We start from the raw sequence: 57,671 nt of genomic DNA on the forward strand, positions 1-57,671 counted from the left end.
TCGATTTTATGTTGTGGGATTTGGCTTTGTGCTGGCCGACATTCCTAGCATTTTTGTTGCCGCGCCATTTTTCTCCGGCTTCACAATGGTACAGTATTGTCTGGACATTTCTCAAGCTGATACGGTGATTGCACCTGCGGACTTTTTCTGTTGTTTGAAGCCGAGAATGTATTTGTCCATGCGGGCGAGTTCTGAGCTTTAACGGCAGACGTGTTCTTCCGTTGAACTCCCTGAAGGCACTCAGAAACTGACGTTTACTTCCGGAACCACAGGACAGCCGAAAGCGGTTTGTTTAAGTAGCGGACAGATTCTACGTGTGGCAAAAGCACAGAGTGAAGCGATTACCCCAGATGATCCGCAACATCATTTGGCGATCATACCACTTGCGGTCTTACTCGAAAATATTGGCTGTTATGCCATTTTGCTTCGTGGTGGTTCGGTTGAATTGGCACCAGCTTGGCGGTATTGGGCTTGCAAGGTGCAAGCGGACTGAACCTCGCACTTTTATTTTAGTCGGTATTTGCAGCAGTCCAAACCGCATAGCCTAATTCTGGTGCCACAAATTTTGAGTGCCTTAGTTCAGGCAATACACAACGAACACTTTAAATCCACAAGATTTCCGCTTTGTTGCGAAGTGGGCGGTGAGCATATCAATCCCGAACTTTTTTGGCTCGGGCCAAAGCCTGTGGTCTGCCAGTTTTTGAAGGATATGGCCTATCTGAATGTGCTTCGGTGGTGGCGCTGAATACTTTGCAACAAAGTAAAGCAGGCAGTGTAGAGCAAGCGGCACACGCATGTGCAGGTCAAAATTGCGGAAGATGGAGAAGAGTGGTGGCGGGCAACCGCTGTCTGGGCTATCTGGATGCTGAAAATCAACCGGATGCCTGTGGCCAACCGGAGATTTGGGTCATTTTGATCAAGAGGGCTATTTATATATTCACGGCCGGAAAAAACATCAGTTTATTACTAGTTTTGGTCGTAACGTCAATGCGGAATGGGTGGAAAGCTTGTTAGGCCAAACCGGTGTGATTGCCCAAGCCTTCGTTTATGGAGAGGCCTTGCTTGCGGAAAACTATGCCTTGCTTTGGCCTGTTAAAGCCAGTGCCACCGATCAGGAGATTGCCCAAGTGGTTGAGCGTGCAAATGCCCAGCTTCCTGACTATGCCCAGATCAAGCATTGGATCCGCTTGTTTGAACCTTTTAGTCCTCTACAACCAGCTCGCGACCTCTAATGGACGGCTCAAGCATTGAGGCGATTGATAACTCGCTTTCAACATAATTTTGTTTAAATTTAGGAATACAATGATGAAATTCTTCGACAAATTACAGCAAGCAACAGCAGAGCAACGTCAAACTCTTTTAGCCACGTCGGTGATTCAAGATGCGCTCAAGTCATAGCTCTCTTTAGAACAATACTGCGCATTTTTAACCCAAGCTTATCATCATGTGCGTTTTACCGTACCGTTGATGATGGCTGCAGAAACAAATTTGCCAGAGCGTTTGTCCTGGTTGCAGCCGGCGGAGGATTTGTGAATATATTGAAGAAGAAGCGGGCCATGAACAATGGATCTTAAATGACCTGAAAGCGTGTGGTGTTGATCCCGAACAGGTCAAAAACAGCCGCCCAAGCTTGCCAATCGAACTGATGGTGGCCTTTTTGTTTGACCAAGTTCGTCGTGTCAATCCAATTGCCCTGTTTGGTATGGTCAATGTACTGGAAGGAACCAGTGTATCGGTTGCGACAGAAGCTGCAGATAAAATCCAGCTTGGCATCTCAAACTGCCGAATCAGGCCTTTAGTTATCTGAAATCGCATGGCAGTCTGGACATTTCACGCCTATGCAACATTTTTGAGAAGTTGATGAATCGGGTCCAAGATGAAAAAAGACCAGCAAGACATCGTTTCACTGTTCAAAAGTGGTGTTTAAACTTTATACCGAAATGTATGAGCAAAGTGCCACAGATCAGCCATAAATTTGCCGCTTAAGGAGTGAGAATATGCAGCTTTCCAAGGCACAGGTATTACTGACTGGGGCAAGCAGTGGAATCGGTTTAACACTGTGTGCGGCATTATGCATAGAAAGGTGCTAAAGTCGCCTTGCGGTGGCTCATGTACCCAAGTTTTGGGAATCACTGGCTGCACAATATCCAGCACAGCTGGAAATTTAACAAAACTGATTTATTGCAAGCTACGGATTTGATGAAAGTCGTGGAAATTGCACTCAAAAAGGCGAATCTAAATACCTTGATTCGTACGGCGGGGCTTAATCATTTTGCTTTAGCAGAGCACCAATCTGCAAGAGCAAATCCAAAAACTGGTCCAGTTAAATGTCACGACACCGATGATCCTGACATCGGCGTTGATTAGAAAACTGAAAAGAGTCAACCTGAGGCCAAGATTTGTCAATGTGGGGTCAATTTATGGTTCATTATTGGGTTTTGCTGGCTACACCAGTTTTATTGCGCGACCAAGTTTGCAGTGCGGGGGTTCTCGGAGGCTTTACGGCGTGAGCTGGCTGACACAACGGTTTTGGTGCTTTATGGCTGGTGGCCCGCGTGCCACCAAGACCAGTATGGTCTACATCTGCTGCCCAACAATTAACGCAAGCGATGGGGGCAAAGAAGATTCTCCAGAATTTGTAAGAAGAATATTATTCAAGCCATTCAGCAGGATAAACAAAATATTTATCTGGGTTGGCCAGAGCGAGTGCTTTGTACTCATTAATTCGATTGTATGCTGCATTTAGTGGATCAGGGGTGAGAAAGCATTTTGCCCTTAATCCGCCAGTTGAGTCAGTAAAAGTACAATAGAGTAATAGCCAGTTTTTATGCAGAGTTTTGTTCGAAGATCCGTGAAAACGGGTCTCTTTGTCCCCATGATGTGGATGGGAAACAAGGTATTTGTCGGCTGTCATCAGTTTGGCAGCTAAATCAGTCTATGTAATAGCATATTGAGTTTAATATTATTTTTTTGAATAGAAAAAGCCCAACGTCCTGTTGGGCTTTTTCGTATTTACTGCTTAGGTAGGGCTGCTGTTCTACCTCACTTTCCTGGTGCTGGAACTTATCATTTTTGTTTTTTGTTCCGGAACATCCTGTTCCTGTATGACTTCATCATAAGCAAAAAATAGTTGTTGCCCTAGCCGCAAAATCCCTAAATGCATGTGCGCCATTGCTTACAAAAATGGCTAAAAGTTATCCCATTTTTATCAGCAGAAATTGAGGGTGATTTCTACCCTGAGCATCTGATGGAATCAGGAAAAATATAAAATAGACTATTTTTAAACAGATTGACTGACGAGAGATGTCAGAATTGAATATAAAAAAATGACTTGTTTCTAAATCAGTTTTTCGGGGTTGCGTCCTCGATTTCTTATTGCATAGACATTTTAATTGGCGAGATAACACAATAAAACCGAGTCATTCGACTCGGTTTTTTTTATTTGGCTATTCAGATTAGATATCTGAAAGGTCGATGCCGATTACACGGGCAGCCACTTCTTCGCCCTTATATGCTTCAACCACACCGCCTAAACCTTGACGGAAACGGTCTTTATCGAGTTTTTTCTTGAGTGTCTTTATCCCACAAACGGCAACCGTCTGGAGAGAATTCATCACCCAATACGATACGGTCGTGAAACACACCGAATTCAAGTTTAAAGTCAACAAGTAGCATGTTGCCTTCTGTCGAACAAATCTTTGAGCACTTCGTTCACTTCATAAGTGGGATCTTTCATTTGAGCCAACTGTTCCAGCTGTTGCCCAACCTAAAAAACAATTGCTTGAGATTCGTTGACCATTGGATCATGCCCAACGCATCATCTTTAAGAACAATTCAAATGTCGAAGTGGGGTCAGTTCTTTCACCTTCTTCTACACCAAGACTTGTCGGCACAATGAACCCACCCAGCATAATTACAGATGAGCACATTCAACCGGAATCATTTTTAAGTTTTTCACTAACACTTCCTGGTTTGGTGTTAGCAGTTTCTCAAAGTGAGTTTCGATACCCGCTGCTGCCAGTTTTCCATGATGAAGGCATTGAAGCGGTTGTTCACCTTGCCTTTGCGATCTAGTTGTTGTTTCGATCTTTTCGCCATTCAGAACGCAGAGGCATCATCACGAAAGACTAAATCAGGTGGTCGGCAGAAGTCTGTTTCATAAACAGATTTTGCTTTACCAGTATAGAGCAAGGCTTGTTTTAACATAGGGAACCTTTTTCCAAAATATGCCTAATGACTAGGCTGGCCAATTTTGATAAATCTGGGCTACAGCAACAATTCCCGCAGCTTTTTTCGCGCTCGGCAAAACTGTTGTCAACATCAGTGAAGACCGCTAGATTATGACTTGAACCAACAGACGTCAGTCTTAACACATAGGTTTTGGTTATCGAGCTTCAGGGTGACTTCATACCCATTTTGCTTTGGCCAACGATGGTATAGTCAAGGCTACTGAGGGTGGCAAGTGTATATTGCCAAATTGTAGCAGAATTTCCTTCGATTTTAAGCAACGGATTTTGATTTCCGTCGGTGACCAGCTGCGGACGCCCAACCGTATCATTCTGTTCAGATACGGTATTGTTGATTTGTGCAGCATTTGGACGTGGCATTTCAAAACGGTTGCCGCGTGCATTGCTGTAGTTTGGAGCATTCTGTAACGCCAGTGGTTCGACCAGTGGCGCAGGGTACAATGGTGTCACTGGCCGCACTAACGCACCTTCAGGATATTTTAGCGGTTCAAGTGTTGTGGTGTATTTGTAATCCAGCGAGCCGTTATTAATGGCCAGATGACTACAACCCGCTAAGCTAAAAAAACTGAAAGTGCAAGGGTTAAACCAGTACGTAATTGCATAATGTTGTGCTCTTATATTAAATCACACCTGCGGCCTGAAGCGCTTCGCGTAATGGTGTGCGGTATTGTTCTGCAAGTGGCGTCAATGGTAGACGGATGCCGGTACCAATCATGCCCATTTCATGGAGTGCCCATTTCACCGGAATCGGGTTGGATTCACAAAATAGAATATTGTGTAAATTTGCAACCTTATTATTCAGTTCTTCTGCCAGAGTGGCATTTCCTGCAAGCGCAGCAGCACAGATCTCGCTCATGATTTTTGGCACAATGTTGGCAGTCACAGAAATGTTGCCTTTCGCGCCTAATCCCATCAATTGATATGCCGTGGCGTCATCACCTGAGTAAACGGTCATGCTCTTGCCTTGTAGGCCTTTTGATCAGTTGCTGGCCACGCGGAACATCACCAGTAGCATCTTTAATCCCGATGATTTGTGGAATATCGGCCAAACGGATCACGGTTTCATTCAGCATATCTACACCGGTACGGCCTGGTACATTGTACAGAATCTGTGGAGATCAACGGCTTCCGCAATGGCTTTATAATGCTGGTATAAGCCTTCTTGGGTCGGTTTGTTATAATAAGGTGTCACTAAAAGTGCAGCATCCGCGCCCAGTTGTTTTGCTTCTTGAGTCAGTTCAATCGCTTCATGGGTTGAGTTGGCACCCGTACCGGCAATGACCGGGATACGTTTGTTGGCCACACGAATGATTTCTTTGATCACTTGGGTGTGTTCAGCCATGCTTAAGGTAGAGGCTTCGCCTGTGGTACCTACCGCGACAATACTGTTGGTGCCTTGCTCAATATGCCATTCGACCAGCTTCTCGAGACCCTTCCAATCTACGCTGCCATCTTCGAACATACTAGGGGTGACGATTGCGACAATTGAGCCTTGAATGGTCTGTGCTTGCTGAGTCATTTTAAAAAAAAATATCCTATTTATCCATCCGAATGAGAGTGAAAAGAGGGGACTGGATGGTTGCAGTATTTTTGAATTCAAGCTAGTATCAACAAGACGATGCCTATTGAATAATGCTTACTTCCAAATTATGACTGATGAATCGGGTGGAGAACAATATGCTTTTAGTCAAAGCGCTTTTTTAAAACTTTAAAAAAGTAACAATAAAAATAGTTTAGCTGTTAATGATCCGTAAATTTTAAGGTTTTTTTCAGGCCCATCAAAACCGCTGATGTATAGGCTTTTAACTCGGTTAATACAGGACTTTAGTGGTAGGCTGGCTTGAATATGACCAGCTTTTCTGTGTATCTAATGCGTGGGTTTTGATCTTTAAAATTTATATGTTATAAAGATGAGCCTCAGCACAATTAGCCAATTAATAAACCTAATAATTTTTCTTTAAATGATCACTAAAATAAATCCTAATAATTGTTTTTTAAATACTAATTAGAAAATCTATTTCAGGTATAAAAAATATGAAATGGTGATTGAAATCACATCATATTCTTTTAGTTTTTGCTCAGAATTCAGATTTTATTCTATTGCTTTTTTGCCTATCTTTTCAGCTCCAGTTAAAATGAGAAAGTTCCATTATCATCCGAAATAATCCTTAATTTTCTAAAACTTATTGGTAGAAATTAATTCTGTTTGGGCTCTTCGTAGATGATTGCTCGCTCATCTGAATACTGATTAAAACAAGGAATTCTCCAATGGAAAGATCAGGTAACAAACATTCCGTTATTACTGTCGCGATCTGTTTTTTGATCAAAAGCGGTTATTGAAGGCCTGGATATTCAGGCTGCGTGGGTGCATTGCTGCCAAAGGGATTAGTGAGCATTTTCGCACTGGATAAGTCACAATTGGGTATTTTCTTCAGCGCAGGGATTCTGGGTCTACTCCCAGGGGCGTTGATTGGCGGTCGTTATGCCGACCGTATTGGCCCGTAAAAAGTCTTGATCTGGTCGGTTGCCACCTTTGCTGTATTTACCTTATGTACCGTATGGGTAAACGAAAGCTTCACCAGCTTCGGCGGTGGTGCGTTTCCTCGCCAGTGCAGGCTTGGGTGCTGCGATGCCGAAGCTTGGTTGCTTTGGCAGCTGAGTCGGTACGACCTGAAAACCGTGGCCGTGCCGTGGGTCTGATCAACAGCTGCGGGTATGCCAGTGGGTGCATAATTTTATCCTATATTGCCAGCCTGGATTTCGGTACAAACTGGAAAAACATTTTCTATCTCGGTGGCTTATGGCCACTGGCATTGGTGGTTCCGCATTGATGATGTTGTTGCTGCAGAATCACGTTGAGTTCTTGAAAGCACCAGGACAAACAGCAAGCGGCTGAGCCACAAGGTTCTTTCTAAAGACCTATTCAACAGCGAAAACCGTCTGCGTACTTTGCTGCTCTGGGGTAGCTATTTCTTGACCTTGATGGTGGGTTTACATCATGAGCCGAGGCTGGTTGCCATCGTTGTTTATGGAACTTGGTTTCTCACGCAAAGAAGGCAGTACCAGCACAGTTAACAGCCTTCATGATCGCAGCAGCACTTTCGGTACGGTGATCCTAGGCATGCGCTGACAGACCGCTGGAAGAAAGCCTACGTGATTGACCCCTGATGTACGGTGGTATTACGGCTGGTCTGTTTGGCTTAGATGCAGCAGTTTCATTGACCAACATGTACTGGGCAGCGGCATTAACAGGTGCATTCGTCATTGGGTGCCAAGGTGTACTGTATGCGTTCCGGTAGTATCGTGTATCCAACCAATGTGCGTGCAACAGGAATTGTAGAGGTATGGCTTCTGCAGTCGGCCGTGTTGGTGCAATGCTCGGACCAGCAATTGCGGGTCAATTATTAGCTGCTGGTTTCGAGGTGCTGCTGGTGTCGTTTCTGCTGCGATTCCATGTATCATCGTGTCTGCAGTCCTGATGTTGTTGGTGGTACAGTAACTTGCCGAATCAGGCTGCTGCAACTCAACCTGCACAATCTGGTTTAGAAACTTCATGATGATTGCTTGCTGAATGCAGCAAGCTCACATGATCAAAAAGCCCGCGATCCATCCGTGGGCTTTTTGCTGAACAAAATTGCCGATTAATGAGGTTTCAGATTTCATCCTGACCATGCTAACAATACAGACCATGACTGAATAAGGATCAGCTGCTATGAAACTGTCCAAGCATGATGCGTTAATCGTGGTCGATGTGCAAAATGGCTTTACCCCAGGCGGGCAACTGGCCGTTGCCGGGGGAGATGAAATTATTCCCCGCATTCATCAGCTGGCACATTGTTTTGACAATATTATCCTGACGCAGGATTGGCATCCTGCCAACCATGTTTCTTTCGCGGTCAACCATCCCGGTCAACAGCCCTATGACAGTATTCTTTTGCCTTATGGTACGCAGGTGCTTTGGCCGGTGCATTGCGTACAGGGCACGGCAGACGCGGAATTACATCCAGACCTTGATTTGCCGAAGGCTGGCTGATTATCCGTAAAGGCTTCCATCCTCAAATTGACAGCTATTCAGCCTTTATGGAGGCAGACCGACAGACCAGCACCGGACTGGCAGGCTATTTGAGGAACGTCAGATTGATACGGTATATGTAGTTGGTTTGGCGACTGATTTTTGTGTGGCCTGGACGGCACTAGATGCCCGAAAATTGGGCTTTCATGCCTATGTGATTGAAGATGCTTGTAAAGGGATTGACCTAAACAGCTCGCTGGCCGAAGCCTGGCAGCGTATGCAACAACAGGGTGTGCATCGTATTCAGTCCACAGATCTTTGTGCGTAGTGGAAATTTTATTCAGTATCTACAGCCTTGATATAAAAAATGATGATGTGATTGCTGTTGCTTATTTGTTTAATACAACAGTGCTGCTTATAGTGATTTCATGCCATCTGTCTTCAGAATGAATGAACTGCAATTGATAGGAAATCTGCATGTCCATAGCTGTATCTGCCTCTCCGCATACTGAACTGTCACGCGGCTTTGTACTGATTATGTCTCTGGCCTGCGGGCTATGTGCCGGTGCTAACTATTTTAACCAGCCGCTGATTTATGCGATTGCCACAGACCTGCATACGACGACTACACAGGCCGCATTAACGGTGGTTTTGGCTCAGGTGGGTTATGGTTTGGGATTGTTGTTTCTGGTGCCCTTGGGGGACTTGCTGGAAAAACGACGTTTTATTATCAGTCTGATGGTACTCAGTGCCACGGCGCAAATTCTACTTTCCTTGAGTGACAGTTTAGCTCTGCTGTATAGCATGACTTTGGGGGCTTCCTTTTTTTCCATCGCGGCACAGGTACTGATTCCATTTGCTGCGACGCTCAGCCCATCCCATAAAAGTGCTGAAATTGTGGGGGTACTGATGAGTGGTCTGGTCATGGGTATTTTGCTGGCGCGTACTTTTGCCGGTTTTATTTCGACCACTTTATCCTGGCACTATGTGTATTTGCTGAGTGGCATGTTTACACTGATGTTTGCTGTCGTGATGTGGCACAAGTTACCCACGACCCAGCCGAACCGGGAGTTGAAACTGCTGGGAATTTACCGCTCCTTGATCGAGCTGGCTTATCAGCAGCCACATTTGATCCGGCGTGGCATTGCGGGTGGATTGGGTTTTGGGATTTTGGCCATGATCTTTACCACCATGACTTTTATCCTGGCCAATCCTCCATATCTGTTTAATGAGTTTCAGATCGGGTTGTTCGGTTTGTTGGGCGTGATTGGAATTTTGCCACACGCTGGTCAGGTAAAACCATCGGGCAGGAAAGAAAACTTCGTTGCTATCTTATGTAGCAGTCTGTTGTTACTCGGCTGGATTCCGTTGGCATTTGCCCGCATGAATCTTGGTCTGTATGCACTTGGGGTATTGATGTGTTATTTCGGTTTGACAGCATTTCACGTGTTGAACCAGAACTTGGTTTACCGGATTTCCATCCAGGCACGTTCCCGCATTAATGCCGTTTATATGACTCTGTATTTCTCTGGGGCGGCATTGGGATCACTGTGTACGGTGTATGCCTGGGCACATTGGTCATGGCCGGGCTGTGTACTCTTGGGCATTGTGTATGGCAGTCTGATTCTTGCCATCGACCGTTATGATTTTCGTCAGATGCGACAGGCCGATTCATCTTCTGTCTCATGACGGGATGAGTCTTCTGCTGCATGAAAAGTCATAAAAATCTGTAGGGCTGACACATCGTCGAAATGAAATTGCAGGCGGCATCTGGCTTCAAATTTGTTATAGTGCAAATAATCATCAATACGCAATAACTTGCTGCTTCATTTAAGCATTAAAAAATAAAGACAACAGCATGAAAAATAAGATAAAGAATGTTTCCGGTCATTTAGTAGCTGGACCTGTTAGACCTATTCTGGTGATGGGGGTGCTGTCACTTACCGGTTGTCAGGTCTTGCAAATGCCGGAAACGGGTGCCGATATCCAGCTGCCTGCCCAGTTTACCGACATGCCCAGTCAGCCTGTACAGCGCTTGAGTTGGTCAACCTATTTTACCGATCCGGTGTTGCAACAGTTACTGCAGCAAACTTTGCAGCATAATCAGGATTTGCAGCTTGCTGCACTACGGGTCGCTGAAGCTCAGGCCATGTATGGAATTCAGCGAGCTGAACTGTATCCGCAGTTGGGCTTGGGTACTGATTTTAGCCGTAATCGGGTGCCTGCTGACTTGTCGCCTCTTGGACAGTCATATATTGCCAACCAGTTTCAGCTTGGGGTTGGGCTGCAAAGTTAGAGCTGGATCTCTGGGGGCGTATCCGCAGTTTGAAACAGGCAGCACTCAAGCAGTTTCTGGCCCAGCAGGCCAATCAGATCGCAGTACAGAACAGCCTGATTGCCCAGAGTGGCTTCGGTGTATCTGAATTTAAGTGCTTTGGATCAGCGGGTTGAACTGGCTGAGCATGCAGCAGGGAGTTATCAAAATTCGGTACGCATCTTTAAGCGCCGTTATGACGTCGGTTCAGGTTCCAAGGTGGAATATACGCAGGCTCAGACCCTACTGAGCAATGCGCAGAATTTGCTGGCACAGTTACAGCAGGCCCGTGCCAGTCAGCGGAATTTGCTAATCCAGTTGGTGGGGCGGCCTGTTCAGCTCACCCGACCCACGCCATTAAGCCAAATTCAATGGGCACATCAAGCGCGGGCAGTGGGCTTACCATCGGATTTACTGCTGAACCGGCCTGATTTGCGGGCAGCTGAATATCAGTTACAGGCACAAAGTGCCAATATTCAGGCAGCCCGTTTGGCGTTTTTTCCCCGTATCAGTTTGACTGGTGGCTTTGCGACAGCCAGTGGTGAACTGGAGGGTTTATTCCAACCCAGAGTCAGTTGTGGCAGTTTGCACCGAGTATCAGCATCCCGATTTTTACCGCTGGCCGCTTAAAAGCCAATCTGGATCTGGCACAGGTTCGTCAGCAGATGGCGGTGCGGGAATATGAAAAAACCATTCAAAACGCGTTTCGCGAAGTCCGGGATGCCTTGCAGAATGAAGATTGGCTGACCCGGCAATTGCAGATTCAACGCCAGGGTTTAAAGGCTTTCCGTGAACGGGTGCGGCTGGCACAACTCAGCTATGACAATGGTGCGGTCACTTATCTCGAAGTGCTGGATGCCCAGCGCAGTTTGCTGGCCGCAGAACAGCAGGCCGTAGAAGTACAAAGCGCTTTACTGAAAAACCAAGTCGCGTTATATCTGGCTTTAGGTGGTGATATTAGCCTGATTCATCGGGTATAGGCTTCAATGAGACAAACAAAGAGAAGCTCATGAAAATAAAAAAACTGCTTTGGCCCATAGCGGCTGTTTTGGTGCTGATCTTGCTTGGGTATTACCTCTGGCAACGCTTTCAGCAGCCCGATACGCAGGGACTCATTAGCGGTAATGGCCGGATTGAAGCGACTGAAATTGATATCGCCAGTAAATTACCCGGACAGTTAGAGCAGGTCTTAGTCAAAGAAGGTGAGTTTGTGGAGGCCGGTCAGATCCTGGCGAAAATTAAAGTTTCTTCGATTGAAGCCCAGCTCAATGAAGCCCAAGCCCAGCAACAGCAGGCAGAGAATGCTGTACTGACAGCACAGGCACAGGTGGCGATGCGGCAAAGTGACAAAGCTGCGATGTTGGCGATGGTGTCACAGCGCGAAACTGAACTGAATGCGGCGCAGCGCCGGTTGAAACGTACTGAAATTCTGGCCAAAGAAGGCGCATCCTCCTTACAGCAGCTAGATGATGACCGATCCAATGTGCAGCGTGCGATTGCTGCGTGAATACGGCTCAGGCACAGGTGGCCAGTGCCGATGCGGCGATTAAGGCGACACAGGCACAGGTGATTGGTGCCGAGTCTGCCGTGAAAGCAGTGAAAGCCACCATCCAGCGTATCCAGTTTGATCTTGATGACAGCCAACTTAAAGCACCGTTAAAAGCCCGGGTGCAGTATCGTATTGCTGAGCCAGGTGAAATGATTGCAGCAGGTGGCAAGGTACTGAACCTGATTGACCTGTCCAATGTGTATATGACCTTTTTCCTGCCCGAAACTGTGGTGGGACAAGTAGCAATTGGCACTGAAGTGCGGATTGTGCTGGATGCCGCACCGAATGTGGTTATTCCTGCCAAAGTGTCTTATGTGGCCGATACGGCCCAGTTCACTCCGAAGACTGTGGAAACCCAGAGCGAGCGGCAAAAGCTGATGTTTCGGGTTAAAGCTCAGGTAGATCAGGCGGTTTTGCAAAAGTACATGACCCATGTCAAAACCGGTCTGCCCGGGGTGGCCTGGATCAAGCTCGATCCAAAGCTGGCCTGGCCGGCTCAGCTGTCACGTAAGGTGCAATGATGATCTTGCCCTCTGTTGTGGCCGAGCTGCAGCAGGTTGGCTTGCAGTACGCACAGGTCAAGGCGCTGGATGCGATTGACCTGCAGATTCCTGCCCAGAAAATGGTCAGGCTGATTGGCCCAGACAGGGTGGGCAAGTCCAGTCTGTTGGCCCTGTTGGCCGGTGCACGCAAGGTGCAGCAGGGCCAAGTCATTGTGCTCGGCGGTGATATGTCACATCGCCATCATCGTGAAATGATTTGTCCGAACATTGCCTATATGCCACAAGGGCTGGGTAAAAATCTCTATCCCACCCTGTCGGTTGAGGAGAATCTCAATTTTTGCCCGGCTATTTGGTCATGACCGTGCCGAACAGCGCAAACGTATTGATGATCTAACCCAGAGTACAGGTTTATATCCTTTTCTAGACCGCCCGGCTGGAAAGCTTTCTGGCGGGATGAAACAGAAACTGGGGCTGTGCTGTGCCTGATCCATGATCCTGACTTGCTCATTCTGGATGAACCCGACCGGGGTGGATCCACTGGCACGGGCACAGTTCTGGCAACTGATCCAGCGGATCCGTCAGACCCGGCCACAGATGAGTGTAATCGTGGCAACCGCCTACATGGATGAAGCACAAGGATTTGACTGGCTGGTAGCAATCGACGCAGGCCGGATTCTGGCTACCGGAACACCCCTTGATCTTCTGGCCTCGACCCAGAGCCAGTCGTTGGAAGAAGCGTTTATTCAGCTGTTACCGGAAGAGAAAAAAAAGGGCTATCAACCCGTAGAAATCCCGGCACTGGAACTGTCATCAACAGCATCCTATGCCATTGAGGCGAAAGATCTGACCATCCGTTTCGGGGATTTCACTGCAGTCGATCACGTCAACTTCAAAGTGCGGCAAGGTGAAATTTTCGGGTTTTTAGGATCAATGGCTGTGGCAAAACCATGACCATGAAAATGTTGACCGGTTTGTTGCCGGCCACTGAAGGTCAAGCCTGGCTTTTTGGCAAACCAGTTGATGGGCATGATCTGGCAACCCGGCAACGCGTCGGTTATATGTCGCAGTCTTTCTCTTTGTATGGAGAACTCACGGTACTGCAAAATCTGGTGCTGCACGCCCGCTTGTTTCATGTGCCTTCTGAGCAGATCACCCCGCGCGTGGCGGAGATGTTACAACGCTTTGACCTGGAAAATGTGCAGGATGAGCTACCGGAAAAGTTACCTCTGGGGATCCGACAGCGTTTGTCACTTGCTGTGGCGATGGTGCATCAGCCGGAAATCCTGATTCTGGATGAGCCGACGTCGGGTGTGGATCAGTGGCACGGGATAATTTCTGGCGTTTGCTGGTGCATTTATCTCGACAGGACAAGGTCACCATTTTTATTTCCACCCATTTCATGAATGAGGCATTGCGTTGTGATCGTATTTCATTGATGCATGCCGGACAGGTGCTTGACAGTGATCAACCTCAGGCCCTGATCGAAAAACGGGGTGTCGAAACTTTGGAGCAGGCATTTATTGGCTATCTGCTGGAAGCGGGAGCGGGCAGTCTGCATCCGCAGGATCAAGAAAGTACCACTCTGAGTCCATCAGACATCACTACTGCATCAAAACGCCAATTGTTTAGTCCGCTGCGTATGCTGAGTTACGCCTGGCGTGAAACATTGGAACTGCGCCGTGATCCGGTCCGTTCTACCTTGGCATTACTAGGTTCGATCATCTTGATGTTTGTGATTGGTTACGGTATTAGCCTGGATGTTGAGGATCTCAGTTATGCGGTACTCGATCATGACCAGAGCAGTCTGAGCCAGAACTATGCACTGAGCCTGTCCGGGTCACGCTACTTTATTGAACATGCACCGATCCGGGATGATCAAGACATGGATGAACGGATGCGCAGTGGCGAGCTGGCGCTGGCCCTGGAAATCCCTCCGGGTTTTGCCCGGGATGTGGCCCGTGGTCAGAATGTTGAAATCGGTGCCTGGATTGATGGCGCCATGCCGATGCGTGCAGAAACCGTACAGGGCTATGTTCAGGGGATTCATCAGTCCTGGTTGCTAGAACAGGCACAAGCACGGCAGGGCGTATTGCCGACTGCAGCCATTTCAATAGAAACCCGTTTCCGTTATAACCCGGATGTACGCAGCCTGCCTGCCATGGTGCCTGCGGTGATTCCCTTATTGCTTCTCATGTTGCCAGCCATGCTGACCGCCTTGGCTGTGGTACGGGAAAAAGAGCTCGGTTCGATTATTAATCTGTACGTGACACCCGTCACCCGTACCGAATTCCTGTTGGGTAAACAGCTGCCTTATATCGCGTTGGCCTTTTCCAATTTTCTGTTGATGTGGCTGCTAGCCGTCACTGTCTTTGGGGTGCCAATGACAGGCAGTTTTCTGACCCTGACACTAGCGACACTGTTATTCATCGTGATCTCGACGGGGATGGGCTTACTGGCTTCGGCGCTGACCAAAAGCCAAATTGCCGCTATGTTTTTGCCATGCTCGGTACCCTGATACCCGCAGCGCAATATTCCGGCCTGACCAATCCGGTGTCTTCACTTGAAGGGGCGGCACGGGTGATTGGGGATTTGTATCCTGCGACCTATATGATCATGATCAGTCGTGGGGTGTTTAATAAGGCACTAACCTTTCAGGATTTATATCAGTCGATCTGGGCACTTTGTGCCGCAATTCCAGTGGTAATCGGCATTTGCGATTTTACTGCTCAAGAAACAGGAGCATTAGTATGATCCGACAGAAGCTGGCGAATATCTATCATCTTGGGGTTAAGGAGTTGTGGAGTCTGTGGCGTGACCCGATGATGCTTTGATTATTTATACGTTTAGTATCGGGATTTATACGGCAGCCACAGCCATGCCGGAAACGCTGAATGAAGCTGCCATCGCGATTGTCGATGAAGATCAGTCGCCATTGTCCAACCGGATCGTGTCAGCTTTCTATCCCCCGCAATTTAATCCGCCCCAGCTGATAAATCTGAATCAAGTTGACCCAGCCCTGGATGCCGGTTTGTATACCTTCGCTCTGAATATTCCACCGAATTTTCAGCAAGAGGTTTTAGCGGGGCATCATCCACAATTGCAGCTGAATGTGGATGCCACCCGGATGAGCCAGGCCTTTACTGGCAGTGGCTATATTCAACAAATTGTCCATGCTGAGGTCAATGAATTTGTACAGGGACACCGCAAGGAGACGATCTTGCCAGTTGAGCTAACCTTGCGCGCCCGTTTTAATCCCGGGCTGGAAGAGGCCTGGTTTGGCAGTTTGATGGAAATCATTAACCATGTAGCGATGCTTTCCATCATTCTCACGGGCGCAGCACTGATCCGCGAACGTGAACATGGCACTGTTGAGCATTTGCTGGTCATGCCGGTAACGGCTACTGAAATCATGCTGGCGAAAGTCTGGTCGATGGGATTGGTGGTGTTGCTGGCAGCATCAGCCTCTTTACAATTTGTGGTGCGTGATCTGCTGAATGTACCGATTGAAGGTTCCGTCCCTCTCTTTTTGTGTGGCGCTGCCTTATCGCTGTTTGCCACCACATCAATGGGAATTTTATGGCGACGGTAGCGAAAAGCATGCCGCAATTTGGCCTGTTGATGATCATGACCCTGATTCCACTGCAAATGCTGTCGGGTGCGATGACTCCTCGGGAAAGCATGCCGGAGATGGTGCAGAACATTATGTTACTGGCGCCCGACCCATCTGGTGCAGCTCGGGCAAGCCATTTTATTCCGTGGTGCCGGTATCGAAGTGGTATGGAGTTCATTTTTATGGCTACTGGTGATTGGTTGCTGCTTCTTCTTTTATTCACTGAAGCGTTTTCAAGTCACCATTAAGACCATGGCCTGAGCACGAAGGTCATGATAAAAACGTCCAAATCGGCCTAGAACCGCTATGCAGATCACCTTACATCGTTGTGCAGGACTGTTACAGAACACTCTTGCACGTGGTTGGCCACTGTATGTGTTTTTGATGGGGAGCTGATCGCTCAGTTAGCACTGGGAGAAACCCGATCATTGCAATTGCCTGATCGCATAGGACATTTGTGTGTTGGTTTAGCTCAACCCACATTAAAGCCAATTAAACCGACGCTTAATGCGTGTTATTTTCGTAGTCAAACCTTGCAGATCAGTCTGGCTGATGCAGATCAATATTTTCTATCCGCACACGGTTTTGGGTGATTGCGGATATTCTGAACCTCGGCCTGCTGCCTTATTTTGCGCAGCGCTGTTTGTCGATAGACTGAATGCGGGATGAGAGAGCGAAATCTATGCTGTAGTGTGTTGCAATGGTTCTAAAAATGCAACGCTGTGTCTAAAGATAGAGGATAGGTTACATCAGGGATAACGACTAAGATAGCGACATACTCAGTGAGAACCTCACGACACAGAATAGCCACAGGAGCAGACCCATGTCATTCTTAGCTCAAATTTTTAGTTCCAAACAAACCCCAGACCAAGCACAATCAGCGACTTTTCTAGAGCAGTTAGCACAGCGCCGTACCATTTACCGTATTGGTAAAAATGTGACTCAGCAGCCACAAGCATTGGATCAAACCATCCGTGAGGCGGTTCGCTTAAGTCCATCAGCATTTAACTCACAGTCTTCGCGGGTCGTGAACCTGTTTGGTCAAGCCCATCAGGATTTCTGGGATATGGTGAAGGAAAAGTTGCGTCAGATCGTACCCGCTGAGAATTTCCATGCTACGAGCGATAAAATTGACAGCTTTGCTGCCGGCTTTGCGACAGTTCTGTTCTTTGAAGATCAAAATGTGGTGAAAGGCCTACAGGAACAATTTGCTGCATATGCGGACAATTTCCCAATCTGGTCAGAACACTCTACGGCGATTGCCCAGTTTGCAGTTTGGATGGCGCTATCGGAACAAGGTTTAGGGGCTTCTCTACAGCATTACAACCCGATTGTCGATGAACAGGTCGCAGAACGATTTGGCATCCCTGTCTACTGGAAATTACGTGCACAATTGGTGTTTGGTTCGGTCGAAGCAGCGGCGGGTGAAAAAGACTTTATTGCCGATGACACACGTTTTAAAAGCTTTTACTAATCGTTCTACGCTATATAAAAGTTCAATACATCAAGCGATTGACACTGATCAGACGATCGTAGCTTGATCAAACAAAGAAGCCTCAACACTGTTGAGGCTTCTTTGTTTTTCAGTTTGGTATAAGCGCTGACCGGACTGAATTTCCCTTTTTTGCTGTAATTATTATGATTATTTTGTGTATGTGGAACATCCTGTCCCTTTATGAGTTCAGAATACTGCAGAGCTTTATAGAGAAATAGGCGAAAATGCCTCAAGCTTGTGTAAGCCATCGCTGACAAGAGGTTGGATGAAAAAATGGATTGTACAGATGCTTTTCATGTAGCCTTATAAACCATAAAACGCTGAACACATTCTTGATTGAATCCAAAACAGGTCAGGAGACGTTTGGTAAAATATCTTTGGGTTTGCCCGTTCTTGAGAGTTTATTCAAGGGATTGATCACAGCATGAAAAAACAGCATTTACCAGAAAAAACCTGTGCCTATTGTCAACGGCCTTTTCTTTGGCGCAAAAAATGGCAGCGCTGTTGGGACGAGGTCCGTTATTGTTCAGAACGCTGCAAGCGTCAGGCACGCATCGAACAGCGTTTGTCAGGCTTTTGAGCCTTGAGGGAACAGGCTACCCGATTGATTCAGAAGCAACATGGTGGATTATCCCAAAGAAATCCGATCCGCATTAATCGCCAGCATGACCCCAACAATAAAAAGGCCACAGTAAAGAGCAAACCATACAATCATGCGCTTAAAGGCTTTGTCGGAAATGGAACTGTCGGCATATTTCTGTGGTTTTTTAGGGGGTTGTTCATTCTGCATCACGACATCTCTTCATGCTTATCAGATGACTCGATTATCTGAAGCTGATGACGGTATGCCTAGATACAAAATTGCAGAGATAAACTATAACAGATTCGGATTGAGTGTCCATCTGTTATAGTCTATCTGTTTTTACTCTTGAATATGGGCAATCAAGATATCTAAGGCCTGCGTTATGCCGGGCGTGAACTCGAAAGAACAGTTGATGCGAATGGCATTCTTATTCTGCTGCGTGGCATTAAATAAACTGCCGGGTGCCACGCTGATCTTGTGATTGAGCAGCTTTTGATAAAGTAAATTACTGTCGAGATGTGCCGGAAGTTCGATCCATAAAAAATAGCCAGAAGGATAATTCATCACTTGGCAGTGCTGTACTAAGCGCTCATTAAGATAGTCATAATATTGTTTTTTTAGTCGTTTTAACGCCTTACGCACGGATTTTAAATGTTTTTCATAATGCCGGTGTGACAGATATTCGACGAGCGCACTTTGGATCAGCGGGTTGACGGAAAGGGTACTCATTAACTGTAAATGCTGAATATGCTCGGAAAACTTGCCTGCATACACCCAGCCGACCCGGAAGCCTGCGCCCAAGGTTTTCGAGAAGGATGAACAGTGTAGCACTAAATTCTTTTCATCCAGAGACTTCAGAGCCAGAGGTTTTTTCTGGCCATAATACAGCTCCTCGTAAACATCATCTTCAATCAAATAAACTTCATGTCGATGGAGGATTTCTGCAAGCTGAATTTTAATTGCATCGCTAACAGTGAAACCAATCGGATTATGGCTGTTCAGCATCAGCAGGCAGACTTTAATCGGATAATCATTGAGGAGCTTGTTGCAGAGCGATCAAATCAAGCCCATGCACGGGATGTTCGGGGATAGTGATTACGGTTAAGCCCAAGCGTTCCGCGGTCTGCCAGGCACCATAAAGACCGTTTCCTGCAATAAAATGTAGTCTCCTGCTTGCGTGACTGCCTGCAAGGACAGGTTGAGTGCATCGAGGCCACCTGAAGTGATGACAATATCGGATGGATCGGTTGGAATCCCTTGCATGCAGTAACGTTGGGCGATGAGCTTGCGTAATTCATAGTGACCCGGCGGCAAACTTGGCATTTGTTCATAGCTGCGTCGCTGTTTGGCGCGTTGTCCCAAGGTCTGCATTAATTTCGCTGAATAAAGCAGCTGGCTGTCAGGAAAGGCACTTCCCAGTGGCAGTACACCTTCCGCTTGAACCGATTTCAGGTATTGAAAAACCACTGAATTAATGGCGATTTTATCGTTACGGACCACACTGTTTTTTGGTAAATCCGCACAATGATCGGCCACAAAATAGCCTGATTTTCTCTGGAATAGATTAAACCCTGCGCTTCGAGTTCCTGATAGGCATTCAGCACGGTCATTAGGCTAAAACCTGACTGTTCAACCTGCTGGCGCAATGAAGGGAGTTTCTGATGAGGTTGCCAAGTGGCACTTTCAATCAAATGCTTCAGGCTTAATGCCAATTGTTCTGATTTATACATAATCACAGGCCTGTTACAGATGCTGAGTTCATCAGAGAGGAGAGCGATCCCAAGATTGCGAAAATAGGGTGTTGTCCGGCGTTCAGCAGCTAATACGGTTCATTTTCAAATTATCCTGACAGTAAACCCAGCAATCTAAATGCTGATACCTACGGATGACAGTTTTCTTAGGCCTCTGTTATAGCGTTTTCTGCATTTTTGTAACTACTGTTTTCTTCGTCCGCAACTTAAGATCTTGCCTTCATCCATTTGATGGATCGATGAAAAGCTGTGCTTCCAATCAAAAATGAGAAGTCGTAGCTTAAAAATCTTGAGTAAGAAATAGGTAAAACGGTGAAAGCATGTTTGTAACCTCACAGTTGAATACGCTGAGTCAGCTGATAGTCGGGCACAATCTTTCTGGCGGTCTAAGCGATCAACTGCAGCAGGATGATCCTCATCTCGAAGCCAAGCTGCTTCGTGCCAAAGTACTGCGTCATTCTGCGGCATCTACGGTTCACTATATGATTCAACCCCAAACGGAGAAAAATACGGCTTGGGCTTCTGTATTTGCACCGTTTATTTTGGCCAACCTGAATAAACCGGTTATTTATCAGACCTGCCAGGCATCTTCCGGAGTGAAATTTTTAAATCTTGATCGTCTGAAAGACCGAACACCGCAGCTTACTCATCATGAAGCACTCCGTGACTTGGGATTCTTCTTGCAGTTCGCTCTTGATACGCGAAGTGAGTCTGATTTTATTTATGCAGCGCTTCTGCAAGCTTTATGTCATGCCGAAGTGTCCTGCATTGTGTTAATGACGGATCTACCGCTGGATCAATCATTAAAAACCAGCTCGAAGCATTTTTTAAGGTGACGTTGCTCGTATTGTCATGCACGGATGACATTAGAATTGATCTGGAGCAGATTGAACTCAGACAATTGCTGTTTAAACAGAAAGACGCGTATCACACTGCGTTGTGTACGGCATTCTCTCGATACAATGCCGAGATTCTGCATGCAATTGGTCTCTATAGCTTGGAGCAGGGCTGTCAGTTGGTCGAGGATATGTTTTATGCCGAACATCTCTATGAAAAAATTTCGGTCTATAGCGAATATATGCAGACCCGATGGCAAAATGCTCAGCTTCTTTGCGTCTAAAAACGGGTTTGTTACGTGAGTTGAAAGCCAAAGATGGTTGCGGGCAGGGGACATCGGCATGAGTATCGTAATGCTATTCCGCGCTGTACCAGTTAACCTCTCCGAAGCCTGTTTGGATGAGGGCCTTCAGGCGAGTGTAAAGCAGGGCCTTGCGATACTTAGAGATGCCTTATTCAGTTGATACAATAAATTATTATTTAATAAAACTTTATAATCTGCTTTTGATGAAATTGATCGGTCTGCATGGTTTTAATATTTCTGATGTCTATTATTATAATTTCATGTGAAATTTAACCTATTTTATAATTCATATCACAGGTAATTTTATCAGCAAATTTTCGATTAATTTTGTTAAATATGTCACATTTATACATCAAAAATTATTACATTTTAAACTCAGCTCCACCCTGCTGTGAATAAATAGGTTTTATCGATATACTATATTTTATTTAAGAACAAGAAATTAGAAATCTCTTCAGAATAAAATCTTTTACAATAAAAAATAAACAATATAATAATTCTATATCGACAGCCCCTCACCTCGATAGCCAAAAAATATTTTATTTTTTAAGGTATAAAATGAAACTAAATTCAAAGAAAATTTCTGCACTTAGTTTGGCTGTAATTTTTGCATTTGCAGCAAACCCAGGCAGCGCCAGTGGCAGAACCAGCATCAAAACCCGTTTTGATTTTGAATGAAGCGATTGCCAACAAGGCGGTGATCAAGGGTGAGTATGCAGTCTTAAAACTAGAACACCTCGATCTTGCTCCAGAATTGAAAGGTGTGCAGTTTGATTTCAATGAATTATTGAAAGCACGTGATTACATCGTGAACGCTGGCTACGATTCAGCGGCTGCCGAAAAAGACTATGCATTATTTTCTTATAGCCGTTCTGCAAGCCGTACGATGGATCGTAAAATTGAGCAGCTAAAAGGTGCAGCACACGAACAATATATGGCGACCCTTGATCAGGCGTTTAAACAAGCGCCTGTTTTGGCCTATTATGAATATATGACCACCGGCCAAGCCCCTCAACAAAAAGATTTGTATTCCCTCGTACAACATCAGAATGAGAAATATGGGCACTTGCGTTTAACTGAGTTGCCGATGGCATTACAAGGTGAGAAGAATGACCTGTTTATGCTCAACCTGCTCAGCAAAGTCATCATGCCAGCAGACTCGGTGCTGACTTATCACTGGCATAAAACGCTATCAAAAAATAACATGGCACCATTCAAAGTAGAGTCAAACATGACTTGGGGTGACCTGTTTACGGCAAACCGTACCCAGCATGCTCAAGCGGCGATGAAAGCAGATGAAGAAAATGCACAGCAACCTCTTGAGATCGCAGCATCTGCCTTATTAAAGCAACAGCGTCAGGATCAGCAGAAAGTGGCGATGACAACCAATTAAACGATTGGAACTTTATTTTTGTTTGAAAACAGGTATTGATATACCTGTTTTTTATTTTTAACGGGTATCATTTTCTATACATAGCTTGGGAATAACCCGATTAATCCAGAGGATTATAGGGGTGTCCATCATTGTAAAGAAAATGCTTTAGCATCCATGATATTTGTCGTGGACTCAATGAGCTTAAATTGACTCAGGCAGAGGATTTAAATTGAGATCTAAATAAGTCTTGTTTATGTGGCGGTAATATTAGTTGAAGGTGAGCTGTTTAAAATAAAGAGCAAAATTTGAGTGTGACAAAACAAATATTATTTTAAATATCAGCTTAAATATGTTTAATATAGAACACCTTACAAAAATTACACCTGTACCGATGCAAAGCTTAGACCACGAAATCGTTCAACTCTTTCAACAACATCAATATCCGCTCTGTGAAAAACTGACTGAAATGCTGAATGAGCATTTTTCGCATCAAACTGAACGACGGGGTTGTGGTTTTACGCAAGCGACTCGGGTACTGGCGGACTTTATTAATCTGCCTCGGATAGCGAGTGAATTGCATGATTTAAAACTGTTTAAACAGACCGAAGGACAAGTGCTGAAAACCCTGCTCAAGCAGACCCCGATTCAAGATTGGCACAATCTAGACCAGAACCCTGAGGTAGCGGTGCTGGTACAGCATAATCAGGCTGATTGGAACTCGGCGTTAATCCGGGAAATCGAGTTCCAAAACCAACTGCGGCAATTGGCACAACAGGCTGAAAAAGAAGAAAGCCGTTTATTTATCCAAATGCTCGCAGATATTATTCTGCCGAAAACACCTTTGCTAACCCACTTGGTTGAATTGCCGACCTTGGCTGAAAAACCCAAAGTCGGTTCCTGCCCAATGGCCGAGAATTTTTTCTTAAAAATTGCACATGGACGCATTTTAAGAAAAGGTCAGGTAAATATTATTGTTGATCAGCATTATCAGCCGTTATTGCTGGAAAAGCTGAATATGGGTGATGACCATTCCTGTATCAGTTTAAAGCCGGTGTTGATGAATGGGGTTTGTGTGCCTGCAGGCTCATTATTTTCTGTGCAGTACGATGCAGCGGCCATTCAAAATAAAATCGAAAATCAGCATTTACCTGGTTTTGTGATTCCCTATAGTGAAATTCCCGGATTCTGGTATTTACGTTTAACCACACTCGCGGTTTCTCCAGAAAATCGTGCACGTACCTTTAGCACACATTTCCAGCAGCAAATCGACAATGGCTTATTTAGCCCGGAATCAACAATGCTGCAACAACTTGCCGACATCGCCTCAGCGCAAATTCGGAACTAAACCCATGTTACAGGTCTGTTATTCTCCGCATTATTATGCAACAACGCATACCAACAGCATGGAAAAATTAACCGCTGTGGCCAAGGCCCTAGAGGCCTCTGGTGGTTTTCAGTTTCATGAGCCAGAGCCGATTGATTTGGATTTGCTCAAACAATTGCACGATCCCGCCTATGTCGAGGCCTTTGATACTGGAACACCGAGAAAATTAGCTACGTTTCAGGGTTTTAAACAGTGGAATACGCAATTAAGAGATGCCATTTACCGGATCAATGCCGGGCAGATTCAAGCGGCGGAGCTGGCCTGGCAACACCGGATTTCTGCGAATATCGCCCAAGGCTTTCATCATGCGCAATATCAATGCGGGGTTGCCTTTTGTACCTTTAATGGACTCGCCCTGATTGCCCAGCAGTTTCCGCAGAAAAAAATCTTCGTGTTGGATTGTGACCAGCATGGTGGCGATGGGACGGCAGAATTTACCCTGAGATTGAATAATCTGTTTAATTTCAGCATTTTCGCCTTGACCTTAGGTTGCCGCAGTTATGAGCGTGCACTGACACGCCAGATCCATAAACAGCATGGTAATTTTGCACAATATCGTGACGCCATTATTGAAGCGTTTGACCGCGCGATGGCTTGGCAAGCCGATTTAATTGTCTATCAGGCCGGCATGGACTGTCATCAGGATGATCCCTGCGGTTCGTCTTGGTTCAGCTCGGAATATATCCGCCAGCGTGATGAACTGGTCTTTCGATTGGCCAAGCAGCATCAAATTCCGCTGATGTTTGTACTGGCTGGTGGTTATCAGGATCTAGCCACTTTGACCGCCCTGCACACGGGGACTTTTAAAATTGCTTATGACGTTTATTATGCTGGGTAACCTGATTTTTGAATTGCATAATCATCACGTCCAAATAGAACTAAAAAATTTTAAGCCGGCATTAAGTGCAACCCTGTATCATAAAATTAAATTTAATCCTGATAAAAATAGGACGCTTGCTATTTGAATCACCGCTTTTATTTCTAATCTGGAAGACGTGAGCAAATGGCTGGGAAGAATTTATCCACTGGTTAGAGAAATCTCGATCCATGGTGGTTAATCTCCCCGATTCCTAAAAGTTTACTAGCGACTGGAGCAGCCATGTCTGTACAGCATTTCGATGACGATACGCATGAAGATGATTTAATTAGTCCCGAAGAACGTGCCCGAGCTGCCAGCAAAACCACCTGGGTCAGTGTTTTTGTGAACCTGTTTTTGTCGATCTTCCAGATTGTGGTGGGGATTTTTGCCAAATCGCAAGGTTTGATTGCCGATGGTATCCATACCTTAAGTGATTTGATCGCCGACTTCATCGTACTGTTTGCCAATCATCACAGTCAAAAAGATGCCGATGAGGATCATCCCTTTGGTCATTACCGCTTCGAAAATGCCGCGTCTTTTATTCTGGGATTACTGTTGCTTGGGGTTGGCGTGGGCATGCTGGTGGTGGCCACGGAAAAAATTCTGAACCCTGAACAAATTCCTAAGGTACAAGCGGTTGCCTTATATATCGCGATGTTGGCTTTGGTCGGCAAGGAATTCCTGTTCCGCTATATGCTAAAAGTGGCCAAGAAAGTCAAATCCAGCATGCTGGTGGCCAATGCCTGGCATGCACGCTCAGATGCGGCTTCCTCGCTGGTGGTCATGGTCGGGATTGGCGGCAACCTGTTGGGTTATCCGATTCTGGATCCGATCGCGGCGTTAATTGTTGGTTTGATGATTATCAAAATGGGCTGGGAATTTGGCTGGGAAGCCTTAAGTGATCTGATGGATCGTGCCGCAGCGGAGCATGAAATCCAGGCCATTGAACAGACATTCCTGGCGACAGAGGGTATTCTTGGCGTGCATAACATCCGTACCCGTAAAATGGGTGATATGATCATCGTGGATGCTCATATTGAGGTCGATGGTACACTCAATGTGCGCCAAGGCCATGATATTTCAGTGAATGCAAGAAACCGGGTGATGCAGCAACACCGCGTGATTGATGTGATCACCCATATTGATCCAGTGTAGCGATTGCATTATTCAGTGTATCGCTCTGGATACGACCATCCACCAGATGGATGGTGCGATCTGAGGTGGCAGACAGGCGTGGATCATGGGTTACTAAGAGTACGGCACAGCCACGTTCTTCATGGACTTTACGGAACAGTTCAAACACTTCTGCTGCGGTTTGAGTATCCAGATTTCCAGTAGGTTCATCGGCCAGCAATAAGGCCGGATCGGTGATCAGCGCTCGGGCAATCGCGACGCGCTGTTGCTGACCGCCAGAGAGTTCATTCGGTTTGCGATCCGCAAACTTTTCTAGCCCACGGCGGCCAACAAAGCACGAGCTTTGTCCAAGGCAGCTCGATCAGGTTTGCCATGTGTCAGCATCAATGGCATCAGCACATTATTGAGTGCTGTAAAGGCCTGGATCAGATGATGAAACTGAAAAACAAAACCAATGCTGTGTCCGCGTAGCCTGTACGCCCAGCATCATCCATTTGGCTGGTGGCCTGGCCTAACAGATAAAGCTCACCACTGCTCGGCCGATCCAGTAAACCCAGAATATTCAATAAGGTACTTTTACCCGAGCCGGAAGGGCCAATCAGGGCAGCAAAATCACTGCGATCGATACATAAATCAAGGCCATGCAAGACCTCTACCTCATTGGGCTGACCAATATTGTAAGACTTGCGCAGCGCCTCCAAGCGCAGAACTTCATGGACAGGATCAGACATGACGAATCGCCTCCACAGGATCGAGTGCTGCCGCGCGAGCCGGTACAGCGGCAGCTAAGACACCGGTGAGCGTTGCCAGTAGCAATGCTAACAGCACCAGTTTGCTCGACACGGGAATATAAAATAAACCCGGGCCGAAGTGATTAAAGACCCAGACCAGGGCATAACTAGCTGCGCTGCCCACCACTGAGCCGAGCAGGCCAAACATGGCACCTTGAAACAGAAAAATGCGCAAGATTTGCTGTCGGGTTGCACCTGTCGCACGCAAAATGCCAATTTCCCGGGTTCGCTGTACCACGCTCACCGATAAGACACTGGCAATCCCAAAGGCCACAGAAATGGCCACGAAGACGATAATCATGCTGGTCGACAGGCTTTGTGCCGAAATGGCATTCATGAGCTGGGCATTGGTTTTGATCCAGCTTTCAGCTTGCAGCGAAGTTAAACGTCCGACTTGTGCCGCAATTTCATCAGCCTGGAAAATATCGGCAACCGTCAGGTCGATGACCGTGACCCCGCCCGGAAGACTGAGCAGGGATTGTGCCTGTTTCAGGTCCAGATAAACATAACGTGCGTCCAGTTCACGCACACCGAGTTCAAAAATCCCGGCAATATTCACCACTGCACTGTTTTGCTGGCCAGTATCCAAGCGTAGTTTGCTACCAACCTGCACACCTAAGTCATCCGCCAGCTGGCTGCCAATTAGCACGTTGTCCGCACCTACCCGCAGCTGGCCACTGATCAGATAGTTTTTGAGCGGGATAATTCTTTGATAACGTTCTACATCGATGCCCACCAGCGCGACGGATTCCAGAGCATCACCGCGCTGGGCAAAGGCTGGACCCGAGACCACGGGAGAGACCGCGGTGAGTACCGGCAGCTGATCGAGTGGCTGTCACTTGTTGCCAGTTGTTGATTGAACGCAGGCGCTGCGCACGTTTGTCTTCCAGCAACAGTTGCAAGGTTCCGGGACGGGGTAGGGCAATGTGATTGACATCATCGGGTGACAGTACACGAATATGTGCTTGAGTGCCCAAGGTGCGCTGGATAATATTCGATTGCAACCCTTGCATCAGTGCCGAAACAAACACAATGACCGCCACCCCCACGGCAACGCCCACCGTGATCATGATCGACTGTGCGCGTCCCTCGCGTAAGAAACTGACGGCGATGGTCCATTCAATCCAGAGTCGTCCGAGTAGTTTTTTCAATCGAATTTCACCGGTAGTTCATTTTTGCTATCTGCATCGGCACGCGCTGCAACGGGTATTTTTTCTGGTTTGACCCGTACACGGGTACCTTCTGCAAGTGAGGTGGTTGGGGTGGATAGAACCTCATCACCAGATTTTAAGCCCGCAATCACTTCTGACATCGCCAGACCGCGTAAACCCAAGGTGATGCGCTGACGCTGTATTTTGCCCTGACGGACTAACAGCACAGTTGCCCGGGTACCTTGCACATCTGTTAATGCATCATTCGGGATAACCAGTGCCCGTTCGCGTTTGGCTGTTTCAATATTCACTGAAACGGTCATATCCTGACGTAAAAATTCAGGGACGGGATTCACCGCTAGACGAACTTCCACGGTTCCACGCTGCGGATCAATGCTTGGTGCAATAAAATTGATCCGTGCGGGAAAAGGCTGATCGGGATAGGCATCCGCGATGACGCTCGCTGGCTGCTGTAAGGCAAGCTGCGGTAAATTGCGTTCATCGAGCGGTACACGAATTTCCGTATCCCCTGCTAAAGCGATGGTCAGCAGTGTCTTGCCAGGCTGAACCACATCACCCGGTTCGACATGGCGAGTTAGGATGGTACCGGCCGTTTCGGCACGAATTTGGGTTTTGCCAGTTGGGCCTGCAATGCTGCCAGACGTTCACGTAGCAATCTCTCCTCCACATTGCCAGGTGCCAGTGCAGTCGCTTTTAAGCGTGCTGACTCGAAGTTATTCCGCGCTAGGCGTTCGGCTTTTCTGCTTGTTCCGCATTTCAGCCGAGACGATGCCGGGTTCAGTGAGATCGCGTCTGCGGTTTGCTTCCCGGCTGGCCTGTTCCAGTTGTGCTTTGGCATTGGCCAAGTCCACTGCGGCCTGAGGACGACGGTTGCTAGCCAACTCGGCCAGTGCAGTCTCAGCCTGTCGGACTTGAGCCGCGATTTCATCCGATTTCAGCACCAAGAGTAGGTCTCCTTGTGCAACCCGATCACCTTCCTGTACACGCCGCTCAAGTACCACGCCTGTGATTTCACTCCCCACCTGGGTACGTGCGACCGTTGAAACGCGTCCTGTGGCTACTACTGTTTGTACCAGCGGCATTGCGCTAATACGATAGCTTGCCACCAGAGGACCTTGCCACCAGCGAAAAACTGCAAAATCTGCGACGAGGATAAGCAGGACAATTATCGCGATATATTTGTAGTGGATAGTGCGCAATCAGCTTCTCCTGTTTGGATTAAAGCCTCGGATTTCGGTGAATCAAATACAGCTTGTTGGTATTTACTTGGTATGGACTATAAATGTTTATCGAAAGCTCTGACAAGAGATTTAAACTTTGCAATCCTGCTGTTAGAAATTAAGGCGGATCAGCAACAGTAATTTATAAGGGAACCATATCTTTTATCTAGATACCCCAATCTTGGCAAGAGTCACCGACATAAAATACACTAAATAACATAATTTGTATTTTAATAAACCCTATATATAACAGTTATATAGGATTTTTATTTTGTGTGGTGTAATTTAAGGTAGGGTGGGGTAAGCACAAGTTGGTCACTTTAAAATTCATATAAATTCAACAATAATAACCAACATAAAATCTACTTCTGTTTTTATAATTTTTATTTTTGATAAAAATTTTTTTAGCTGTGGGGGGCTTTGTTGCACAAACCTACCATTGAATGCTTCTGCATCAATATAATTGCGGAATGAATAATCCCACTCCTAAAATCTATCGTACAACCAATTGGTCTTTTACAACCGAGCTTTGATAAACTGTGGAAATCTCTCGATCTGGTTTGATCCGACTACTCAATGGTATGCACAATCAAAAGTCAAACATGGTAGAAATCAAACCTATTCAGATGCTGCTATTCAATACTGCCTCATGATCAAATCTCTATTTCGGCTCTCTTTACGCATGGTCACTGGCTTTGTCCAGAGCCTTATTAAACTCTGTGGATTAAATTGGATAGCACCAGATTATTCGACCATTTGCAGAAGACAAAAGCATATTGATATTGCAATGCGCTATCAACAAAGTCGTGATGGTCTCCAGCTGCTCGTTGACTCTACTGGCTTGAAGTTTTTAGGTGAAGGTGAATGGAAACGTAAGAAACATCAGCCCGAATATCGTCGCCAATAGCGTAGACTTCACATTGATATAGATGCTGAAACGCTGCAAATACAGACCAGCTCGACAAACAATGTCAGTAATTCACAAGTACTCGAGGATTTACTTGATCAAATTCCACTTGATGAGCAGATTGATTGTGTCTATACAGATGGGGCTTATGACACGAAACACTGCAGAAAAGTCATTTCAGATCGAGAGGCATATGCGGTGATTCCGCCAAGAAAAAATGCGAAGCCTTGGAAAGACAAAAAGCTGAGCTCTTTAGAAAGAAATGAATAGTTGAAAACGGTTAAATGCCTAGGAAGAACAATTTGGAAAAAGTGGTCTGGGTATCATCGTCGAAGTTTGTTGGAAGCCAAGATGCATTGCATTAAATTATTAGGCGATAAATTAACGGCAAGGAACTTTCTTAGTCAGGTGAATGAGATTCATGCCCATGTGGCAGTATTAAATAAATTTACGGAATTAGGCCGAGCTCATAACCAAGTTGTCTGTTAAATTTGAATGGCTTGGGGGAAATTCGGCTTTAAAATGTTTATGCAACAAAGCCTATACAGAAGCGAAAAAACAGAACTGCTCAAGAGTTTATTGGCTAACTCATGAAACCAACTATCCAGCAAGAATCTTATATGATCAGTTGGCCGACAATACAGGCTTCATTCAGTATCGTAAGAATTTAGGTGCATAAATTTAAAAAACGTGGAACACAAAAATTCACATAAAAGGCCCAATCATGTGTGAATGGGCTTTTATAAAAATCATAAAATATTGATTTAAAAATAAATTATTGTGTTGTTTGCCAAAAAAATATCTACAAAATCAGTGGCTACTTACTTTTCATTTATCTTGATAAGTATTTGTTTAGCTGTTTGTAAATGCTTGGCAACCGTGGTGCGAGTTTGTGCAAGCATACTTTTTAAATCTGAATTATTAGTGTTGGGTATCAATTGCTTATCGATAAGCATAAGAACTTTACGATGTTCTTTAACTTGACTCATCATATAGTCTTTATCAATTGTCGTATTAGATGATTTCGTAAGCTTACTAACGATCTTATCACTATTTTTTTGCAGTGACGTACTGGTATGACTAACTTGTGGAGTTAATTGCAGACGACTCGCCAGCTCTTGAACCTTTGTCTCATTTGATGAGTGTTCATTAATCATCATTTGAGCGTACTTACGGGTATCATCCGCTTTTAGCTTTGGCAATGCAGTTTTTGCCTGCTTAATCTCACCATGATTGGTCGTGCTTAATACTTTAATAATTCTATTATCAGTTAAAATCTCATTATTCGCATGCGGTAACTTAAGATGATTTTCCTTCCTGCGTAGATTCACGATCCATTGCCATAGCTTGGCATGCTGTAAGACTTAATATGCCACTTACTGCCATACAGTTAATTATTTTCATCATATTGTTAGCTTTCATCTTATAAACCTTAAGATTTTTATTGAATTGGCATTGATAAGATAGGTTAAAGGCATAAAAAAAGTGTAATATTTGAGCAGATTTTTTAGATAAATATATAAAATGCTATTAATTTAAGTAAAGATTTTCGTTTTTTTATTGAGAAAATATTTCTTATCTATTTCATTATGTCGAAAAAACTAAATAGCGACGGATTTTGTAGAAATCTTAAGTAATTCTATTCTGTTGTTAAAGGATAAGGGGTATTTTCTCTTAAACTTTTTACACACATCTTTAAGTATGTTTGGACGATGCAAAATTTCTCATAACAACGACTATACTTTTTAATAGAAGATGCCAAATGATTAGTCGTTGTTCATAAATTTAACAATGATAATGATTATGAAGAGAAATTTATAAGTTTGAGAGGGAAGATTACTAGGTCATCACGCTCTCCGACTAGAAAATATGCGTAGAAGAGACCTAACAAGCCGCTAAAAACTCAACCGTAAAAAGCTGGAGTAAGACTCATCTATCAAGGTCTACATGACTATGAATCTACTTTGCTTCTCCATTGAATTATGTGACAAAAGTAAATCGATCAAAAAACAACAGAGCTTGTGGATAGTAAAAATGAGAACTTATAACTCTCATTTTTGACTCTGAATACAGTAGGAGGCAATTTATAAGATCTACAGATCGAAATTTCTTTACATACATGAAATCAGTAATAGAAATAAAATTTGTTATCTCCTAAATGTCCTTCAACTTTTTTAGAACTACTACCATTAGCATAATTTTCATATTCATAATTATAATTAGAGATAGGCTGAGTCACATTTACCTGGTCAAAATGTGAATTAATACCTCTTTCATCTAAAGAAATATTTTGAGAACATGCATATAAAGAACATGTCGTAGAAGAGAATAAGAATGTAATTTTTATAAGTGATTCCATTACCAATAACCTTTTAAAAACAATAAATTGACAAAAAATAAAAAAATTAATTAGAAGAGATTTAACTTTTAAAAACTAAAAATAAACCGTTAAAAATCTTGATGTAAGTTTATAGCTTCATTTTATTGCTATTAAGTGACAATAAGTATTGCTTGTAAGTAACTATAATTATTTCAAATTCATATAGATAAGGATGGAAAGATAAATGAACATATAAATTCCCACTTAATTAAAATTTTAACTTGTTGATTAATAATAAAAATATTAAAAATTAACATTTTATTAGAATGTTAATGTTTGAGAAAGAAATGTTTTTATTTGAAACAAAACTCATAAACTTTAAAAAAACATAATTTATCGGGGTATATTTTCGCCAAAATAATTTCTAGATTTTATTATGACTATTAAATATATCAAAAGTGATCTTTACCGCTATGCGGGAAATTGTAGCTTTAAATCCTTTTTAATCAATTATCTGTCTCAGAGAGGGTTTATTTTTTCATTTTGGCTCCGACTTGCTAGTAGTAAAGGTATTATTCGTAAATTTGCTTATCCTATTTATTTTTATAAGAAAAGAAGGTATGGCTTAGATGTCAGCCATAAAACGAAGATTGGATATGGCTTATATATAGGCCATGGTGGGCCTTTGATCGTGAATCCAACAGCAACGATTGGGAACAATGTAAACTTATCTCAATATGTCACTATTGGTTCCAATCTAGGCAAGGCAGCTGAGATCGCAGATTATGTTTATATAGGTCCCAATGTCTGTATTGTTGAAGATGTAAAAATTGGTAGAGGGGCTTCTATTGGTGCAGGAAGCATAGTAGTAAAAAATATTCCGGAGAACGCCACGGCTGCTGGAAATTATGCAAGAACCTTAAACTATAATACTCCAGGTCGCTTCATTCAAAACCCGTGGCCAATGTATTAATGACCCCATTTAATATAATGGGCATTATTCGAAATTTATAAAAAATAGTTTTATTTATCAATATGTTACTATGTAAGAAAATAGGTGGCGCAAACTCAAAAAGTTGATTTGGAAACAAGTCGGCTTTTTGTGCTCAATTCTGACATCTTTCGCCAAAAAAATGTTTAAAAAATAGCCTATTCGCGTTTTTCCCTGATTCCATCAGATGGGGAATCCTCCCTAGAAATAATAGGATGTAAAGTAGAATTTTCTCTTAAGATACGAGCAGGAGATTCTGCATGAAAACATCTAAATTTACTGACAGTCAGATCATGTCTATCTTGAAGCAGGCGGAATCTGGCACACCTGTTGCCGCTCTTTGCCGTGAACACGGCATGAGTAATGCCACGTTTTATAAATAGCGTGCCTTGCGCAGCAGTGCTGCTCAGGTGGTATGGATACATCATTAATGGCAAGACTTAAAGAGCTAGAAGCCGAAAATACCAGACTTAAAAAGATGTATGCGGAAGAGCGATTAAAGGCTGAAATCATCCAGAAAGCGATGGCAATGAGCAGCACTGCTGCGCAAGGGTGAAGCCATCTTGCCGGCGTAAGATGGCACAACAGGCAGTTGCCCAGCATGCCATTAGTATTCGTTTGACTTGTAAAGCATTTGGCATTAGTGAAACCTGCTACCGCTATCAAGCCAAACTCAGCGATGACAATGCATTAATTGCTGAACAGCTCATTGAACTCACTGAGGAAAATTCCGATTGGGGCTTTGGTCTGTGCTTCTCGTATTTACGGCATGTTGAGAGTCACTGCTGGAATCACAAGCGGGTTTACCGCATTTACTGTGAGTTGGCACTGAATCTGCGTATTAAACCGAGAAGAAGACTAAAACGGCATGCGCCTGAACCATTGAAAGAACCAATCCGAGAAAATCAGGTTTGGTCATTAGATTTTATGCATGATCAGCTTTCCGATGGTCGCAAGTTTCGATTATTGAATGTGATTGATGATTACCACCGCGAAGGCCTAGCCATTGAAGCAGGGTTCTCATTGCCCACAATCAGGGTTATTCGTACGTTGAATCAATTGCTGGAGTGGAGAGAAAAACCGTTAGTGATCCGATGCGATAATGGCCCCCGAGTTTATCAGTCACGAATTTGTGCGCTGGCTAACTGAACAAGGTATTCATATTGAATATATTCAACCGGGTAAGCCACAGCAGAATGCATATATTGAACGATATAATCGGACTATACGTTATAGTTGGCTGAGCAAACATTTGTTTGATACGTAGAAGGAGTTCAGGATTATGCAACTGATTCTTGCGCAGCGCTGCTGCTCAGGCATTACAATCATGAAAGACCACACCAAGCTAACAAAGGAAGGCCACCTCTAAGGGCTGCTTAACCTCTACTTTTAACTTCGGTTATTTATGGGAGGATTACCGGACGGGCATTAATAAAACAACATTGCATAAGCTCTATAATGGAAAATTGACTGGGATTGACTTAAATAACCAACATAAAATCTACTTCTGCTTTTTATAATTTTTATTTTTATCTTTTGATAAAAATTGTTTAGCTAATGAGTCCTGGATTGGGCAAGCAACTATAGTCAAATACATTAATGAGTGATCGGTCTTTATTCTTTAGTTGAGAAGGGATTTGTTGCACAAACTTGTCCGTATTGAATAGCTAATACCTTATAGCAGTCGCTGCTAATGATTCATGTGAGTTTGCAAGTGCATAATAAATTGCTTGCTTTTAAATTCTGGACTAAGGCGTTTAGCAATTGTTAACGTTACGTTCTCTTCAGGTGGGCGAGAAGCCATGCTCCGCAAGGTCTATTATTTTGTCTGGGAGAGTGGTGGCTATTCAAGCAGTGTCATAAAAAAGCCTAATCTTGGTAAGACTAGGCTATAAACTTTAAATTCTTTCATTGGTAGCGGGAGCTGGATTTGAACCAACGACCTTCGGGTTATGAGCCCGACGAGCTACCAGACTGCTCCATCCCGCATCAACGAGTTAGCTTTATACGCTTTCACAACTAGTAATGCAAACCCTTATTAGCAAATAGTCAGTTTCAGAGGCAATTAGATGACTTAAATCTTACCTCATACTAGGCTCAGTCTTAAACAAATGATGAGAAGCCCTATAAAGGCTCAATCTTCTTTTCTCATCTTCTAAAAAAGCCGCTGGCTCTTCTAACCATGTGGATACTCGTGTATCAAGATCTGAATTACGTAATACCCAATCAGAAATTGAGCCGTGCATAAAGTATTATCGGCAAATACCAGCTTTGCTTTATTAGGGATATCACTGATAAACACTTTATGTGTTGGTAATGAACCAAATACACTTATTTGAGTGTATCTGTATTTATAAAATTCTGACATGAAAACAAATTACTGGGGTGGTCGCCCACTATACCACCATATAATATGACAACAGCCTACCTTTCATTCCACAGCACCAGCTTACCTTTCATTCCACAGTACCAGCTTACTCTCTCATCTGTAAAAGACCAGAGCATCTTGATATTGTGATACGCAATCAAAAAATAGTGCTGAACGAGATCTGCTCATCGATACGAGAAGCGCTGCTGCGCAAAATTGAAATTTTTAGGTGAAGGTGAATAGATATGTAAGAAATATCAGCCTGAATATTATCGCTAATCGTGCAAACATCATGTTGGAATAGATTAGGTGAAATCTTTGTTTTTAAATCTTTCAGCAATAACGCCATTGAAATAACTGAATTTTTTTAAAAATTATCAATTTATTTATAAACAAAATAAATATATATATAAGAAAGCTTGATTATTTCTATTTTTGCTGTATATTTAAATTAACTAGAAAAAAGTCTTGTTCCAGTAAATCTCTCTTAAGTATCGTAGTTTTAGTCATAATCCTTCGTTTTTCAGATTTTAAGTTCCATTCTTTATCATTTTCAAAGTTATATTCAGTCAATAAAATGACTAAAAATTATTAAAAATCAGTAGGATTTATTATGTCTAACTCAAATGTTGTTAAAGGTACTGTAAAGTGGTTCAACGAAACTAAAGGTTTTGGTTTCATCCAACAAGAATCAGGGCCAGATGTTTTTGCCCATTTCAGTGAAATCGCAAGTTCAGGTTTTAAAACCTTATTTGAAGGTCAACACGTTGAATTCAGTATAACTCAAGGTCAAAAGGCCCGAATGCTGTAAATATTATTGCTGTATAAGTAGCAATAAGTAGTAAAAAAGCACGAATCAGTGCTTTTTTTAACCTCAAAATTTAGTTTTGAAGTTATTTCCAATATTGGAAAAAAAAAGTATAAAAAATAGGATACAAATTGTTAAAAGTTAATGAATTAATTGCAAAGTCTAAAAACGGTACTGAAATTATCGTATCTTTAATTCCCTTAAATAAAATGCAAAATACACGTCAAGGTGTTAAAGAAATTGAAGTAGGTAAGAGAGTTCTTCTTGAATCTGGAATCGAGGTTGACTTGAATTTAGATGGACGTACATTTTATGCCTCTTTAAATCAACTATTTAAGTTAAATCATAAAGTTGTTTAGATAAAATTTTGATTTTAAATTGATTATTATTAAAGGTGTTGTAATGTTAAAAAGACAAGTGACTGTAAAAGACCAATTTGGTACTGAATATTTTATCCAAGCTACATTTGATAAAAGTTTTTCTGATATGCAATCTTATTCAAGTTTAAGATATATTACAGTGGATGGTGAAAATATTCGTCCAAGTTTTGAAATACTTTTTCAAAGTCTTATTAGTGGGAAGATTTTTAAATTAATTTAATTCTCATGACTAAATCAAAAAATGCACTTAATTTAGAATACCTTAAAAAGATCTATCGACCTAACGAAGGTGTTTTTTTATGCTTTTTATTTATAATTCTCTCTTTGTCTATAATTGTAACCAGTCTCATACATAATGATTTTTAGATACTTTTCTTACTCTGTTAAATTTATTTTTTTGTCATTATGATTTTGTTTATTTTACATAGAAAAATCTTAAAAGCAGTATTCGAAATCTGTAATCCATAATAGCTAAGGCTTTATGTCAAATCTTGAAAGCAGGGAAGTACTCCTCCAAAGTTGCTCTGGAAAAAGCATTTGGTATTAGCCGACAAGCTGTTTATCTATTTTAAAACCACGCAATTAATCATTCTCTAGATTGGACTTAGAGATGTCTTGGAAAGTGGTAACTCTTCACTTTGCTTCGCCCAAAAACGTTTATTTTGTGTTTTTAACTCTTGATGCTGCTGTTGAATAGGCACCAGGACAGAGCCTAATCGTTTATTCTAAACCACTTCATTTTGCTGTAGCCCAGCGAGTTTATTGAATAGGCTGTAGCCCAATAAGCTGATGTTTCTTTATGGCTTCGTTGTATAAGAGAATCTTCAATCTGCTGATTCTTAAGGATTTACCCCAGTCTTTATTAAAAAATAAATTAAATAAAATCATGGTGTTAGATTTGTGTCTAACAAAGCCAGAAACTATTGGTAAGAAATGAAAAAATCATTAATTTGAAGTCGACTCTTTACATTAGAGAGTCGACTTCAACGTGATTTACATGATCCATCTTGGGGGAGCTAAAACAATTAGAACTTATATGCAAAGGTAATATAAAGTAGCTTTTTCCAATCATTGTCAGTCGAATTAGCAAAGGAATTGGTATTACCACCAACAAAGGCATCATTTTTCGCCAAAATATACTCTGCATTGATAGTAATGTTTTTGTAATCTGCCTGTAGACCAGCAATATTACGGTAGGAGTTTGGCTGTCCATCCTGTTTCATCAAACCACTGAATACGAGATATGGTTTAAATCCTTTCCAATCCTTATAATTCCACGAAGTTTTATAGTCTATATCAGCAACATAATAGTAGGCTTTATTCGCTACATGATATTCCGTATCAAAAGAACCAAAGGTTGAATAGTTCACTCCAGCTTGTTTGTTGTCGATATCCTGATAACCAAAAGTTAAGGTTGTGTCATAAGTTGGTGTCGCCCACTGGCCAAACACGTTGGCATTCATGCGACTGCCGGTCTTGTTGTTATTTTTATTGTCCAAGAATGAATACCAAACGGATGAACCCAGCGTATATCCAGCCGTATCCTTCTGACCCTGATATGCATAACGCATCATTAGCATATTCTTTTCATCAATCTGGGTGGCATTGTCTGATACGCCTTCAATAAAATTGGCACTATAACGTGATGCATCCTTACTATCCCCTTTATAGTTACCGCCATCCTTTGGAAAATAGCCAAAGCTCCAAGACTGCTGATCCTGACTCAGATCATAGCGAATCCCAATATTATGGGTATCCTGCATGCCAATGGTATACATCATACTTTCATAGAAGCTGCTATCCCAATAGGTTCCAATCCCGAATGGAATCGGTTGCAAGCCCACGGTGATTTTCTGCTGCTCATCCAGTTGATAACCCAGATAAGCATCTGACAATGTCATCAAATCACACATTTCATTAAATTGGACACAGCGTGCTGTAATCTTGCCGTCCACTTGATCTTTCTTGTAATTCAGATTGAGCCGGATATCACTGATCTGCGCTTTACTCTTTTCGCTTTCAGCATATTCTTTATATTGATAATTGCCTCGCACAAAACCAGAAACCGACCAGCCCTGTTCTTCCGCATGCGTCACAGTTGTTGCAGATAAAATAGCCAAAGCTAAGCCTGAAGGAATCGTCATATGGTGGAATACATTTTTTTTAAGCATAAGAAACCCCTTATCTATGCAGAACATAGACAATTTTTGATTTAGTGATTTGGATTGCGGGTCAGGTAAATCCGGTTTAGGGCAATGCCGCTTGTTTATATATCCGGATTTTGCCTACCCGCTGGATCAGTTCATCGAAAAATATCTTTCATTCGGATCAGATATTTTTAGTGTGTTGTTTTACCTATTGAATTAGACGCCAATCGCTAAACGCGTAGTCGCAACATCCTGTTGAGCAGGCGTGGTAACAGACAATAATTGCACCTGATCTTCCTGACGCTGCATGATGATGTTGCCATGACGCACACTGAGCACCGCCTTGGCCTGATTCGCGACAACCTCATAATCATTCTTGGCATTGAACAGGATAAAGCTCGCCGGTTTGCCCACTTCGATGCCATATTGATCGCCCAGGCACATGGTTTTGGCAGAATTGTCCGAGATTAGATCCAGACAGTTCTGCAGGTCTTCATAGCCTAGCATGTGACAGATATGCAAACCGGCATCCAGAATGCGTAAGATATTGCCATTGCCGACCGGATACCATGGATCTCGGATCGAGTCCTGCGCAAAACAGATGTTCATGCCAGCACGGTTAATCTCCGCCACGCGGGTCAGACCACGACGTTTTGGATAGCTGTCAAAGCGGCCCTGTAAATGGATGCTTTCGGTCGGGCAGGAAATAAAGTTGATTTTTGAACGCTTCAGCAAACGGAACAGTTTATAGCAGTAGGCATTGTCATAAGAGCCCATGGCTGTGGTGTGACTGGCCGTGACACGTTCGCCCATGTTTCTGACCAGTGCTTCATCGGCCAATACTTCCAGGAAACGTGAGTTCGGATCATCGATTTCATCGCAATGGACATCCACCAGTACATTGTATTTTTCGGCCAAGTCCATCAGGTAATGCACGGAACTCACGCCTTTGTCACGGGTATATTCAAAATGAGGAATCCCCCCGACCACATCGGCCCCCATCTGTAAGGCTTTTTCTAGCAGTACACGGCCATTTTTATAGGACTCAATGCCTTCTTGCGGGAAGGCCACGATCTGCAGATTCACCACATCCTTGACTTCATTCTTGACCTCAAGCATGGCTTGCAATCCGGTCAATTGCGGATCGGTAATGTCGACATGGGTACGCACATGCTGAATGCCATGCGCCACCAGCATGTCGATGGTCTGTTTTGCACGTTGTTTTGTGTCTTCAAAGGTAATGCTGGCCTTGCGTTGTGCCCAGCGTTCAATTCCTTCAAACAGGGTTCCGGACATATTCCATTCCGGCTCACCCGCGGTCAGTACAGCATCCAGATGAATGTGTGGATCAACCAGTGGTGACATCAGTAACTGCTGTTTCGCATCAATCACGTCAGCTCCTTCGAGGGTTAGTAACCCGGCCTGTGGCTCAATCGCATCAATTACGCCATTGTGATAGCTGATGGTGAATAAACCGGTCTTTTTACGTAAGGTTGCATTGATCACTTTCATATTCTTTTCTCTAATCATGGGATATTTGCCAAATTAATAGGGCAACAGAAGCATTCAAACGGAAATTGGGATTGCCCAATGATTGTCCGGTTAATGCTTCAATTTTTGGATACGCTGGTTCAGGGTATTGCGGTGAATACCCAGCCGGGCAGCTGCTTGAATGGCATTGCCACTTTCCTTTAACCAGGCATCCAAGGTTTCAATCAGCAGATAGGGCTGTTTTTTCTGGCTCAATCAGGCAGCCGAGCGTTTCATTCATTAGTTGCTGGGTAACGGCCTTGTTTGGAATTGCCTTGATCAATCTGAGCACGCCCAGTTCGTTATACAGGCAGACACCGGAACTGGTCTTTAAATCTGCGGCAATTTCTTCAGCCTGACAGGCTTCCCAGTAGCCGCGCTGAAAGGCAACGGCAGAATTCACTTCGGTGGAAAGTCCAACATACAACTTGAGATCGGATTCAGACTCGCGCAAAGCAGAAACCAATGCCGACAGAGCCTGGAACCAGAAATTCAGATCCTGATCCTGCAAGGATAGAACCAAACTAAACTGCTCTCCCTGCGGAACAATAGGGAAAACCTGTTCATGCTGTTTTCTCCAGCTTTCCAGATGTTCATAACAGGCCTGTTTTCTGGTACAGATCATGGGTTTTGTGTTGTGCACCACTATCCTGAAAAAAGTCTTGCACATTACTCAAACGAACCACTGCCACCACATGTTGCCCTAACAAGGGTAAACCCAACTGCTGTGCCCGCAACTGAATGGTTTCCAGTGATGGATACTGGCCCAGTAACAGCTGGCTCACCACGTCCTCTGCAGACTTCTTGATTTGCGACAGCTGTACCAAGCGGGTTCCAATCACATGGGTCAGTTCCACTAGCTTGAGGTGGTAAGGCTGTTCAATCAGGGGTAATCCGAGTGTATCGGCCTTTTCCAGCACTGTGGCGGGAATCTCACGAATAAAATCGGTACCGGTCAAGATCACAATACCTGCTACGTTTTTGGTAGCAGCCTGATCTAATAGATCTAGCAGGTTGGCTTCATCCCGTACCTGATTGATACCGGTAATAAATACCAGTTCACCACCTTCAATCCAGTCGGAAATTCCTTCGTTCTCGGCGACATAGAACCAGCGAACCAGACGGTGCACATGATCGGCACCTGCCCGCAGCCGCAGTTCATACAACTGTGGTAGTTCCAGTACCTCTTGCACCGTCATACTCATACTGATGGTCCTGTCATCACTTGTGCTGATTTTTCAGCCGATTTTGCTGGAAATAAACGGATCAACACCACATAACATACGGAAGCAACCACAATCCCGACAATCAGGGCAATCCAGGGAGAGTTATACGCCACGATCGCACCGATGCTATAAGCTATCAGACCATTCCAGTTAAAATTTGGCAGTTCTACATCATTCAGCAAAGGATATTGACCTTTGTAGCGAACCCAGTAATCTGCCATGATGACGCCACCTACAGGTGGGATGATCGCACCGAGTAACAACAGGAATGGCAATAACAACTCATACATGCCTGCGACAGCCAGCACAATCCCCACAATCGCCGCCAGGATAGTCATGGTTTTACGACGTTCGCTACGTACTAAATGGCATGCTGCTGCGGACACGTTATAGATGGTTGGGCCTTGAATAGTCCACAAGTTCATGCACAGCATAATCACTGCTGCGACAGATAGGCCTTGCAATACTAGAACCTCTACAATGTCAGCTTGTTGGTAAACAATCGCCATCCAGGCACCTGCCAAGACCATCAAACCGTTACCAATGACAAAGCTGATCAGACATGCCCATACTGCGATCTTGCCGTTTTTCGACATACGGGTCCAGTTGGTGATTTGTGTTGCGCCACTGGCAAACGTACCAAATACGATGGTTACAGCGGTAGAGAACGTCATGGTTTCCGTTGGCTTAACAGCAGTCAAGCCGGTCCAGCCGCCAATTTCTTTGGTGGCCAATACAATTGAGGTAATGAGCAGGATAAACATCAATGGAATTGAAACCCGTGACAGGTATTCCAGCCCTTTAAAACCAACCAGTGCGGTCACTGAGAAGAGTAAACCGAACAGCACCATTAATGGTATTACCCAGCTTTCTGGCATCCCAACAATTTTCACCAGCGAAATAGCCAGTGTTGCAGTTCCCCAGGCATACCAGCCCAGTTCAGCAAAACCCAATAAAAAGTCGGAGAGTTTGCTGCCTAAATTACCAAAGCAGAACCGCCCCATTAATACCGTATTTAAACCACTGCGGGCGGAAATTAAACCAAGTGATGCAGCATAGAGAGCCAGTAACAGGTTACCAATTGCCGTGATCCAGAGGAGGTCAACAAAATTAAATGCGACGCCAATTTTGCCACCAGCAAACATAGTGCCGGTAAAAAAAGTAAAACTAAACAGCACCATTGCAATCGGAAACAATCCTTTTCGATTGGCTTGGGGTGTTTCGGTCAGTGGACTTTCTTCATGTGTACTCATTTTTAGCTCCAGTCTCTTGCGCTATTCTTGAATACACCTGAGTTTGCAAGAGCCGTGCCGCTTTAAAATAGGGTTACTTTTAAGCAATACGCCCTTTACAACATGTGCAACATGCACATTTATAGATATTTTTAATACATTTCTACGCCAGCTTTTTGTGCATGTTGTTGATTAAATGAGTTGATTTTGAGCAATCTCTAAGGAGTAAATATCACGAAGATTTATTGGTTGATGCCTAAAACTAGAATGTGATTTCCATTCTGGACATGTTTCGTCGATTCTTTTTGCAGAGTAGGAGCGGTGGAAGTCCAAGAATAGACGAAATTTGTCTAGGGGAGTGGTGGTAGTCCCATATTCATGTAGTTTTATAAGCTTTAACGGTTTGCGATTTAAAACTGGCTCAATTTTTTCAGCTGTTCCAGATCCCAAATCACTACCTGATGATAACGCCACTCAAGCATATGTTGCTGCCGAAAGCTTTTCACGATTTTGTTTAAGGTCTGGCGGGAGACATTGAGCAACTCGGCAAAATCCTGTTGGGAAATTTTCAGACGTAGCCGGATGCCATGCAAATGCGGGACACCATATTGTTCACAAAATTTCACCAGATGCCAAGCCAGACGCTGTTCCAACGAAGCATTATGCAAATAGCGCTGTTCACTGAATAGCCGAGACATCCGCTGGCTCAGTAAGCCGATCATCCGCCACATGGCTTGCGGTTCGCGTTGCAGCAATTGTAAAAAAACTGGACCATCTATTATCGCAATCGCGACCCGATCCAGCGCAATAAAATCATAATCCATCGGCAACTTCTGGAAAAAAGGTACCAGATTAAACGCGGATGAGTGACTCATATAATCAGCCATTTTGAGTTGGCCATTTTCCTGCAACCAGCCAACCTGCAAGGTACCTTCGAGCAAAACATATAGATCATTCGCTTGTTGTTGTTGCCGCAAAATCAGCTGTTCCGCCCAAAAACGCCGATATTTGGCATGGCGTAATAAGCACTGTTTGGCTTCTCCAGAAAAACCGCGAAAAACCTCATCCTGTTGTAATACCTGTTCCAGGCTTGTCGCAAGGGAAAAATGAGTGGATAGGGCAAACATATCTCATCAAAAAAGGACCAAATATCTTGCGATACTAGGTCCTGCTCATCATGCATCCAACCAATTTTTTTGGCTATTGTTATTCTTGTTTTAGGTGCTGTAAAAGCGACCTTACGAGGCTTTTTCGTAAATACGGCCTTCTTCCGAACGTAGATTAGAAATATCCTTATTCACCACGCTCTTCAGGACTTTGCTTGGCTGACCATCTACACCCACCGGAATATCTCCTTCAATGGTGACACGGGTGGCCACACGTAAGGCATCCCCATAATCGTTAATGGCACGGTGCTGCGTTGCTCGGTTATCCCAGATCGCAACATCTCCAACCGCCCAGCGCCAACGCACCACATTTTCCAGCTGAGTAATATGGCGCTGGAACAGATCGAACAGGCGGCGAGAATCTTCGCTGTTATAACCACTGAAGCGTTTAAAGAAATGACCTAGCACTAGGGTTTTCTCGCCCGATTCAGGATGCACTCGTACAAGAGGATGCTCAGTTTCAATTTCGACTGCGGTTCTAAACAGGTCCTGATGCTCCTTACTACGGTATGAAGACACATTGCCCGCATAATCATAGTCATTGCTGTGTACAGCACGTAGCTGGTCGGCCAATGCTTGTAATTCAGGGTTAGATCCTCATAGGCACTGGTGGTGTTGGCCCAGACCGTATCGCCACCTACTTCGGGTGCAACCACATTGCGCAGGATGGTAGCTTTCGGATAATTTTCCAGGAAGGTAATATCGGTATGCCAGGAATCGGCACGACCACCGCGTGAATCAATAGACAAGGTATGTGCCGTACCATCCTTTACAGGAACACTTGGATGATTCAATGGTGTACCCAAAAGTGCAGCAAAGGATTCCTGCTCAAGATCAGTCAGATGTTGCTGTTCACGGAAAAAGATGACCTTGTATTGCAGCAAAGCCTGGTTAATTTCAGCAACTACTTCCTTATCCAGCTCACCACTCAGTTTGATGCCCTGAATTTCCGCGCCGATACGTCCCGTCAACGGTTGCACTAATAAATGTTGGTAAGCTTGGTATTCAATTTGACTCATGACTTATTATCCTAAAAAAACTATTTTGATCGTCTTTTCAACATCAGTTGATGAATACAGTCTGCCAAGCCAAATATAGAAAATCTGTCAATCAGGCGACAAAGTTCAGCAGGATATCTGCTTTGCTTTCTTAATTTTTACCCTGTCATTTCTGCTTAACGTCCACAATTGCTGTGATGCATGTGGTCTTAGCTACATAAAAAGCCTTATCAATAAGACAATCTTATTATTATTCACTGAAGCATTACGGTGCTTATTAGAGGAACCGATGTTAGGTTTGGTATTGGATTTTTATGGTATCTCAGCAAAATCGATTTTTATATTTATTGACCGCTTTATAAAGAGAGATACTTATCTAAAAGATAGAAAGCTAAATAGATATTAAAGCTGATTTGTTATAAGCAAGTGTTGAAAAAACAACATGAAAAACGATTGAAAACAAACATAATTTGTTGGTGTTTTTAAATAAAAATAAATAAAAACAATTAGTTATTATTTTGGCATGGTTGTTGCCATATAGAGAATACGAAAAAATTAAAATTTAGGTAATTAACCATGACAGTTTTAAAAGATTTAAAGGCAAAACAATCGCGTGCTGCTCAAGTGCGTTCTCAGCTTGATTTTCCAGTGATTGATACGGACATTCATACTAATGCCTACAGCCCAGCACTTGAGGACTACATTGCACAATATGGTGGTTCAAGTGTGGTAGATCTATTCAGAACACATTTAAAAGATAATGGCCTGAATGGCTTAGCTGCAGAATGGTATAGTGCAACGCCACAAGAGCGTAAAGACCGTCGACTATTCCGTCCACCTTTCTGGGCGCTACCATCTGAAAATACATATGATTTGGCAACCATTGCTTTACCCGGCCTCTTGTATGAGCGTTTAGAAGAGTTGGGTACTGACTACGCTGTGCTTTATCCAAATCTATCTTTATTCCCAATCAATTCATCTAATGATGATTTGCGTATATCCATTACGCGCGCAATTAACCATTTTCATGCCGATATTTATCAGCCTTATTCTGACCGATTAACCCCAGTGGCTGCAATTCCACTACATACGCCACAAGAAGGAATTGAAGAGTTAGAATTCGCTCAAAAGTTAGGCTTAAAAACAGCGTTAATTCCAGGTTCGGTACGTCGTCCAATTAAATCTATTGCAGATCGATATCCTGAAGATGCTGATCTGCGTCGCTACGCTTATTGGTTAGATTTTTTTGGGATTGATAGTGAATATGACTATGACCCGTTCTGGCAAAAGAGTGTAGACCTAGGTATTAACCTGTCAACGCATTCAGGCAGTCAGAGCTGGGTAGCACGTAATTCACCTACGAATTATATGTTCAACCATATCAACCATTTTGCAGATGCTTCTGAAGCATTGGCAAAAGCTTTGTTCTTTGGTGGTGTTACTGAGCGTATTCCACAGTTGCGTATCGCCTTGTTAGAAGGGGGTGCAGCATGGGGTCAAAATGTCTTAACGCATTTAGTCGACCGTTTTGAAAAACGAGGCAATGAGCATGTGCACCAATATAATCCGGAACGTCTCAACCGTGAGCTAGCTATCGAATTGTATCGTCAATATGGTCACACGCTCTATAAAGGTCGTGATCTTACTGACACTGAAATCGTAGAAAGTCTGTTTGGTGTAGTTGGAACTTCTCGTTTCCAGGCACAGAAACCTGATGAAATTAATGATTTTGCTTTGGCAAAAATCCAGACAAAACAAGATATCTGGGATCGTTGGGTACCAAACTTTTACTTCGGAAACGAGGCAGATGACCGAACAATCGTCGGTGCTTTGAATCCTAAAGGCAATCCATTTGGCCAAAAATTAATGCGCTCTATTCATCAGATTCAGGCCATTGGGATGTGCCTGAATTAACTGAGCCGTTGGCAGAAACTTGGGACTTGGTGCAAGAAGGCGCGATTACGGCAGAAGACTTTAAGGCCTTGGTGTTCACCAACCCATACCAGTTCTATACCGCCAATAATCCTGATTTCTTCAAGGGCACGCGAGTTGAACACAAACTGAAAAACAATCAGGCCGCTTAAACCTAACTACTCGGAAAATTGAAACAACCTCATGCCTTTGGCATGGGGTAGAAATTTTGTATTTAAAACAATAGATGAAGTGAATGTAACAATGAGAAAGACGAGTTTAACTGTTGCGATTGGATTTATTCTGACGACGACATCGAGTTTTAGCTTTGCCCAGGATGCCACTCTCAACAAGCAATTGGAGGGACTCAAAAGCAGATTGAAGTTTTACAACAGCGTTTAAATGCAGTGGAAGTGCAAAGTTCGACATCCACAAAAAAGCAGTTGTTCCAACCACTGTGAATGCAGATAACAGCGAAGTGCTGACGGATCAAGACAGCGAAACTGGTGAAGAGACCTAACGGCTGAAGCGACCCCTGCAACATCCGACGATATTGAAGGTTTAAGAGCCGATATCGAAAACTATAAATATGACCAGTCTCGTCAGTACGAACGTCAAACCGTGAAGTCGACCCGCGATACGACTTTATTCGGTACGGTGCAACTGCGTGCCAATGTGCAGGACAATAACACAGCACCCAATACACCGAAATCAAGCTTCGATGTGGGTACGGCATTGCTGGGTGTGCGCGGTAACTTGTTTAAAGATTATAACGAAGGTAAAAACCTCGATTACCAAGCCTCTTTTGGTTATTCAAAACGTAATGATGGCAGCAACAACAGTAATTTTAACTTGCTGGATGCTTACCTGCGCTATCACGTATTTTCCACCAATGGCGGTGCAGAAGTTCCCAAGCTGAACCTGACTTTGGGTCAACAGCTCTTGCCATTTGGTCTGGACGTGCAATCTCCGGAAGATTTACGTCCAACTATTACCACGGCAACTGCGCCGACGTATTTGGGTTTATTTACCCGTCAAAATGGCTTGATTGTGCGTGGCGATGTCAAGCCATTTGTGGACTATGGCGCGAACTATCGTGCACCGTTGTTTGAATACGCGCTTGGGGTGACCAACGGTAATGGCAGTAACAAGACCGATGACAACAATAGCAAAGATTATATCGGTCGCGTGGCATTTACCTTACCTGTGGATTATGCCAGCTGGCTTCGCGAGCTGAAATTCGGTGCTTCCTATATTAAAGGCGAAGCAAAATTATCCGGCTCAGGCATTAGCGACAACAAGGCCAAACGTGATCGTCTGGGTTTTGATGTGTATTACAACCACGCACCGTTTGGCGTGACCTATGAATATTTGCAAGGCAAAACCGATTACATCGATACGACCGTGCCTGCGGTTAAAGAAGCCAAAGCTGAAGGTCATACCGTTACTGCGTTCTATACCTTGGGTGACCAGTTCTATAACAGCATTAAATCCAATGCCAAGTTTGATGATTTCTGGCCGAAATCGGTTCAGGGTTACTACCGTTATGACAGCTATAACCCGAATAAAAATCAGAAAGATTATCTCGATAGCGCAAGTGGCCGTATAGGTGAATATGACATTCATTCACTTGGCTTAAACCTGTTTTTTGCACAAACCACCAAATTCCAGTTACAGCTCAATCACTACATCTATGACATTGAGACTGCAACCCAAAAAGATACCAACGAATTGCAGGCGCAATTCCAGTACACCTTTTAATTTTTATTGTTAAGGAACAGATTTAATGAAACTTTTTTCTAAAAAAATTGCAGCAACATTTTTAGCCCTCTCCGCACTCGGTTTAAGCCTGCAAATCAATGCAGCCAATCCGAAAGAAATCCGCATTTCTATGTCGGGTGCCGGTGAAGGCGGTAAGCCAAAACAGGCGGGAGCTTTGTTGCTTCGGCACATTTACGTGGTGTGCTGGAACAGGAATTCAAGAAAGATGGCATTGCGGTGAAATGGTTATTCTTTCCGGGTGCAGGACCTGCCACCAATGAAGCCTTAGCCAACGGTAAAGTCGATTTTGCTTTACATGGGGACTTGCCGTCATTAGTGGGTCGTTCAACAGGTCTTAAAACCAAGGTGCTATTTTCAACTGGCCGCTTTGGCCCAACCTATGTAGTAGTTCCTGCTGGCTCAAATGCCAAGTCATTTGCAGACTTAAAGGGCAAGAAGTTTTCAATCTTTAAAGGGACAAATCAACAGATTGTTTTTAACCGCGTCCTGGCTAAATATGGCTTTACTGAACGTGATTTACGGGTGATTTCACAAGATGCTTACTCTGCGCGTACAGCACTTGCCACTGGGGATATTGACGCTGCGATTACTTCACCCTTTAGTCTGGTTTCCCGGGGTGTAGCCAAAAGCCTTGTGGAAATTAAAGATCCCAAAGTCGCACCAATTGCCCATTTCTGGGTAACTGAAAGTTTTGAAAAACAATATCCAGAAGTGACGCAGCGTGTCGTTACCACGCTGATCAAACAGGCAAAGTGGAGCTCGGAAGAAGCCAACCGTGTCACCCAGTATAAGCTGTGGTCACAAAGCGGTATTCCACTGGTTGATTATCAAAAAACCTGGGATGGCTGGAATCTGAAAGACCGTACTTCGCCATTACTGGACGAGTTTCATCGTGCACAAATTGATGAAGCTTTAAAGATTGCTAAAAATGCCAAACTCATTCGCCGTGATGTAGATACCAAAACCTGGTATGAACCGAAATACCTTAACAATGCTTTAAAAGAACTCAATTTACAGAATTATTGGCGTGCATTTAATGCCAATGGTCAGCCGAAATAAGTTGAGCAGTGGCATATGACTTCACTGGATACATCCACCTCCACACTAAGCCTGCGATTTATGGGCAGCTTTATTAGCCTAACTATTTTTGCAGGGCTTGGTGTCGGGGTTGCCCGTGTACTCACCTCACTGTATGCCGTGCAACTGAATGCTTCTGAGCTGCAGCTGGGACTGATCTCGGCTGCACAGAGTATTGGAATCCTGATCATGGCTTTGCCTATTGGTGTGCTGGTCAAGCGACTGGGTTCATTAAAGGTCTTTAGTTTTGGGAGTTTAATGGGTGCTGTAATGTACGCATTGACTCCACTACAGGCTGATGCCTGGTATCTGATGATCTGCACTGCACTGGTCAGTTTCATTTTGCCGATGCGTTTTGTATCAATTAACACGGTATTTCTGAGCAATTTAAGACTGTTAGGACCTACACGTGCAGGATGGTTTCGTGGCTCGCATATGATGGGTTTCTTCCTGATCGCCCCGACTTTGACGGTGCTACTCATTGAGCATTTTGGTTATCCAGGTAGTTTTTACTGGGTGGCCAGCCTGTTTATGACAGCACTTATTTTTGCGCCCTTATGCTTCCAGCAAAAATACTCAACTGAAGGGCAGGGCAATTTCCAATGGCAAGAAGTGATTGCCCCGCTATATCTGCTAAAGAGTCATATCGCCTTGCGGATGGTCTGTCTATTTGAGCTATTAAGCAGTATTGCCAACAACTATTTTGGTTTTTTCATTGTTGTAATCGCGATTCAAGGTTTTCCTTGTCTGAGTCTACTGCCGTAATGTTGCTCACCACACAAGGTCTGGTTTTTGTCGGGTCGCTCTTCACGATGGGTAGCCTGGCCGAATGGTTAGGGTATTACAAATTTTATTTAATCGGTCTCAGCCTGATTGGTAGTGGTTTATTACTGCTGGCATTCAGCACGATCAGTTTCTGGTTATGGCCGGCCTCACTTATGTTGGGCCTCGGGCTTGGCATGCTGCATATCGCAAATTTTATGTCATTTGCCAAAGTCGGTGAACAAACCGAAATGGCAAAAGTTTCTCCTATTTTAGCCCTGGTTGGACCAGTCGGTGGCTTGTTGGGCGGTTTTCTCGGTGCAGCGTTTGGAGCCAGCATCGGTCTGCAAAATTTATTTCTTCCGATAGGACTGGCGTTTTTGGCCTTGATCCTATGTTTATTCAAAAATCAGGTCTTTCAGCAATTCTTAGTACAGAAACCTGAGCAACACATGGTAGAGGGAAAATAATCATGAGCCTAAGTGATGTATCAGCAGCTTCAGTTCAGGGGCGTAGCAATCTAAACATTTTGCTTTTATGAAAAAAATCTGAATGGAACCTTACAGTTGGCTTGTGGTTTGCTGTGTCCGGTATTAGTCCTCGGGCTTTGGTACGTTGCCTCCATCAAGCTCTGGTTACCTGAGCAAATCTTGCCACCGCCAGCACTGGTCTGGCAAAGCACTGTTGAACTGTGGCAAGAAGGGGAATTGCAATTCCATTTCCAGATCAGTGCCAAACGGATTCTTTGGAGCGTCTTGCTGGGATCTGGTGTCGGAATCATCCTAGGGACTTGGCTAGCACTGATGCGACGTAGCCGTGATTATGTTTTTCCGACCATCAATCTAGTGGCGCAGTTCCCGATTGTCGGCTGGATTCCGTTATTGATGATCTTTTTGGGGATTGATGAAGCTCTGAAAATTGCTGCAATTTCACTGGCTGTCTTTCCTGCTGTCCTGATCGCAACCTATAAAGGGATTGCTCAGGTGCCACGTTCACTGCTGGAAGTGGCAGAAGTCTATCAATACAGCAATCTGCAGAAGTTAAAGAATGTGATTTTTCCTGCGGCTCTACCCAGTGTCATTAGTGGACTGCGTCAGGGCATTATGCAAGCCTGGTTAGCACTAGTATTTGTTGAGTTACTGGCTAGCAGTGAGGGTATTGGCTTTCTGATGGTCTGGGGCCGTCAATTGATGCAGATGGATCTAATTTTTATGGCCATTATTTTGATTGGCCTAACTGGCTTCATTCTTGACACAGTTTTAGCCAAAGTAGAACAGATCAGCCGTTTCTACGCCACTCGAGTAGGAGGATAAGTGATGAGCCAATCAACTTTTTTTAATCGTGACAGTGTGAGTCCTGTGATTGCCAAAATGCTGAAGGCTTTAGCTCTTCCAATTCTATTTATTGTTCTATGGGCATTTGCTTCCGCATTGGACTGGCTGAATCCCAAATTGATTCCATCTCCGCAAGCAGTGCTATCCAAGGCCATCGCAGTATTACCACAACCGGACTTTTTAAACGGCCTGGTTGAAAGTCTGCTGCGTAATTTTAGCGGCTATTTTATCGGGGCGACAACAGGTGTGCTATTTGGAATAGCGATCGGTGTATCAAACTCTCGAACTGGCTATTTGCACCAAGCTTTCATCTATTGCGTCAGATTTCACTCTTTGCCTGGCTACCTTTGGTTTCAACTTTCTTAGGTGAAGGACATCTAGCCAAGATTTTATTCATCAGCCTATCGGTTTTTATCCAGTTGCACTCCATACATTCGAAGGTGTGAGCAGTATTTCGCATAAATACCGTGAAGTGGCGCAAGTGTATGAGTTTCCAAGAAGCTATGCCTTTCGCAAGCTGATCCTGCCGGGGGCTTCAGCACAGATCTTTGTGGGCTTACAGATGGGTCTGATTTTCGCATGGTTGGCGACCATCGGTTCAGAATTTTTACTGGCCAACTATGGCAATGGTCTCGGCAATATCGTGATTCAGGGCCGTCAGGCTTTTGATGTCGAACTGATCATTTTTGGCATGCTGCTGATTGGTTTGGTCGGTGTGATCCTGAACTCTATTCTGGCAAAAGTTGAAAAGCGTGTATTTCGCTGGAAGCGACCATCTTGAGGAGGAATAACGATGAGAATACTTCCTAAAAACTGGCATAAAGCACTCGTTTCTGTATTGATAGGTGGTTGTGTGGCGATGGGTTGTAGCACCTCGCAGGTGGATCATAATACGGCCAAGACGACTCAGACTTTACGTTATCAAAGCTATCCGGGGCTGGTGTCCTTGCCTGAGCTTGCTCAGGATCTGGGTTATTTCAAAGATGTCAAACTGGACTATGTTGGAACTGTACAGGGCGGACCTCAGGACTTATTGACTCTAGTGGCCGGTGATGTTGACTTTGCTTCAGCCTTTAATGGTGCAGTCGTCAAAGTCATCGCTGCTGGTCTAGATGTGGTACCTGTCGTGGCTTCATACGGCAGTGACCAGGACATGAATGTCGGTTTTATGTATTAGAAGACAGTCCGATTCGGACAGCACGTGACTTCATTGGTAAAAAGGTCGCAGTAAATGCCTTTGGTGCTCATTATGAGTTTGTCATCAAAGACTATCTGGCTCGCCACGGCCTCACGCCAGCTGAAATTCGCGAAGTTGAACTGATCGTATTACCTCCGGTCAGTACGGAACAGGCACTACGCAATGGTCAGATTGATATTGCCGTGTTTTCAGGCATTTTGGAAAAACGTGCACTGAAGACTGGAGGGGTACGCCCGATCTTCAAGGATATTGAGCTGTATGGACCGTTTACCGCTGGAAGCTATGCGATGCGTCGTGACTTTATTGAGCAGAATCCAGAGTTAGCCAGAATTTTTGTCAGTGGTATTGCTCGTGCTCAGGACTGGCTACACCACACTCCCAAAGAACAAGTCATCGCTCGGATGGAAAGCATCATTGATAAACGCCAGCGTAATGAAACGAAAGTGCTGATCCCTTTCTATACTGGAACCGGTGTTGCTGAGTTGGGTGGGGTGCAAAAAGATGCAGACTTTCAACCTTGGGTGGATGCTTTGGTCAATGAGCAGAAATTAAAACCAGGGCAAATTCAGGTGAGCACACTATATAGCAATCAATTTAACCCATATGCAAATTTAAAAAATTAAGAATATAAGGATTATTAGCATGACAAGTGCTTTAAATTTAGATCATGTGCGCAAGGTATTTCCCGCACAAAATCATCCCAACAGTAAACATTATAAACCTGAATTTGTCGCTGTTGAAAATATCACTTTGGACATCCAGCAAGGTGAGTTTGTTTCTATTGTCGGACCGAGTGGTTGTGGTAAATCAACTTTACTGGACCTGATTGCAGGTCTGACCAAACCCTCCTCCGGACAGATTTTGCTAAGTGGCAAACAAATCACCCAGCCAGGCCTCGATCGAGGCATCGTGTTCCAACAATACGCCCTTTACCCTTGGTTGACAGCACTGGAAAATATTGAATTTGGGTTGGAAGCCAAAGGAGTCGACAAACAAACTCGACGTGCCAAGGCAGAATATTATTTAAAACTGGTCGGTCTAGCTGGCTTTGAGAAACATTATCCAAATGAACTCTCCGGCGGGATGAAACAGCGCGTGGCAATTGCTCGCAGTCTGGCCTATGAACCTGAAATTTTATTGATGGATGAACCTTTTGCCGCACTGGATGCCCAGACGCGTGAAACCTTACAGGAAGAGCTGATTAAAATCTGGCAATCTTCCAAAAGACTATTGTGTTTATTACTCACAGTATTGATGAAGCTATTTTCTTGAGTCAGCGTGTCGCGATTATGACCTCTCGCCCGGGGCGAATTAAAGAGGTCATTACAATTCCTGAAAGTCTGAAAAGCAATGCCGAAGATATTCGCTCAACCCCAGCATACGGTCAGTTACGTCATCAAATCTGGTCACTGCTGAGTGAGGAGGTCATTAAGGCGCAGGCACTCGAAAAGACAAACAGCTTGTGCATTCATAAGCAAATCGAGGGATCAAAAATGAGTATAACGAAACAAACTTTGACCTATGACGAAACTTATAGCGGTATCAAGCCTAGTTTACGGTTTACACTACTGAATATCGTATTTAAACGCAGTATCGCTATATTACTATTCCTGGCGCTCTGGGAGAGTCTGCCACGCTTTGGGGTGGTCAGTTCTGCATTTTTACCGCCATTATCAACTGTTCTAGATAGTGCATGGCAGCTCTATCAAAGTGGACAACTCGGCACGCATTTTCTGGCTAGTATTCGCCGCTCCATCATCGGTTTTGCATTGGCCCTAGTGATCGCCATCCCTTTGGGGTTGGTCATTGGCTGGTATAAGTTGGTGGCTGAAACATTAAATCCCTTGCTGGAATTGTTCCGTAATACTACGGCCTTGGCTTTAATGCCTTTATTTATACTGTTTCTGGGGATAGGTGAAGCCTCTAAAATCAGTTTGCTAGTCTATGCCTGCACTTGGCCGATTCTGCTGAATACCATTACGGGTGTACAGACTGTAGACCCTTTGTTGATCAAATCCGCGCGAACCATGGGTTTAAAACCTCATCAACTGTTTAGAAAAGTGATCTTGCCCGCTTCAGTCCCTACAATTTTTGTCGGCATCCGTCTGGCCGGGGCTATTTCGATCTTGGCCCTTGTTGCCGTGGAGATGTTTGGAGCTAAAGCTGGTCTTGGCTATCTGATTATGTATTCCCAGTTCAGTTTTGAAATTCCACAAATGTTTGTTGGAATATTAGTGATTACTCTAGTTGGATTAAGCTTCAATTATATTTTAATTGGCTTCGAAAAATATTTCACAAAATGGAAGAAAAACCCAGTTGAATAATTTAATAAAAACCCGTTTTAAATAAAACGGGTTTTTAATATTTATTTAAATTTTAAAATAAATCATCTGACGCTATCCAGCATACTTAAATCAGGCCATGTTTTAATAAACGGGTTCGCACAACATTACGTGTTACACCGAGCAACTTGGCTGTATGCACCTGATTATATTGACAGTATGCATATGCACTACGGATAAACTGTTTTTCTATAAGTTCATTAATGTTAAGATCGGTTAAGTGTGTTGATGACTCAAATAACTGTCTAAACGTGTTTTGCAATAATTGTTCAGCATCTTGCAGATGATGAATTGCTGAATTTGAATCTGCAGCAATAGAAGAGCTGTGTGGTAAAAATCCGGAAGATTGACCATTCCCGATGACTAGGTTCGAAAAATTGATATCTTCTGGCTCAATTACCCCATTTTGACTGACCAGAATCGCATGCTGAATGGTATTTTCTAGCTCACGGATATTGCCTGGCCAACGATGTTGAATGAGCTTTTTCGCAGCTAAAGAGGAAATGCGCAACGGGGTCTGGTGTGGATTGGTCTGATAGCGTTCTACAAAGAATTTGGCCAGCGGCAGGATATCTGCGCGACGGTCTGCCAAGCGTGGAATGCGTAGTAAGGCCACATATAAACGATAGAATAAATCCTCACGGAACTTTCCTTCGATGACCGCTTTTTCTAGATCCACATTGGTCGCAGCAATGATGCGGACATTAATCGGGATCGGCTTTAAAGACCCCACCCGAATAATTTCCCTTTCTTGTAAAATCCTTAATAATTTCACCTGCATCGGTAACGACAGATCGCCAATTTCATCCAGAAATAAGGTGCCATTATGTGCTGCCTCAAACCAGCCGATACGCTGATGGATCGCTCCGGTAAAAGCGCCTTTTTCATGTCCGAACAGCTCGCTTTCTGCGAGAGACTCAGTCAAAGCGCCACAATTGACCGCAATAAACGGCCCCTTGGCACGATAACTCAGATCATGAATTTGACGTGCTACCAGTTCTTTACCTGTGCCAGTCTCGCCAATAATCAATGCATTTGCGTCACTCGGGGCAATCTGTTTGATCCTGTCCAGTAAGGCTTTGGACCGAGGATCCTCAAAAACAGTAGCCGTAGCGCGTTCATTTCTCCGTGTCTGGCTTATAATCGGATGAGTAAAAATAGACATATGCTTTCAATTAATTATTAAATATTATCAATCATGGAACATTTAATTTACTTTCATAAATAATAAATCAGTATTTTATTATCCAAATACCCAATAAGTTTTTATAAAAAACTAAGCATAAAAATATAAAATCAGTATAAATAATCTAATATTAAATCAAGATAAATACTTTATATAAAATATTTTATAGTAGGCTCATCATAAACAAAAGAGTTAAATATAATGGCAATTACCTCAGTCAATGTTCGTAACCAGTTCAAAGGCGTTATTCAAGAAATTGTAACAGGCAGCGTAGTTTCAGAAATTAATGTAGAAACTAAAGCCGGTATCTTTACTTCTATTATCAGCACACGCTCCGTTCAGGATTTAGACTTGAAAATTGGTTCAGAAGTGGTCGTCTTAATTAAATCTACCGAAGTCTCATTGGCCAAGCTTTAGATCCAAGTCTGATTTAGATCAATACAAGGAGTAAACGATGTCGCAGCAAGATCTTGGTTCTTTATCGATTCAACAGTTAAGTAAAAGGTATCCTTCGCAAAATAGTGAAGACCTGGTAGTGCTAGACGGAATTAACCTGGAGATCAAGCCTGGGGAATTCATAAGTATTGTTGGCAGTAGTGGGTGTGGAAAGTCTACTTTGTTACGATTGCTGGTCGGTCTGGAAAACCAGTATCAGGGAACTATCTTGGTTGATGGTAAAAAAGCCTTTGGTACCAGCTTAAACCGCGGGATTGTGTTTCAGGATCACCGTCTGTTTCCTTGGTTGAGTGTCCGGGAAAATATCCGCATTGCACTGCATAAAAGCAATTTAAGCCATGCTGAAGAAAATAAAATTATTGATGAGCATCTGGAACTGGTGAATCTCAGTAATTTCAAAAATGCCTATC

Annotated in this window: 55 protein-coding genes, 1 tRNA gene and 18 pseudogenes (1 of these 74 running past the window's edge); 53 read left to right on the forward strand and 21 right to left on the reverse strand. The window is 43.9% G+C overall.

From position 1 onward, the window contains the following. Nucleotides 1-307 precede the first annotated feature (307 nt). The 4 genes from PGW99_RS00005 (at nt 308) to PGW99_RS00020 (ending at nt 2,367) form a co-directional block, all read left to right on the forward strand. Nucleotides 308-493: a hypothetical protein gene (locus PGW99_RS00005; protein ID WP_273779508.1), complete on the forward strand. Its 186-nt coding sequence runs from the start codon at nt 308-310 to the stop codon at nt 491-493. Between the two features lie 409 nt (nt 494-902). Further along, the gene (locus PGW99_RS00010) at nt 903-1,232 is read left to right on the forward strand and encodes a hypothetical protein (RefSeq protein WP_273778025.1); all 330 of its coding nucleotides are present in this window, start codon (nt 903-905) and stop codon (nt 1,230-1,232) included. A 305-nt stretch (nt 1,233-1,537) separates the two neighbouring features. Beyond that, entirely contained in the window at nt 1,538-1,807 is a 270-nt protein-coding gene (locus PGW99_RS00015) for an iron-containing redox enzyme family protein (RefSeq protein ID WP_273779509.1), read from the forward strand. 302 nt (nt 1,808-2,109) lie between these two features. Then, on the forward strand, nt 2,110-2,367 hold the full coding sequence (locus PGW99_RS00020) for a hypothetical protein (protein ID WP_273778026.1): 258 nt from the start codon (nt 2,110-2,112) through the stop codon (nt 2,365-2,367). Nucleotides 2,368-2,650: 283 nt separating this feature from the next. Here PGW99_RS00020 and PGW99_RS00025 read toward each other — a convergent pair whose 3' ends face one another. The 4 genes and pseudogenes from PGW99_RS00025 to dapA form a co-directional block, all read right to left on the reverse strand. Beyond that, nucleotides 2,651-2,914 (reverse strand): hypothetical protein, encoded by a 264-nt coding sequence (locus tag PGW99_RS00025; protein ID WP_273778027.1) that lies wholly within the window; start codon nt 2,912-2,914, stop codon nt 2,651-2,653. Between the two features lie 541 nt (nt 2,915-3,455). Continuing rightward, nucleotides 3,456-4,206 (reverse strand): annotated as a pseudogene (gene purC, locus PGW99_RS00030) (phosphoribosylaminoimidazolesuccinocarboxamide synthase). 31 nt (nt 4,207-4,237) lie between these two features. Further along, a pseudogene (locus PGW99_RS00035) lies at nt 4,238-4,849 on the reverse strand (lipoprotein-34 precursor (NlpB)). A 17-nt stretch (nt 4,850-4,866) separates the two neighbouring features. After that, a pseudogene (dapA, locus tag PGW99_RS00040) lies at nt 4,867-5,766 on the reverse strand (4-hydroxy-tetrahydrodipicolinate synthase). A gap of 1,102 nt (nt 5,767-6,868) precedes the next feature. On the opposite strand from dapA, the gene PGW99_RS00045 reads away from it, so the two are divergent. From PGW99_RS00045 to PGW99_RS00115, 19 genes and pseudogenes are all read left to right on the forward strand, one after another. Next, on the forward strand, nt 6,869-7,078 hold the full coding sequence (locus tag PGW99_RS00045) for a hypothetical protein (protein ID WP_273778028.1): 210 nt from the start codon (nt 6,869-6,871) through the stop codon (nt 7,076-7,078). Between the two features lie 336 nt (nt 7,079-7,414). Further along, the gene (locus tag PGW99_RS00050; protein ID WP_273778030.1) at nt 7,415-7,546 is read left to right on the forward strand and encodes a hypothetical protein; all 132 of its coding nucleotides are present in this window, start codon (nt 7,415-7,417) and stop codon (nt 7,544-7,546) included. Then, nucleotides 7,533-7,655 (forward strand): hypothetical protein, encoded by a 123-nt coding sequence (locus PGW99_RS00055; protein WP_273778033.1) that lies wholly within the window; start codon nt 7,533-7,535, stop codon nt 7,653-7,655. Before PGW99_RS00050 ends, PGW99_RS00055 begins: the two co-directional genes overlap by 14 nt. A gap of 304 nt (nt 7,656-7,959) precedes the next feature. Beyond that, a pseudogene (gene pncA, locus PGW99_RS00060) lies at nt 7,960-8,587 on the forward strand (bifunctional nicotinamidase/pyrazinamidase). Between the two features lie 149 nt (nt 8,588-8,736). After that, on the forward strand, nt 8,737-9,948 hold the full coding sequence (locus tag PGW99_RS00065; RefSeq protein WP_273778036.1) for an MFS transporter: 1,212 nt from the start codon (nt 8,737-8,739) through the stop codon (nt 9,946-9,948). Between the two features lie 169 nt (nt 9,949-10,117). Beyond that, a complete protein-coding gene (locus PGW99_RS00070; protein ID WP_273778038.1) occupies nt 10,118-10,555 on the forward strand; it encodes a TolC family protein in 438 nt (145 codons plus the stop codon). Nucleotides 10,556-10,584: 29 nt separating this feature from the next. Next, nucleotides 10,585-10,710 carry a hypothetical protein gene (locus PGW99_RS00075; RefSeq protein ID WP_273778039.1) on the forward strand — a complete coding sequence of 42 codons (126 nt, stop codon included), beginning with the start codon at nt 10,585-10,587 and terminating at the stop codon, nt 10,708-10,710. After that, complete coding sequence (locus PGW99_RS00080; RefSeq protein WP_273778041.1) at nt 10,673-11,203, forward strand: TolC family protein; 531 nt, start codon at nt 10,673-10,675, stop codon at nt 11,201-11,203. Before PGW99_RS00075 ends, PGW99_RS00080 begins: the two co-directional genes overlap by 38 nt. Next, a complete protein-coding gene (locus PGW99_RS00085) occupies nt 11,149-11,553 on the forward strand; it encodes a TolC family protein (protein WP_273778043.1) in 405 nt (134 codons plus the stop codon). Before PGW99_RS00080 ends, PGW99_RS00085 begins: the two co-directional genes overlap by 55 nt. A 29-nt stretch (nt 11,554-11,582) precedes the next feature. After that, on the forward strand, nt 11,583-12,080 hold the full coding sequence (locus tag PGW99_RS00090; protein ID WP_273778044.1) for an HlyD family secretion protein: 498 nt from the start codon (nt 11,583-11,585) through the stop codon (nt 12,078-12,080). After that, a complete protein-coding gene (locus PGW99_RS00095; protein ID WP_273778046.1) occupies nt 12,077-12,643 on the forward strand; it encodes an HlyD family secretion protein in 567 nt (188 codons plus the stop codon). Before PGW99_RS00090 ends, PGW99_RS00095 begins: the two co-directional genes overlap by 4 nt. Then, complete coding sequence (locus PGW99_RS12385; protein ID WP_443098198.1) at nt 12,643-12,984, forward strand: ATP-binding cassette domain-containing protein; 342 nt, start codon at nt 12,643-12,645, stop codon at nt 12,982-12,984. Before PGW99_RS00095 ends, PGW99_RS12385 begins: the two co-directional genes overlap by 1 nt. 130 nt (nt 12,985-13,114) lie before the next feature. Then, complete coding sequence (locus tag PGW99_RS12390) at nt 13,115-13,576, forward strand: hypothetical protein (RefSeq protein ID WP_443098199.1); 462 nt, start codon at nt 13,115-13,117, stop codon at nt 13,574-13,576. Then, a complete protein-coding gene (locus PGW99_RS12395) occupies nt 13,573-14,028 on the forward strand; it encodes an ATP-binding cassette domain-containing protein (RefSeq protein WP_443098200.1) in 456 nt (151 codons plus the stop codon). Before PGW99_RS12390 ends, PGW99_RS12395 begins: the two co-directional genes overlap by 4 nt. Continuing rightward, nucleotides 13,944-15,140 carry an ABC transporter permease gene (locus PGW99_RS12400; protein ID WP_443098201.1) on the forward strand — a complete coding sequence of 399 codons (1,197 nt, stop codon included), beginning with the start codon at nt 13,944-13,946 and terminating at the stop codon, nt 15,138-15,140. The genes PGW99_RS12395 and PGW99_RS12400 overlap by 85 nt, the downstream gene beginning before the upstream one ends. After that, nucleotides 15,125-15,376, forward strand: a complete 252-nt coding sequence (locus PGW99_RS12405; RefSeq protein WP_443098202.1) for a hypothetical protein — start codon at nt 15,125-15,127, stop codon at nt 15,374-15,376. The genes PGW99_RS12400 and PGW99_RS12405 overlap by 16 nt, the downstream gene beginning before the upstream one ends. A gap of 124 nt (nt 15,377-15,500) precedes the next feature. Then, nucleotides 15,501-16,483: pseudogene (locus PGW99_RS00105) on the forward strand (ABC transporter permease). 575 nt (nt 16,484-17,058) lie between these two features. Beyond that, the gene (locus PGW99_RS00110; protein ID WP_273777941.1) at nt 17,059-17,709 is read left to right on the forward strand and encodes a nitroreductase family protein; all 651 of its coding nucleotides are present in this window, start codon (nt 17,059-17,061) and stop codon (nt 17,707-17,709) included. A gap of 445 nt (nt 17,710-18,154) precedes the next feature. Then, complete coding sequence (locus PGW99_RS00115) at nt 18,155-18,310, forward strand: DUF2256 domain-containing protein (RefSeq protein WP_273777942.1); 156 nt, start codon at nt 18,155-18,157, stop codon at nt 18,308-18,310. A gap of 48 nt (nt 18,311-18,358) precedes the next feature. Here PGW99_RS00115 and PGW99_RS00120 read toward each other — a convergent pair whose 3' ends face one another. Both PGW99_RS00120 and PGW99_RS00125 read right to left on the reverse strand, forming a co-directional pair. Beyond that, nucleotides 18,359-18,520, reverse strand: a complete 162-nt coding sequence (locus tag PGW99_RS00120) for a hypothetical protein (protein ID WP_273777943.1) — start codon at nt 18,518-18,520, stop codon at nt 18,359-18,361. A gap of 132 nt (nt 18,521-18,652) precedes the next feature. Then, nucleotides 18,653-20,043, reverse strand: a pseudogene (locus PGW99_RS00125) (aminotransferase-like domain-containing protein). A 341-nt stretch (nt 20,044-20,384) separates the two neighbouring features. Here PGW99_RS00125 and PGW99_RS00130 point away from each other — a divergent pair. The 6 genes from PGW99_RS00130 (at nt 20,385) to PGW99_RS00155 (ending at nt 25,978) form a co-directional block, all read left to right on the forward strand. Then, on the forward strand, nt 20,385-20,900 hold the full coding sequence (locus PGW99_RS00130; RefSeq protein ID WP_273778048.1) for a hypothetical protein: 516 nt from the start codon (nt 20,385-20,387) through the stop codon (nt 20,898-20,900). Further along, nucleotides 20,897-21,184, forward strand: a complete 288-nt coding sequence (locus tag PGW99_RS00135) for a hypothetical protein (RefSeq protein ID WP_273778050.1) — start codon at nt 20,897-20,899, stop codon at nt 21,182-21,184. The genes PGW99_RS00130 and PGW99_RS00135 overlap by 4 nt, the downstream gene beginning before the upstream one ends. A gap of 628 nt (nt 21,185-21,812) precedes the next feature. Next, nucleotides 21,813-22,598 carry a hypothetical protein gene (locus tag PGW99_RS00140; RefSeq protein WP_273778051.1) on the forward strand — a complete coding sequence of 262 codons (786 nt, stop codon included), beginning with the start codon at nt 21,813-21,815 and terminating at the stop codon, nt 22,596-22,598. 373 nt (nt 22,599-22,971) lie between these two features. Then, on the forward strand, nt 22,972-23,925 hold the full coding sequence (locus PGW99_RS00145; RefSeq protein WP_273779510.1) for a hypothetical protein: 954 nt from the start codon (nt 22,972-22,974) through the stop codon (nt 23,923-23,925). 4 nt (nt 23,926-23,929) lie between these two features. Then, a complete protein-coding gene (locus PGW99_RS00150) occupies nt 23,930-24,802 on the forward strand; it encodes a histone deacetylase (RefSeq protein ID WP_273777948.1) in 873 nt (290 codons plus the stop codon). 261 nt (nt 24,803-25,063) lie between these two features. Next, nucleotides 25,064-25,978 (forward strand): cation diffusion facilitator family transporter, encoded by a 915-nt coding sequence (locus PGW99_RS00155; protein ID WP_273777949.1) that lies wholly within the window; start codon nt 25,064-25,066, stop codon nt 25,976-25,978. On the opposite strand, the pseudogene PGW99_RS00160 reads toward PGW99_RS00155, so the two are convergent. From PGW99_RS00160 to PGW99_RS00170, 3 pseudogenes are all read right to left on the reverse strand, one after another. Then, nucleotides 25,956-26,688: pseudogene (locus PGW99_RS00160) on the reverse strand (ABC transporter ATP-binding protein). The gene PGW99_RS00155 and the pseudogene PGW99_RS00160 sit on opposite strands and share 23 nt — an antisense overlap. Then, nucleotides 26,681-27,899 (reverse strand): annotated as a pseudogene (locus PGW99_RS00165) (ABC transporter permease). The pseudogenes PGW99_RS00160 and PGW99_RS00165 overlap by 8 nt, the downstream one beginning before the upstream one ends. Beyond that, nucleotides 27,896-29,119: pseudogene (locus PGW99_RS00170) on the reverse strand (efflux RND transporter periplasmic adaptor subunit). Before PGW99_RS00170 ends, PGW99_RS00165 begins: the two co-directional pseudogenes overlap by 4 nt. A gap of 491 nt (nt 29,120-29,610) precedes the next feature. Here PGW99_RS00170 and PGW99_RS00175 point away from each other — a divergent pair. Both PGW99_RS00175 and PGW99_RS00180 read left to right on the forward strand, forming a co-directional pair. Beyond that, nucleotides 29,611-30,536, forward strand: a pseudogene (locus tag PGW99_RS00175) (IS5 family transposase). 70 nt (nt 30,537-30,606) lie between these two features. Continuing rightward, nucleotides 30,607-30,726: pseudogene (locus tag PGW99_RS00180) on the forward strand (GNAT family N-acetyltransferase); the annotation flags it as partial. 142 nt (nt 30,727-30,868) lie between these two features. Here the strand turns inward: PGW99_RS00180 and PGW99_RS00185 are convergent. After that, nucleotides 30,869-31,469 (reverse strand): annotated as a pseudogene (locus PGW99_RS00185) (DUF4142 domain-containing protein). A gap of 1,334 nt (nt 31,470-32,803) precedes the next feature. Here PGW99_RS00185 and PGW99_RS00190 point away from each other — a divergent pair. Continuing rightward, a complete protein-coding gene (locus tag PGW99_RS00190) occupies nt 32,804-33,340 on the forward strand; it encodes a serine O-acetyltransferase (protein WP_273778053.1) in 537 nt (178 codons plus the stop codon). A 278-nt stretch (nt 33,341-33,618) separates the two neighbouring features. Beyond that, nucleotides 33,619-34,738 (forward strand): annotated as a pseudogene (locus PGW99_RS00195) (IS3 family transposase). 532 nt (nt 34,739-35,270) lie between these two features. On the opposite strand, the gene PGW99_RS00200 reads toward PGW99_RS00195, so the two are convergent. Then, nucleotides 35,271-35,347 (reverse strand) — tRNA-Met (locus PGW99_RS00200). 992 nt (nt 35,348-36,339) lie between these two features. Here PGW99_RS00200 and PGW99_RS00205 point away from each other — a divergent pair. The 4 genes and pseudogenes from PGW99_RS00205 to PGW99_RS12350 all read left to right on the forward strand — a co-directional run. Next, a pseudogene (locus tag PGW99_RS00205) lies at nt 36,340-36,554 on the forward strand (cold-shock protein). Nucleotides 36,555-36,665: 111 nt separating this feature from the next. Further along, nucleotides 36,666-36,893 carry a hypothetical protein gene (locus tag PGW99_RS00210; RefSeq protein ID WP_004835542.1) on the forward strand — a complete coding sequence of 76 codons (228 nt, stop codon included), beginning with the start codon at nt 36,666-36,668 and terminating at the stop codon, nt 36,891-36,893. Between the two features lie 43 nt (nt 36,894-36,936). Further along, nucleotides 36,937-37,134 carry a hypothetical protein gene (locus PGW99_RS00215; protein WP_273778057.1) on the forward strand — a complete coding sequence of 66 codons (198 nt, stop codon included), beginning with the start codon at nt 36,937-36,939 and terminating at the stop codon, nt 37,132-37,134. Between the two features lie 250 nt (nt 37,135-37,384). Continuing rightward, a pseudogene (locus tag PGW99_RS12350) lies at nt 37,385-37,486 on the forward strand (DNA-binding protein); the annotation flags it as partial. Between the two features lie 21 nt (nt 37,487-37,507). Here PGW99_RS12350 and PGW99_RS00220 read toward each other — a convergent pair. The 9 genes and pseudogenes from PGW99_RS00220 to PGW99_RS00260 all read right to left on the reverse strand — a co-directional run. Next, nucleotides 37,508-37,696 (reverse strand): annotated as a pseudogene (locus PGW99_RS00220) (ISNCY family transposase); the annotation flags it as partial. Nucleotides 37,697-37,939: 243 nt separating this feature from the next. After that, nucleotides 37,940-39,085, reverse strand: coding sequence for a porin (locus PGW99_RS00225; RefSeq protein ID WP_273777958.1), 1,146 nt, complete (start codon nt 39,083-39,085; stop codon nt 37,940-37,942). Nucleotides 39,086-39,277: 192 nt separating this feature from the next. Further along, entirely contained in the window at nt 39,278-40,573 is a 1,296-nt protein-coding gene (gene codA, locus PGW99_RS00230) for a cytosine deaminase (protein WP_273778058.1), read from the reverse strand. Nucleotides 40,574-40,663: 90 nt separating this feature from the next. Further along, nucleotides 40,664-40,807: a helix-turn-helix domain-containing protein gene (locus PGW99_RS00235; protein WP_273778059.1), complete on the reverse strand. Its 144-nt coding sequence runs from the start codon at nt 40,805-40,807 to the stop codon at nt 40,664-40,666. Continuing rightward, the gene (locus tag PGW99_RS00240) at nt 40,773-41,216 is read right to left on the reverse strand and encodes a hypothetical protein (RefSeq protein WP_273778061.1); all 444 of its coding nucleotides are present in this window, start codon (nt 41,214-41,216) and stop codon (nt 40,773-40,775) included. The genes PGW99_RS00235 and PGW99_RS00240 overlap by 35 nt, the downstream gene beginning before the upstream one ends. Next, nucleotides 41,185-41,796 carry a PucR family transcriptional regulator ligand-binding domain-containing protein gene (locus PGW99_RS00245; protein ID WP_273778063.1) on the reverse strand — a complete coding sequence of 204 codons (612 nt, stop codon included), beginning with the start codon at nt 41,794-41,796 and terminating at the stop codon, nt 41,185-41,187. The genes PGW99_RS00240 and PGW99_RS00245 overlap by 32 nt, the downstream gene beginning before the upstream one ends. Then, nucleotides 41,793-43,070: a cytosine permease gene (gene codB / locus PGW99_RS00250; protein ID WP_273778065.1), complete on the reverse strand. Its 1,278-nt coding sequence runs from the start codon at nt 43,068-43,070 to the stop codon at nt 41,793-41,795. The genes PGW99_RS00245 and codB overlap by 4 nt, the downstream gene beginning before the upstream one ends. A gap of 389 nt (nt 43,071-43,459) precedes the next feature. Continuing rightward, a complete protein-coding gene (locus PGW99_RS00255) occupies nt 43,460-44,176 on the reverse strand; it encodes a Crp/Fnr family transcriptional regulator (protein ID WP_273777964.1) in 717 nt (238 codons plus the stop codon). Between the two features lie 111 nt (nt 44,177-44,287). Further along, a pseudogene (locus tag PGW99_RS00260) lies at nt 44,288-45,234 on the reverse strand (TauD/TfdA dioxygenase family protein). 555 nt (nt 45,235-45,789) lie between these two features. Here PGW99_RS00260 and PGW99_RS00265 point away from each other — a divergent pair. From PGW99_RS00265 to PGW99_RS00330, 14 genes and pseudogenes are all read left to right on the forward strand, one after another. Then, nucleotides 45,790-47,127 carry an amidohydrolase family protein gene (locus PGW99_RS00265; protein WP_273778068.1) on the forward strand — a complete coding sequence of 446 codons (1,338 nt, stop codon included), beginning with the start codon at nt 45,790-45,792 and terminating at the stop codon, nt 47,125-47,127. Then, entirely contained in the window at nt 47,115-47,297 is a 183-nt protein-coding gene (locus PGW99_RS00270) for a hypothetical protein (protein WP_273778070.1), read from the forward strand. Before PGW99_RS00265 ends, PGW99_RS00270 begins: the two co-directional genes overlap by 13 nt. Nucleotides 47,298-47,661: 364 nt before the next feature. Continuing rightward, a pseudogene (locus PGW99_RS00275) lies at nt 47,662-48,885 on the forward strand (DUF3138 domain-containing protein); the annotation flags it as partial. Nucleotides 48,886-48,910: 25 nt separating this feature from the next. Further along, complete coding sequence (locus tag PGW99_RS00280) at nt 48,911-49,126, forward strand: hypothetical protein (protein ID WP_273778072.1); 216 nt, start codon at nt 48,911-48,913, stop codon at nt 49,124-49,126. After that, complete coding sequence (locus tag PGW99_RS00285; protein WP_273778073.1) at nt 49,087-49,965, forward strand: ABC transporter substrate-binding protein; 879 nt, start codon at nt 49,087-49,089, stop codon at nt 49,963-49,965. Before PGW99_RS00280 ends, PGW99_RS00285 begins: the two co-directional genes overlap by 40 nt. A 15-nt stretch (nt 49,966-49,980) precedes the next feature. Next, nucleotides 49,981-50,748, forward strand: a complete 768-nt coding sequence (locus tag PGW99_RS00290) for an MFS transporter (RefSeq protein ID WP_273778074.1) — start codon at nt 49,981-49,983, stop codon at nt 50,746-50,748. After that, nucleotides 50,727-51,215, forward strand: coding sequence for an MFS transporter (locus tag PGW99_RS00295; RefSeq protein ID WP_273778076.1), 489 nt, complete (start codon nt 50,727-50,729; stop codon nt 51,213-51,215). The genes PGW99_RS00290 and PGW99_RS00295 overlap by 22 nt, the downstream gene beginning before the upstream one ends. Nucleotides 51,216-51,311: 96 nt before the next feature. Continuing rightward, complete coding sequence (locus PGW99_RS00300) at nt 51,312-52,058, forward strand: ABC transporter permease (protein WP_273778077.1); 747 nt, start codon at nt 51,312-51,314, stop codon at nt 52,056-52,058. Nucleotides 52,059-52,061: 3 nt separating this feature from the next. Then, entirely contained in the window at nt 52,062-52,445 is a 384-nt protein-coding gene (locus PGW99_RS00305) for a hypothetical protein (protein ID WP_273778078.1), read from the forward strand. Between the two features lie 76 nt (nt 52,446-52,521). Next, nucleotides 52,522-52,860, forward strand: a complete 339-nt coding sequence (locus PGW99_RS00310; protein ID WP_273778079.1) for an ABC transporter permease — start codon at nt 52,522-52,524, stop codon at nt 52,858-52,860. Nucleotides 52,861-52,872: 12 nt separating this feature from the next. Next, complete coding sequence (locus tag PGW99_RS00315; RefSeq protein WP_273778081.1) at nt 52,873-53,256, forward strand: hypothetical protein; 384 nt, start codon at nt 52,873-52,875, stop codon at nt 53,254-53,256. Between the two features lie 32 nt (nt 53,257-53,288). Further along, entirely contained in the window at nt 53,289-53,900 is a 612-nt protein-coding gene (locus PGW99_RS00320) for an ABC transporter substrate-binding protein (protein ID WP_273779511.1), read from the forward strand. A gap of 19 nt (nt 53,901-53,919) precedes the next feature. Then, complete coding sequence (locus tag PGW99_RS00325) at nt 53,920-54,549, forward strand: ABC transporter ATP-binding protein (RefSeq protein ID WP_273778082.1); 630 nt, start codon at nt 53,920-53,922, stop codon at nt 54,547-54,549. 221 nt (nt 54,550-54,770) lie between these two features. After that, nucleotides 54,771-55,601: an ABC transporter permease gene (locus tag PGW99_RS00330; RefSeq protein ID WP_273777978.1), complete on the forward strand. Its 831-nt coding sequence runs from the start codon at nt 54,771-54,773 to the stop codon at nt 55,599-55,601. 85 nt (nt 55,602-55,686) lie between these two features. Here the strand turns inward: PGW99_RS00330 and PGW99_RS00335 are convergent, their stop codons facing one another. After that, nucleotides 55,687-56,784, reverse strand: coding sequence for a sigma-54 interaction domain-containing protein (locus tag PGW99_RS00335; protein WP_273778085.1), 1,098 nt, complete (start codon nt 56,782-56,784; stop codon nt 55,687-55,689). A gap of 222 nt (nt 56,785-57,006) precedes the next feature. On the opposite strand from PGW99_RS00335, the gene PGW99_RS00340 reads away from it, so the two are divergent. Continuing rightward, nucleotides 57,007-57,222 carry a TOBE domain-containing protein gene (locus PGW99_RS00340; protein WP_273777979.1) on the forward strand — a complete coding sequence of 72 codons (216 nt, stop codon included), beginning with the start codon at nt 57,007-57,009 and terminating at the stop codon, nt 57,220-57,222. 37 nt (nt 57,223-57,259) lie between these two features. Then, nucleotides 57,260-57,671, forward strand: the 5' portion of a protein-coding gene (locus PGW99_RS00345; RefSeq protein ID WP_273778087.1) for an ABC transporter ATP-binding protein. The gene runs 410 nt beyond the window's last position; 412 of the gene's 822 nt are visible here — the first part of the coding sequence; its start codon is at nt 57,260-57,262; its stop codon lies off the right edge, out of view.

This window comes from Acinetobacter sp. GSS19, from assembly GCF_028621895.1.
GTDB lineage: Bacteria > Pseudomonadota > Gammaproteobacteria > Pseudomonadales > Moraxellaceae > Acinetobacter.

What these genes read in the sequence shown, in the direction of transcription:
- PGW99_RS00020 (WP_273778026.1), top strand. Translation starts at nt 2,110, where the DNA reads ATGTACCCAAGTTTTGGGAATCACTGGCTGCACAATATCCAGCACAGC.
- PGW99_RS00025 (WP_273778027.1), bottom strand. Translation starts at nt 2,914, where the DNA reads ATGACAGCCGACAAATACCTTGTTTCCCATCCACATCATGGGGACAAA.
- PGW99_RS00050 (WP_273778030.1), top strand. Translation starts at nt 7,415, where the DNA reads ATGTACGGTGGTATTACGGCTGGTCTGTTTGGCTTAGATGCAGCAGTT.
- PGW99_RS00055 (WP_273778033.1), top strand. Translation starts at nt 7,533, where the DNA reads ATGCGTTCCGGTAGTATCGTGTATCCAACCAATGTGCGTGCAACAGGA.
- PGW99_RS00065 (WP_273778036.1), top strand. Translation starts at nt 8,737, where the DNA reads ATGTCCATAGCTGTATCTGCCTCTCCGCATACTGAACTGTCACGCGGC.
- PGW99_RS00070 (WP_273778038.1), top strand. Translation starts at nt 10,118, where the DNA reads ATGAAAAATAAGATAAAGAATGTTTCCGGTCATTTAGTAGCTGGACCT.
- PGW99_RS00090 (WP_273778044.1), top strand. Translation starts at nt 11,583, where the DNA reads ATGAAAATAAAAAAACTGCTTTGGCCCATAGCGGCTGTTTTGGTGCTG.
- PGW99_RS12385 (WP_443098198.1), top strand. Translation starts at nt 12,643, where the DNA reads ATGATCTTGCCCTCTGTTGTGGCCGAGCTGCAGCAGGTTGGCTTGCAG.
- PGW99_RS12390 (WP_443098199.1), top strand. Translation starts at nt 13,115, where the DNA reads ATGATCCTGACTTGCTCATTCTGGATGAACCCGACCGGGGTGGATCCA.
- PGW99_RS12395 (WP_443098200.1), top strand. Translation starts at nt 13,573, where the DNA reads ATGACCATGAAAATGTTGACCGGTTTGTTGCCGGCCACTGAAGGTCAA.
- PGW99_RS12405 (WP_443098202.1), top strand. Translation starts at nt 15,125, where the DNA reads ATGCTCGGTACCCTGATACCCGCAGCGCAATATTCCGGCCTGACCAAT.
- PGW99_RS00110 (WP_273777941.1), top strand. Translation starts at nt 17,059, where the DNA reads ATGTCATTCTTAGCTCAAATTTTTAGTTCCAAACAAACCCCAGACCAA.
- PGW99_RS00115 (WP_273777942.1), top strand. Translation starts at nt 18,155, where the DNA reads ATGAAAAAACAGCATTTACCAGAAAAAACCTGTGCCTATTGTCAACGG.
- PGW99_RS00120 (WP_273777943.1), bottom strand. Translation starts at nt 18,520, where the DNA reads ATGCAGAATGAACAACCCCCTAAAAAACCACAGAAATATGCCGACAGT.
- PGW99_RS00130 (WP_273778048.1), top strand. Translation starts at nt 20,385, where the DNA reads ATGTTTGTAACCTCACAGTTGAATACGCTGAGTCAGCTGATAGTCGGG.
- PGW99_RS00145 (WP_273779510.1), top strand. Translation starts at nt 22,972, where the DNA reads ATGCAAAGCTTAGACCACGAAATCGTTCAACTCTTTCAACAACATCAA.
- PGW99_RS00150 (WP_273777948.1), top strand. Translation starts at nt 23,930, where the DNA reads ATGTTACAGGTCTGTTATTCTCCGCATTATTATGCAACAACGCATACC.
- PGW99_RS00155 (WP_273777949.1), top strand. Translation starts at nt 25,064, where the DNA reads ATGTCTGTACAGCATTTCGATGACGATACGCATGAAGATGATTTAATT.
- PGW99_RS00190 (WP_273778053.1), top strand. Translation starts at nt 32,804, where the DNA reads ATGACTATTAAATATATCAAAAGTGATCTTTACCGCTATGCGGGAAAT.
- PGW99_RS00215 (WP_273778057.1), top strand. Translation starts at nt 36,937, where the DNA reads ATGTTAAAAAGACAAGTGACTGTAAAAGACCAATTTGGTACTGAATAT.
- PGW99_RS00225 (WP_273777958.1), bottom strand. Translation starts at nt 39,085, where the DNA reads ATGCTTAAAAAAAATGTATTCCACCATATGACGATTCCTTCAGGCTTA.
- codA (WP_273778058.1), bottom strand. Translation starts at nt 40,573, where the DNA reads ATGAAAGTGATCAATGCAACCTTACGTAAAAAGACCGGTTTATTCACC.
- PGW99_RS00240 (WP_273778061.1), bottom strand. Translation starts at nt 41,216, where the DNA reads ATGATCTGTACCAGAAAACAGGCCTGTTATGAACATCTGGAAAGCTGG.
- PGW99_RS00245 (WP_273778063.1), bottom strand. Translation starts at nt 41,796, where the DNA reads ATGAGTATGACGGTGCAAGAGGTACTGGAACTACCACAGTTGTATGAA.
- codB (WP_273778065.1), bottom strand. Translation starts at nt 43,070, where the DNA reads ATGAGTACACATGAAGAAAGTCCACTGACCGAAACACCCCAAGCCAAT.
- PGW99_RS00255 (WP_273777964.1), bottom strand. Translation starts at nt 44,176, where the DNA reads ATGTTTGCCCTATCCACTCATTTTTCCCTTGCGACAAGCCTGGAACAG.
- PGW99_RS00265 (WP_273778068.1), top strand. Translation starts at nt 45,790, where the DNA reads ATGACAGTTTTAAAAGATTTAAAGGCAAAACAATCGCGTGCTGCTCAA.
- PGW99_RS00280 (WP_273778072.1), top strand. Translation starts at nt 48,911, where the DNA reads ATGAAACTTTTTTCTAAAAAAATTGCAGCAACATTTTTAGCCCTCTCC.
- PGW99_RS00290 (WP_273778074.1), top strand. Translation starts at nt 49,981, where the DNA reads ATGACTTCACTGGATACATCCACCTCCACACTAAGCCTGCGATTTATG.
- PGW99_RS00305 (WP_273778078.1), top strand. Translation starts at nt 52,062, where the DNA reads ATGAGCCAATCAACTTTTTTTAATCGTGACAGTGTGAGTCCTGTGATT.
- PGW99_RS00315 (WP_273778081.1), top strand. Translation starts at nt 52,873, where the DNA reads ATGAGAATACTTCCTAAAAACTGGCATAAAGCACTCGTTTCTGTATTG.
- PGW99_RS00325 (WP_273778082.1), top strand. Translation starts at nt 53,920, where the DNA reads ATGACAAGTGCTTTAAATTTAGATCATGTGCGCAAGGTATTTCCCGCA.
- PGW99_RS00330 (WP_273777978.1), top strand. Translation starts at nt 54,771, where the DNA reads ATGAGTATAACGAAACAAACTTTGACCTATGACGAAACTTATAGCGGT.
- PGW99_RS00335 (WP_273778085.1), bottom strand. Translation starts at nt 56,784, where the DNA reads ATGTCTATTTTTACTCATCCGATTATAAGCCAGACACGGAGAAATGAA.
- PGW99_RS00340 (WP_273777979.1), top strand. Translation starts at nt 57,007, where the DNA reads ATGGCAATTACCTCAGTCAATGTTCGTAACCAGTTCAAAGGCGTTATT.